We start from the raw sequence: 56,264 nt of genomic DNA, 5'->3' as shown, positions 1-56,264 counted from the left end.
CAGCGCGAGTCCCAGCAGCACGAGGCCGGCGCCCACCAGGACCTGGTCGCGGTGGGTGCCGAGCGCGGCGCTCGCGTGGCCGACCCACGGCACGGCGTACCAGACCCGGCCGCGCACCTGGGCGGCCGGCACCGGCTCGGCGTCCGAGACCTGGTTGGCGTCGCCGCGGGTGACGAAGGTGGGCTCGCCGGCGGCATCGACGCCGGTCGCCTCGATGCGGTGGGTGATGAGGCGGCGCTCCGCCTCGGCGGTCTCGAAGGTGATCACGTCGCCGACCCGCAGGTCCCCGGCCGGGGCGGGGCGCACGACCACGATGTCGCCGGGATCGTGGACCGGCGCCATCGAGCCGGTGAGCACCGTCAGCGGGACCGAGTGGGTGACCAGCGGGACCAGCACGAGCACCACGGCCAGCGCCGTCGCCGCGAGCGAGCACAGCAGCGCCGCGGCGGTCATCACGCGACGCAGGACGCTCATGGCTGTTCTCCGGGTTCGACCGCGCGTGGGGGGAGGCGGCGACGAGGGCGATGCTCTCGCACACCCGGGGTCGGTGGAGGCGGTTTCGGTCCGGCTCACCGGGTGAGCCGCAGCACGCCCTCCTCCTCGTCGGCGGTGAGGCCGGTGACGACGGCGTCGGGCTGGCTCCGCAGCCAGGCGAGCGTGTCGGCCGCGGTGGTGGCGAGCGGGCGGGGGGCGAGGCCGGCCGCGAGGGCGGGGGCGGCGTCGTGCGCCATCATCCCGTCGTACGCCGGCCGCGGGAGCCAGAGCGGGAGCGAGTGCGGTCCTGCCCAGGGGGCGACCCCGACGCGCTCGAGGGAGTCCTGCGCCACCCAGGTGAGGCCGGGGTCGGGGACCCCGCACCCGGTCGCGACCTCGCCGAGCAGCTGCGCGAGCGGCAGGGCGGGGCCCACCGCGTCGAACACCCCGGGCACCCGGTCCTCCGCGCACCGCATGATCCATGCGGCGAGGTCGCGCACGTCGATGACCTGCACCAGGTCCTCCGGGCTGCCGGGAGCGAGCACCTGCGGGTGCTCGGTCGTCGCGGCGAACCGGGCCGGCCAGTAGGTGAAGCGCCCGGTCGGGTCGCCGGGGCCGACGATCAGGCCGGGGCGGATCACCGTCCACGAGGCGGCGCCGTCCTCGACCAGCCGCTCGCAGGCGACCTTCAGCGGCCCGTACGCCTCCGCGTCCGCGCCCAGGTCGACGTCCTCGAAGCGCGGCTCGTGCAGCGGCAGGGTCTCCGGCGTGCCGTGCGGGGTCCGCTCGTCGGCGTACGCGCTGATCGAGGAGACGAAGACGTGGTGCGCGTCGGGCAGGGCGGCGACGCTGCGGCGCACCCAGGACGGCTGCCGGCCGACGTCGACGACCGCGTCCGGGCTGCCGAGGTCGGGCAGCGGCTCCGCGCGGTCGACGGGGAGGTGCCGCACGCCCTCGGGGAGGCTCCCGGAGCGGCCGCGGCAGGCGCAGGTCACCCGATGGCCGCGGTCCAGCGCCTCCTGCGCGACCGCGCGGGAGAGGAACCGGCTGCCGCCGAGCACGAGGAGGTCCATCCCTGCACGGTGCCGGGTCCGGGGCCGGCGCGCAACGGGTCCGCGCGCGTCAGTCCCGCAGCGGCGAGGACTCGTCGAGCAGCCAGGCGTCGGTGAGCGCGTCCAGGTCGGTGCCGAGGCGCTCCTCGACCCAGGCGAGGTAGTCCTCGCGGGTGGCGTTGGCGTTGTCACGGGCGGCCGGCCAGGCGCGCGCCATGTCCCAGAACGCCGCGTCGCCGACCTGCCCGCGCACCTCGTGCCACATCAGCGCGGGGCCGTAGTAGATGTTGCCCTCGCCGAACGCCTGCGGGTCGTAGGCGGCGGGAGGGCCCGCCTCCGCGCGCATCTGCGGCTCCCACACCGCCCACCTGTCCATCTGGTCGGCCACCGGGATGCCCGCGGCCTCCGCCTCCCAGACCCCCTGGAGGTACATCGCCATGCCCTCGTTCATCCACACGTCGCGCCAGTCGGCGGGGCTGACCTGGTTGCCGTACCAGTGGTGGGCCAGCTCGTGGACCAGCACCGGCATCGAGGTGGTGTACGCCGTGTCGCCCAGCGTGATCAGGGTCTGGGTCTCCATGCCGCTCTCGGAGTCCACGACCACCACTCCCGCCGTGTCGAAGGGGTAGGGGCCCAGCCGCTCCTCCAGCCAGTCCAGCGCCGCGCCGGTGCGCTGCACCCGGCGCAGCCACCGCGGCTCGTCGACGGGCGTCCAGTAGGTCAGCGGCACCCCGCTCGCGGAGCTCGCCTCGGTCATCTCCAGCTCGCCGGTCGCGAGCGTGACGAGGTACGACGACGCGGGCTCGGCGAGGTGCCAGGTGGTCGTGGTCAGCCCGTCGGCCTCGGTGCGCGAGGTCAGCTCGCCGTTGGCCACGCCGACCCAGGGGGAGGGCACGGTGACGGTGAAGTCGTAGAGCGCCTTGTCGGCCGGCTGGTCGTTGACGGCGTACCAGGTGTGCGCGCCGTACGGCTCCTGCATCGTCCAGGTCTCGCCGTCCGGGGTGGTGTGCCAGCCGAGGGCCTCCATGTCGAGACGGGTGGAGGGAGCCTCGGTGGGGCGTGGGGTGCCGGCGTAGTCGATCCGCAGCCGGTACCGCTCGTCGCGCTCGACCGGCAGCGCGACGACGAGGTCCTTGCCGGTGTGCTCGTGCGCGACCTCCTCGCCGCCGGCGCGCACCTGCTTCACCTCGAGGTCTGGTCCCAGGTCCAGACGGACCGTCTCGGCGGTGTCCGCCGCGCGGAAGGTCAGCACCTCGCGCCCGGTCAGCGTCCGCGAGCCCGGGTCCCAGTCGAGCGTGAGGTCGTAGTGGAGCGCATCGACGCCGGGGTCACCCATGTCGGGGTAGACCGAGTCCTCCACCGGCTGGCTCAGGGCGAGGTCGCGCCCGCTGGCGCCCGGCGACGGGGTCGTCGGGGCCGAGGAGGCGGAGGAGGAGGAGGGAGTCGCGGGTGCCGGGGCGGCGGAGGGCTGCGACGGCTGGTCGTCGGCCTCGGTGCATCCGGCGAGCAGCAGCGCGCCGGCCAGCACCAGCGCCGACCCGCGCGCCGCCATCCGCCGGCCTCCCATCACTCGCCCCGCAGCAGCGGGCGCACCAGCCGGCGGCCGTGGTGGATCTGCGCCTTCACGGTGCCCAGGGGCGCCCCGGTCTGCGCGGCGATCTCGTCGTAGGCGAGGCCGTAGACGTCGCGCAGCAGCAACGGTTCGACGTACTGCGGGTGCTCGCGCTCCAGTGTCTCCATCGCCTCGAGCAGGTCGAGCCGGGTGCCGGCGATGACGCTGGTGGTCCGGGGGTCGGGGCGGTCCGCCCCCAGGCCCTGCTGGGGGTCGTGCGGCGTGGCCAGGTTCTTCATGCGCCGATAGGTCGTGCGCGCGCTGTTGACCGCCACGACGTGCAGCCAGGTGGTGAAGCGGCCTCGGCCGTTCCAGGAGCCGATCTTGCCGGCGACGTTGATCAGCGCCTCCTGGCAGGCGTCCTCGGCGTCGGCGGAGAACGGCAGCACGCCGCGGCAGACCGCCAGGGTGCGGGGGCGGACCGTGCGGAGCAGGGCGTCGAGGGCATCGCGGTCGCCGTCCTGGGCGCGACGGGCGAGCCCATCGATCTCGTCGGGGGTCGGCGCGTCGTCGCTGTGGTGGTGCTCGTGCTCCATCTGCGCCGGTTCTCCCTGTCTGCGGCCGGGTGTCGAACATAATGATGGCGTGTCCATGCCCCGACGTCTCGGTCGTTACGCCGTGCGCCGGAGGATCGGGGCCGGTGCCTTCGCGACCGTGTGGCTGGCCTACGACGAGCAGCTGGACTCCCCGGTGGCGGTCAAGGTGCTGGCCGACAACTGGAGCGAGGACCACCACGTGCGCCGCCGCTTCCTCGAGGAGGGCCGCTACCTGCGCCGCGTCGACTCTCCGCACGTCGTGCGCGTGTACGACGCCGGCGAGCTCGACGACGGGCGCCCCTACCTGGTGATGACCTACGCCGACCAGGGCACGCTGGCCGACCGGCTCGGCGTCGACGGGCTGGGCCCGGCGCAGGCGCTGGAGGTCGTGTGCCAGGTCGGTGCCGGCCTGACCGCGCTGCACGAGGCGGGGATCGCGCACCGCGACGTCAAGCCGGCCAACGTGCTGTTCCGCAGCCGCCCCGGCCCGGGCGCACCGGTGCTGTGCGCGATGGTCGCCGACCTGGGTCTCGGCAAGGGGCTCGACGTCTCCTCGCGGTTGACGATGATCGCGGGCACGCCCTCCTTCGTCGCTCCCGAGCAGGCCCAGGGCGAGCCCCTCGACGCCCGTGCCGACCAGTACTCGCTCGGCGCCCTCACCTTCCTGATGCTCGCCGGGCGCACGCCGTACCAGCACCCGACGCTCCAGGCCGCCGCCCACCCCGGGCCCCCGCCTGCGCTCAGCACGGCCGAGCGCGCCTACCCCGAGGCCGTCGAGGCGGTCGTACGCCGCGCCCTGGCCCCGGACCGGGAGGACCGCTGGCCCGACGTCGCGGCGTACGTCGCGGCGCTCGGGGAGGCACTGGCGCCGGTGCTGGCCCGCGCGCCGGCGGACGCGGAGCCGTGGCTGCCCCTCGACCCCGACCTCACCCAGGCCGGGCCGCGCCCCGACCCGCCGGCCGCGCCGGAGATCGAGGCGGAACCGACGTCGGGCCGGGACGCGGGGTCGCGTCGGGGCAGCCGGGCCCGTCTGGCAGCGGCCGGGACCCTCGCGCTCGTCGCCGGCGCGGTGGCCGGGGCGGTGTGGGCGGGGAGCCGATCGGGGCCTGCCGAGGTGAGCCTCGACGACGCCGGCGGCACCCTGGGCGTGACGGTCCCCGCGCAGTGGAACCGCGCGGTCGCCGACGACGGGTGGGTGCCGCCCAACGACGAGGCCGAGCAGCCCGCGCTGTCGGTCGGCACCAGCACCGGCTGGCACGACCCGGACCGGCCCGGAGAGGGCGTCTTCGTGGGGCTCCTGCCCGGCGCCGAGCTCCCCGCCCAGCTGCCCCAGCACCCCGAGTGCGGCGAGGCCACGGCGCCGCAGGACGACCGCATGGACGGCGACGCCTCGCGCACCGTGGTCCACCTGGGCTGCCCGGGGGTGATCGTGGAGCGGGTCGTCCAGGTGACCGACGATCAGCTGCTGTGGGTGCAGATCCGCAGCGAGGACCGCGCCACCGCGGCCCGGGTGCTGGACTCGGTCGTCGCCCACGGGATGTGAGCGCCGGCGTGCTCAGCGACGGGCGGAGGCGAGCACCCGCTCGAGCAGGTCGGCCATCCCGGCCCGATCGACCTCGCGCCCGGTGACCGCGACGCCGAGCTGGGCGGTGGAGTCGCCGAGGGTGCTGTAGCGCTCCATCAGCACCCGGCGGTAGCCGTCCTGCAGATAGGTGGCGACGAACCCGTCCTCGTCCTGGGTCTCCACCGTCAGCGCCTCCAGGTTGCCGTCACTCTCGGCAGCCCGCAGCGCCACGAGCCGGGCGGCGACCGCCACCGAGGTCGAGATGCGCTGCCCGCCGAGCAGCGTGACGCGCAGCAGGTAGGTGTTGACGGGGTAGTCGGCACGACTGAAGTTCCACGCCGCCCCGGGCTCCACGGCCACCCGTCGCCACGAGCCGGGCGCCGCGACGCTGGCCCGCTCGCCACCTTCGCGCAGCGTCATCCGCCGCAGCGCCACATCGGTGGGCAGCGGCGCGACGCCGGGGTCGGGCGAGACGTCGTACTCGTTGACGGGGTACGACGGCGAGGTGGCCGGCACCGGCAGCGCCGCGAAGCCGGCCGGGGAGCTCACCGGGTCCAGCGCGCGCTGCCCGGCGTACCCGGCTGCGACGCCGAGCACGGCGAGGGCGAGCAGCACCCCGAGCACCCGTGTCGACATGGGCGTCACCGTAGCGGTCCCGTGCGGGGAACTACGCTCGTCAGGTGACCAGTCTCCTGATCCGCAACGCGCGTCCGGTTCCCCTGAAACCGGACGAGCGGGCGCCGGACCGCCCCGTCGACGTGCTCGTGGAGCTCGGCTCGGTCACCGCCGTCGGCCCGGCGCTGGAACGGCCCTCGGGGGTCGAGGAGATCGACGCCGCCGGGCGCTGGCTGATCCCCGGGCTGTGGGACCAGCACCTGCACATGACCCAGTGGACGCTGGCCTCCCAGCGCCTGGACCTCACCGCGGCGCGCTCGCCGGAGCAGGTGCTGCGCCTGGTGCGCGACCGCATCGCCGAGCGCCCCGGCCAGCCGGTCATCGGGTGGGGCCACCGCGCCGGCACCTGGGACCGCGAGGTCACCGTCTCCGAGCTCGATGCCGTCTCCGGCGACGTCCCGGTCGTGCTGATGAGCGGCGACGGCCACCACGGCTGGCTCAACAGCTCCGCCCTGATGCACCTGGCGCTGCCGCTGCGCGACTCGGTGGTCCGCGAGACCGAGTGGTTCGCGACCTACCCGCGGCTCGCGACGCTGGGCGGGGACGGCGAGACCTCGCCGCCGGCTTTCCGGCGCGCGCTGGACGCCGCCGCCGCGCTGGGGGTGGCGGGGATCGTCGACTTCGAGTTCAGCGGTACCCCCGAGGACTGGGCCACCCGCTGGGCCGAGGGCTGCGACCGGCTGCGGGTGCGCTGGGGGACCTACGCCTCGACCCTGGAGCGTGTCATCGCCGCCGGCCTGCGCACCGGCGACCCGCTGCCGGGCTGCGACGACCGGGCCACGATGGGCCCGCTGAAGATCATCAGCGACGGCTCGCTCAACACCCGCACCGCCTGGTGCTGCGAGCCGTACGCCGACGCGAGCCGGCTGGAGCACCCGGCCGGCCAGCCCAACCAGTCCCCCGAGGAGCTGCGCGAGCTGCTCGTCCGGGCACGGGGCGCCGGCCTGGAGGTCGCCACCCACGCGATCGGCGACGCGGCGGCGGCCGACGCGCTCAGCGCCTACGAGGAGACCGGCGCGCGCGGCTCGATCGAGCACGCCCAGATGATGCGCCGCGAGGACATCGCCCGGATGGGCGCGCTCGGGCTGCGGGCCAGCGTGCAGCCGGCCCACCTCATCGATGACCGCGACCTGACCGAGCGGGTCTGGGGGGAGCGCTCGGCGCGCTGCTTCGCGTTCCGCTGGATGCTCGAGGACGGCGTCGAGCTGGCGATGGGCTCCGATGCGCCGGTCTCGCCGCTCGACCCCTGGCTGGCGATCGCCGCGGCGGTGCACCGCAGCGGTGACGAGCGTGAGCCGTGGCACGCCGAGCAGGCGCTGACCCCACAGGAGGCGCTCGCCGCATCCGTCGACGGCCAGCCGAGCGTCGGCATCGGCTCGCGGGGCGACCTGGCGCTGCTCGACCGCGACCCGCTGGCGACCGGCCCGGATCCCGCCGACACCGCTGCGACCGGGGCGCTGCTGCGCGGCACCCAGGTCGGCCTCACCGTCGTCGGCGGCCTGGTGGTGCACCGGGCCCTCTGAGCGGGTTCAGTCCTGCTCGACGGCGTCCAGCACCAGCCGGGCCGCGGCCCTCTGGCCGGTGGCGAGCGGGTGGTAGGCGAGGGCGTGCCCGGGCACGGTGGCGCGGCCGTTGACCCACGGCTCCTCGGAGCACACGTCGTGGCTGGCGCTGGCGGCGTACAGGTCGACGTGGCGGACGTCGGTCTCGCGGGCGACCTGGCGCTGGACCGCGGCGAGGCGTCGGTTGAGCCCGGCCACCAGGTCGCGGTCGCCGGAGGCGAGCGGCAGCAGCTCGGGGCAGGAGGCGGCCGGCGGGATGACCCGGGGGTAGCCGACCACCACGATCTCGGCGTCCGGTGCGCGTCTGCGGACCTTCTCGATGCTGGCGGTCAGGCGCTCGCCGATGGTCGCGAGCTGCTGGTCGAGCTCCGCGGCCCCGGCGTCGCCGAACCTCTCGGTGCACGGGGCACCGTCCGGGTCGTCGACGCCGAGCTCGGCGCAGCGCACCAGTGTCGCGAAGACCCCGAAGTCGTTGCCGCCGATGCCCATCGTCACCAGATCGGTGTCGGCGTCGAGCGCGCCGAGCTGGGCGGGGACGGTGCCGGCGAAGGTGCGCTGCGGGGCGGTGAGGTTGCCGGTCTCGGCGCCCCCGCAGCTGCGGTCCTCGAGGTCGGCGCCCAGGGCCTCCGCGACCAGGGTGGGGTAGTTGTTCGTGGAGCGCAGGCAGCCGTCGTCGTCGGCCGGCGCGGTGACCAGCGGTGCGGCGGTGAAGGAGTCCCCCAGCGCGACGTAGGAGCCGATCTGCGCGGACTCCTCGCGCTCCACCGGCAGGGTCGGGGTGGCGGTCGGGGTGGGGGCCCGTTCGGCGAGCTTCTCGCCCCGCGAGGCGGAGTCGCTGCACCCGGCCAGGAGGCCGGTCATGAGGGCGGCGGTGAGGACGGGGCCGAGGACGGGGCCGAGGACGGGGGTGGTGAGGGTGCGGGGAGGGCGGCGGTGCGAGGTCACAACAGGTCCAGTACCCGCCGGGCGACCTCGCGCTCGTAGACCTCGAAGGGGTGGAAGGCCAGCGCCGCGTCCGGGTCGGTCGCCGAGCCGTTGACCCAGGGGTCCTCCGAGCAGATGTCGTGGCCCTCGCTGGCCGTCCACATGTCGACGAAGTCGAAGCCGGCCTCGTCGGCCGCGTCCGCGACGGCGTCGTTGAGATCGGCGTTGAGCCCGCGGGCCCAGGCGTAGTCGCCGGGGGCGATCGGGAGCCGGCCGGGGCAGCTGCCCCGGGCGGGGAACAGCTGCGGATAGCCCACCGCGACGACCTGTGCCTGGGGAGCCTGCTCGCGGATCGCGGCGAAGGCGTCGACCAGGTTGGTGCGAACCGTCTGCAACCGGGTGGCCATCGTGACCGCCTGTGCGGCGTCCTGGCTCGTGCACGGCTGCCCGGTCGGGTCGGCCACGCCCAGTCCGGCGCAGTAGCCGAAGAGCAGCGAGGTCAGGTCCTCGTCGTTGCCCCCGATGCCGACCGTGATCACGTCGGTGTCGGCGTCGACGGCGTCCAGCTGCGGGGGATGGGTGTTGTCGAAGATGACCTGGGTCCCGGTGAGTTCGGCCGTGCGGGCCCCGGAGCAGCTCACGTCCACCAGCTCCAGGCCGGCCTCCTCGGCCACGAGCGAGGGGTAGTTGTGGTCCGAGCGCAGGCACCCGCCCGCCGGGTCGCTCTCCGGGATCAGCGGACCGGAGGTGAAGGAGTCGCCCAGGGCGACGTAGGTGCGCGTCTCGCCGCCGCAGCCGGCGACGAGAAGCAGCGCGAGCAACAGCACGGCCGCGACCCGGAGGCCGCGGCCGTGCCGCCGTGCTGCGTGCGGGTGGCCGTCCACGAGGACGACGCTACGTGGCCCGAGGAGGCCGCGCCCCGTCTTCAGCCCCACGTCGAGCCTGGGGCTCAACCCTGGATCAGGGCAGGTCGATCGGACGCAGGACCCGGTTGATGCCGTGGCCGATCTGCTTGTTGCCCTTGTTGATGTCGAGCTGGACCACCTGCGGGTTGGCGTCGCCCTTGTCGAGGTCGACCAGGAAGACCTTGGTCTTCTTGCCCTTGCCCCTGACGTCGATCTTGATCGTCCCGCCGAGCGCCGTGGTGACCTTCGCGCCGTCGGAGGCGAGGACCTTCTTGCTGGTCAGGGTCTTGCCCGCGACGACGTGGTAGAGCAGCACGGCCTCGAGGGTGTCGACGTCGGCGACCGAGGCGAGCGCGTTGAACGTCGCGCGCTCGGTCTTGGGAGCGGAGCCGGCGATGTCCTTGACCAGCGCACGGAAGGCCGCGTCGGTCGGCAGGAAGGCGGTGGCCCGCTTGCCGCCCTGGGTGAGGAGGGCGACCGGGCTGTGCGGCTTGGCGTCGAGGACCGCGAGCACACCCTTCTCGAGGATGTCGAAGTCCTTCCAGTTCTTGTCGAACTTGGTGCCGTCGGCCGCGAGCACCTTGGCCAGGCTCTTGTTGCCGGCCTTCCGCTCGGTCGCGGTGTCCGCGTGGGCGGCGGGCATGACGGCGGTGCTGGCGAGTGCTGCGGTGACCACGCCGCTCAGGGCGAGCTTCAACGTGGTGGAGACGGTGCGCTTCATGGTGCGGTTTCCCTCCGTTGACGGAACATGGGTGTTGTCCTTCAGGCACGGCGCCGGGCCTGTCGGTCGGCCGCCGCGGTGGTTCACGGGTTGTTCGGGGCGGTGGCGTGGACGGATGGGGCCGCGGCGTGATTCGCACAACATTGTTCTCAGCGAACAATAAACCGGCCTCGCTTCACGTGCGAGGGACAGGACTTTGCACCTCGTCTGCCGGAGGATGGCTCTATGGTCAGCCTCACCGATCCCAGTTCCGGTCGCACCAGGTCCCTGCGCGGGACCCTGCGGCGGGTCGCCGAGGCAGCCGTCACGCCGCTCGAGCTCGACGACGTCCTCGATGTCTTCCACCCGCTGCGCGCGGGCGCGCCGCTGCGCGGCAAGGTCGTCGAGGTCCGCCCCGAGACCGCCGGCTCCGCGACCCTGCTGATCAAGCCGGGCAAGGACTGGGCGGGCCACCAGCCCGGGCAGTTCGTGCGCGTCGGCGTCGAGGTCGACGGCGTGCGCCTGTGGCGCACCTACTCGCTGACCCACGGACCCCGCGCCGACGGTTGCATCTCCATCACCGTCAAGGCGATCGAGGGCGGCGCGGTCTCCACGCACCTCGTGCACCGGATGCGCCCCGGGACGATGGTGCAGCTCGGTCAGGCCGAGGGCGACTTCGTGCTCGGCGACCCGGCCCCGGCCAAGCTGCTGCTCGTCACCGCCGGCTCGGGCATCACCCCCGTCATCGGCATGCTGCGCAACCTGTTCTCGCGCGCCGAGCCGGTGCGCACCGACATCGTGCTGCTGCACTCCGCGCAGACCCGGGACGCGGTGCTGTTCGGTGCCGAGCTCCGCGGGTATGCCGACCGCGGCCTGATCCGGCTCGTCGAGCTGCACACCACCGTCACCGGTCGCCTCGAGGTCGCCGACCCCGAGCGCGGCCTGGCCGCACTGGTCCCCGACCTCGCCGAGCGCACGACGTACGCCTGCGGCCCGGCGGGGCTGCTCGACGCGCTCGCCGAGCACCACGACGCGCTCGGCCTGCCGCTGGCGGTGGAGCGCTTCCGCACCGAGATGATCACCCCCGGGGAGGGCGGCTCGGTCGTCCTTACCGGCTCCGGGACCACCGTCGAGATGGACGGTGCCACCACGATCCTCGACGCCGCCGAGGACGCCGGCGTACTGATGCCGAGCGGGTGCCGCATGGGCATCTGCTTCGGCTGCGTGCTCCCGCTGCGTGAGGGCGCCGTGCGCGACCTGCGCAACGGAGAGGTGACCACCGCCGCCCCGGGCGACGGCGTCCGCATCCAGACCTGCATCAGTGCCGCTGCCGGCCCCTGCCACATCGACCACTGACCGTTCCCCCGACCTCCACACGATCTCCACTGCGAGGAGTCCCGCGATGACCGCCATCACCAAGAAGCCCGTCAACCCGATCGCCCACCTGAGCCCCGAGGACATCGAGGACATCGGGCGTGAGCTCGACGCGATCCGCCAGGACATCCTCGAGTCGCGCGGCGAGAGCGACGCGGCGTACATCCGCGGCATGGTGGCCTTCCAGCGCCGCCTCGAGCTCGGCTCCCGCGCGGTGCTGCTCGCCAGCGCCTTCCCGCCCGCCTGGGTGGCCGGCACGGTCGGGCTGAGCGTGGCCAAGATCCTCGAGAACATGGAGATCGGCCACAACGTCATGCACGGCCAGTGGGACTGGATGCGCGACCCGAAGATCCACTCGACGACGTGGGAGTGGGACAACGCCTCCACCGCCGAGGGCTGGAAGCACAGCCACAACGAGGTCCACCACACCTACACCAACATCGTGGGCAAGGACAACGACCTCGGCTGGGGCATCATGCGCATGGACGAGGACCAGCGCTGGCACCCGATGTACCTCGCCCAGCCGCTGCTGAACTTCATCAACGCCTGCTTCTTCGAGTACGGCATCGCCGCCTATGACCTCGAGCTCGGCAAGAACCTGCGCATCCCCAAGGAGCGCCGCAGCGAGACGTTCAAGAGGAACGCCAAGAACACGCTGCGCAAGATCCGCAAGCAGGCCACGAAGGACTACCTCGTGCACCCGGCGATGTCGATCCCGACCGGCTCGTTCGTGCCGACCCTGGCCGCGAACTTCACCGCCAACCTCGTGCGCAACCTGTGGTCGCACTCGGTGATCATGTGCGGTCACTTCCCCGAGGGCGTCGAGACCTTCGAGCGCAACGCGATCCCGGAGAAGGAGACCCGCGGCGAGTGGTACGTGCGCCAGATGCTCGGCTCGGCCAACATCTCCGGCTCCAAGGCCATGCACGTGATGACCGGCAACCTGTCTCACCAGATCGAGCACCACCTGTTCCCGGACCTGCCCTCGAACCGGTACGCCGAGATCGCGCCGAAGGTGAAGGCGCTGTTCGCGAAGTACGAGCTGAACTACCACGAGGCGCCGCTGCCCGTTCAGGTCGCGAGCGCCTGGCACAAGGCCGTCCGGCTCTCGCTGCCCAACGGCTGGCTGGCCACCACCAACGTCAAGAACGCCCCCCAGCAGCTCAAGCTGCTCTGGGCGATGAGCACCAAGGGCGCCAAGGTCCGTCGCGCCGCCCAGGCCCGCCTGCAGCAGCAGGAGCGCAAGCTGGCGAAGGCGGCCTGACCGGCCCCGATCCCTGGGCAACCCGCTGTTTCCGGGGCCTGCGTCACAGCAGCCGTACGTCGAGGTCGGGGCGGACCTCGGGCATGGAGAACCCGCCGCCGCCCAGGGTGAAGATCGTGCCGCGCTGCGTCATGGGCACATCCAAGCAAGAGGTGGCCCGCAGCCCGGCACGGGCGATGTCGGTGGCGAGGCCTAGGCTCAGCACGTGAGGCGACGATGAGCAAGATGGACGCGCTGCGAGCGATGCGCGAGGCGAAGTACGAGGCGGCGCAGAAGGCAGCCGGGAGCGGCACGACGGCCCGGCGCCCGGTGCCCGCATCCGGTGCCCCCGCGAAGCCAGCCGCCAAGGCCACGAAGGCGAAGGCGACCAAGGCGAAGGACACCACGCCGGCCGAGACCCCCGAGGGGGCCGAGGCGCTGTGCGGGCACCGCAACATGAGCGGGCGCACCTGCACCCGCGAGCAGGGGCACGCCGCGAAGTCGCACCGCTACTCCTGAGCCGGCTCCTCGACACACGGCACCGGGCCGGCACCCCCTGAGGGATGCCGGCCCGGCCGGGTCGAACGGGTGGGTCAGTTGTTGTAGTAGGGCTGCGACTGCGGGTTGAAGACGTCCATCCGGACCTTCTTCGCGCTGCGGACGCGGGCGTCATCGAGCTCGAGGACGTCGAAGCCCTTCTGGATGTCGTTGCTGTAGATGCGGCCGTTGTACCAGTACGCCGACCACGATCCGCCGGTCACCAGCTCGGTGTCGGAGATGGGGCCGCGGTCGAACCAGGCGATCTCCTTCGGCTTGCGCGAGTTGGTGAAGTCGAAGACCGAGATGCCGCCCTGGTACCAGGCCTGCACCATGATGTCCTTGCCCTTGACCGGGATGAGCGAGCCGTTGTGGGCCACGCAGTTCTCGGTCGCGGCCTGCGGACGCGGGATCTTGTAGTAGCTGCGGAACGCCAGCTGCGGGGTGCCCTTGCCCGCCTTCTTGGCCTTCTTGCCGGGCTTGCCGGGCTTCTTGCCACCGACGATGTCGTAGATGGCGTTGGCACCCTTGGTGCGCCCGGTCTCCGGGTTGCAGGTCGGCGCGCCGCCGCCACCGAGCTCGTCGGTGAAGACGACCTTGTTCGCCTTGTTGTTGAAGGTGGCGGAGTGCCAGAAGGAGAAGTTCTCCTCGTCGCGGACCTGGTCGATCACCCTCGGGGCCTCGCGGTCGGAGATGTCGAGCAGGATGCCGTCACCCATGCAGGCACCGGCGGCGATGTCCTTGGAGGGGTACGCCGTGATGTCGTGGCAGCCGGTGGTCGGGCGCGAGTAGCCCTCACCCGGGTTGCCCCCGTCGGGGAAGAGCACCGGTGCGGCGACCAGCGAGCTGGAGCCGGGGTCCTTGACCGGCACCTTGACGATGCTGATCTTGTCGTGCGGCGGCTGGCAGTCGGGGAAGGTCTCGTTGGGGGAGTAGGACGAGACGTACACGAAGAGGTTGCGCCCGCGCTTGTCCGGAGCCAGCGTGTGGGTGTGCGAGCCGCAGGCGGTCTCGACCGCGGCGACGTACTGCGGGGACTCCGGGTCGCTGATGTCGAAGACGCGGATGCCCTCCCAGGCATCCTTCTGCTGCGCCGAGAGCGCCGTGCTGCTGCACGAGTCGTCGCTGCGGCTGGAGTCCACCGAGAGGACCAGCAGGTCGCCGTAGACGGAGATGTCGTTCTGCGAGCCGGGGCAGACGACCTGGCTCACGATCCGCGGGTGCTTGGCCCGGGAGACGTCGTAGACCATGAAGCCGTTGTAGTTGCCCGCGAAGGCGTACTTGCCCTTGAACGCCAGGTCGGAGTTGAGCGCCGAGACGTCGGCGAAGGCGCCCTGCTTGGGGATGTTGGCGACCAGGGAGAGGTTGTCGCTGCTGTCGGTCTCGCCGGGCTTGAGTGCCCGTGCGGGGGTCCGCAGCATCGAGAAGTCGTTGCCGGCGATGTCGCAGGCGGCGACGAAGTTGTCGCCGAGCGCCGCGAGCTCCTTGCGCTCCTCCGCGCTGCACCCGTCTGCGGTGGTCTGCGCGACCTCGGGCTCGTCGTGGTCGTCGTCGTGCGCGATCGCGGGCGTGGCAGCGAGGGCCAGGGCCAGGCTGAGCGCGCCGGCCGCGCCTACGGCGAGCTGCCGCCATCCGGTGCTGAGGCGTTTCGAGCCTCGACGTGGTGTGGTCATAGTTCCGAGAACCTTTCGTGGGGGGAGGTGCCTGTTCCCCAGACGCCCGTCTCTGTCATACCGTGTCCCAGATCACGGCGTAAAGATCCCTTCGGGTCTATTCACGCCGATGTCACAACTCCGCACACCCCCTCGACACTCTTCGACAAGGACGCCACGTGGTCTCGGGAACCCCGCGCATCTACCTGTACGCCGCCGCACTCACCGGCGCCCTCCTGCTCCTCCCCGCGTGCTCGGAGGACACCGAACAGGCACCGGCGGACGCCGCGAGCACCACCGGCACCGACGATCTCACCGTGATCGTGCCCGGGAAGCCGGGGGAGACCGCGCGCACCGTGGGACCCGACGACATCGAGGTCGAGGACCCCTGGAACCACGCCGACGTCGCGTTCCTGCAGATGATGATCCCGCACCACGCCCAGGCGCTGGTGATGTCGGAACTGGCCGAGACCCGTGCCTCGGACCCGCGCGTGCGCCGCCTCGCGGAGCGGATCGAGGCGGCCCAGCGCCCCGAGATCCTGGCGATGGCCGGTTGGCTGGAGGAGCGCGGCGTGGAGGTGCCGCGCACCGACGAGGACCCCTCGTCGTACGACCACGGCGAGCACGGGCACAACGAGATGCAGGGGATGCTCACGCCCCAGCAGCTCGCGGCGCTCGAGCGGGCGGACGGCGCGGAGTTCGACAGGCTGTTCCTCGAGGGCATGATCCGCCACCACGAGGGCGCGATCGCGATGGGCGGCGACGTCGCCCGCGACGGTGCCGACGTGCGGGTCAGCGAGATGGCGGCCGAGGTGATGGTCACCCAGCAGGACGAGGTCGACACGATGCGGGCGATGCTCGCCGGCGACTGAGCCCGGCGCCACGTCTTCAGCGCAGGTTCAGCGGCCGTCGGGAAGAATGGACGGTCCCTGATCGTCCGGAGGTTCCCCATGCGCGTGCTCGTCGTCGACGACGAGGTGCGGCTTGCACGCTCGCTGAAGGTGGGGCTGGAGGCCGAGGGCTTCGCGGTCGACGTCGCCCACGACGGCACCGACGGGTTGTGGATGGCGCGCGAGCACGACTACGACGCGATCGTGCTGGACCTGATGCTGCCGGGGATCAACGGCTACCGGGTCTGTGCGGCCCTGCGCGCGGAGCAGAACTGGACCCCGGTGCTGATGCTCACCGCCAAGGACGGCGAGTGGGACCAGGTCGAGGGGCTCGACACCGGTGCCGACGACTACCTGACCAAGCCGTTCTCGTTCCCGGTGCTCGTCGCGCGGCTGCGCGCGGTCGCCCGGCGCGGGGCACGGCCGCGCCCCACCCTGCTCGAGGCGGGCGACCTCCGCGTGGACCCGGCCGCCCGGCGGGTCTGGCGCGGCGAGGAGGAGATCGCGCTGACCGCCCGGGAGTTCTCGCTGCTCGCGTTCCTGGCCCGCCACCGCGGCGACGTCGTCTCCAAGCGGCAGATCCTCGACGCGGTCTGGGACGTCGACTTCGACGGCGACCCGAACATCGTGGAGGTCTACGTCCGCCACCTGCGCAACAAGGTGGACCGGCCCTTCGGTCGCGAGGCGATCCAGACCGTGCGGGGCGCGGGCTACCGGTTGGCGAGCAACGGTGGCTGAGCGCCGCCTGGCCCGTGCGTCGGTGCGGGTGCGGACCACGACCGCCGCCGTGCTCGTGGTCGCCGTCGTGCTGGCCCTGGGCGCGGCCGTGCTGGTGCTCCTGGTGCGCGACTCCCTGCGCGAGGGCCTGGAGAACAGCGCGGAGCAGCGGGCCGCCGACCTGGTCACCCAGATCGAGACGTCCGGGCTCCCGGACTCGGGGACGGCCGACGAGGACCCCGAGGACCCCGAAGACACCGAGGACCCCGACGAGCCCGACGAGCTGGTCTGGCAGGTGCTCGCCCCCGACGGCACGGTGGCCAGCTCCTCCCAGCCGCTCTCCCGCCCGCTGCCGAGCCAGAGCACCGACCGGGCCGAGCTCCCGGGGGCCGACCAGCCCTACGTCGTGGTCACCGAGGACGCCGAGGTCGGTGACCGCGAGTACGTCGTGTCCGTGGCCGCCTCCCTGGAGGACGTCGACGACTCCACCGCCGCGCTGCTCCCGCCGCTGCTGGTCGGCGTACCGCTGGTGCTGCTGCTCGTCGGCGGCACCACCTGGGCGGTGGCGACCCGGGCGCTCGCGCCGGTCGAGCGGATCCGGGAGGAGGTCGAGCAGATCACCGGGGACCGGCTGGACCGCCGGGTCCCCGAGCCGCCCTCGCGCGATGAGATCCACCGGCTGGCCCGCACGATGAACCAGATGCTCGAGCGGCTGGAGAGCTCGCGCGAGCGTCAGCAGCGGTTCGTCGCCGACGCCTCCCACGAGCTGCGCTCGCCGCTGGCCAGCATCCGGCAGACCGCCGAGGTGGCCCAGGCCCACCCGGGAGCGCTGCCCGAGGGCGAGCTCGCCGAGGCGGTGCTCGAGGAGTCCGGGCGCATGCAGCGCCTCGTCGAGCAGCTGCTGGTGCTCACTCGGGCCGGCGAGGCCGCGGGCGCGCACGCCCCGTACGACGTGGACCTCGACGACCTCGCCCTGGCGGAGGCCCGCCGGGTGCGCCGCGGCGGGCTCCAGGTGGACACCTCCGGCATCGGGCCGGGACGTGTGCGCGGCGACGGCGTCGCACTGGGCCAGGTGGTGCGCAACCTCGTCGACAACGCCGTCCGGCACGCCGAGACGACCGTTCGGCTGGCGGTCCGCGAGCGGGCCGAGGACGGGCGGGACCCGGACGTCGAGCTCGTGGTCGAGGACGACGGCCCCGGGATCCCCGAGGCGGAGCGGGAGCGGGTCTTCGATCGGTTCGTGCGGCTCGACGAGGCCCGCGCGCGCGATGCCGGCGGCAGCGGGCTCGGGCTGGCGATCGTCCGGGAGATCGTGACCGCCCACGGCGGCACCGTCGCGATCACCTCGTCGCCGGCCGGCGGTGCCCGGGTCGTGGTGCGGCTCCCGGCCCCCGCCGCACGGACCTGAGGCGAGGACCGAGGAGGGGACCTGAACGCGCGTTCAGGCGGGTTCAGGTGGGCTTCAGCGGCCTCGACGCATGCTGTGGTCGTCCCCCGGGTCGGGGGACGACCACAGCAGAGAGGCATCAGCCATGAACACCACCACGCTTCGCCGCAAGCGCGTCGTCCTGCCCACCCTCGCGGTCCTCGCGGCCGTCGGGATCGGGGGGACCGTCTGGACCGCCACCGCGAACGAGACCGGCGTGGACGGGGCCGAGCGCGACCGGGTCGGCGCGGCCGCCACCGAGGCCGTCGGCGGCACCGTCGTCGACGTCGAGACCAGCGACGACCGGGGTGAGACCTACGAGGTCGAGGTGCGCCTCGACGACGGGTCCGAGGTCGACCTCGCGCTCGACGAGGGCCTCGCGGTGGTCGCGGAGGAGCGCGACGGTGACGACGGGGACGACCACCAGGACACCAACGGCCGGGACACCGACCGGGACGCCGACGACCGCCCGGTCGCCGAGGCGGACCGGACGGCCGCGGAGAAGGCGGCCCTGGGCGCGGTCGAGGGCGCGACGGTCCTCGACGTCGAGGCCAGCGACGACCGGGGCGCGGCCTGGGAGGTCGAGGTCCGCGACGCGGACGGTGCCGAGTGGGACGTCGTGCTCGACGCCGACTTCGGCGTGCTGCGCACCGACGCCGACGGCACCGACGACTGACCCGTGCCGGCGCGGATCCGGGCGCGGCTGCGGGCGGCTACTCGTCGCCGGTCAGGTTGAAGGCCCGCAGTCGGCGCCCGGTCAGCCAGGCACCGAGCGCGATGACCACCACGGAGGCGACCACGGCGTACCAGATCGACAGGTCGTCGACCAGGTGCACGCCGGCGATCGTGTCGACGATCTCGCCGGCCCAGCGGGTGATGCTGAGCCAGCGCACCCCGTCGAGCAGGCCGCCCAGCAGCCCCTCCCAGCCGAGCAGGTAGATCAGCCCGATGACGATGGCGTGCCGGGTCATCACCGACAGCAGGGCGAACAGCGAGCAGTACGCCAGGCCGGCGACCAGGCCGGCGACGAGGAAGCCCAGCGCCAGCGACGGCTCGTTGCCGAGCAGCACCAGACCCGCCACCAGCAGCGGGACGGCGGCGAAGACCACGACGCAGGCCGCCGCGACCGCGAGCTTGCTGGCCACGATCGTGTAGCGCGAGATCGGCTTGGCCAGCAGGTAGGAGATCGAGCCGTCGTCGATCTCGGGGGCGAGCAGCCCGCTGGTCGCCAGCAGCGCGACCAGCGGCACCGTCACGACCAGGCCGAAGGCGTAGAGGGTGTTCTCGGCGGCGCCGGGGTCCGCGCCCACCAGGGCCCGCACCAGCACGGCGAGGCCGACCAGGCTCAGCGGCAGCACGAACAGCAGGGCCCCGCGCCAGCGCCCGAACACGCTGCGCACGCCGAGCCGCACGATCGTCGGGGACAGGACCTGGGCGCTCATGAGGACACCAGGTAGCCGAAGACGCTCTCGAGCGACTCGTCGGTCGGGGTCACCTCGAAGAGCCGGATGCCGTGCTCGCGCGCCAGGCGCGGCAGCACCTCGCTGAACCGCCCGAAGTCCGCGGCCTCCAGCTCGATCCCGCCCTCCGTACGCAGCCGGGCGCCACGCACCGACGGGTCCTGCAGCAGCGCGGCCGCCAGGACCCGGTCGTCGCCGGAGCGGAGCACGAACCGGTTCGGCCGGTCGGTCATCAGCCGGCGGATCGCGCCGAAGTCGCCGGAGGCGGCGTGCCGACCGGCCACCACCACCTCGATCTGACGGGCCACCTGCTCGACCTCCTCGAGGATGTGGGAGCTGAACAGCACCGTGCGGCCCTCGGCGCCCATCGTCCGCAGCAGCTCCATCAGGTGGATGCGCTGGCGCGGGTCCATCCCGTTGAACGGCTCGTCGAGCAGCAGCACCGCCGGGTCGTGCACCAGCGCGGAGGCCATCTTGATCCGCTGCCGCATGCCCTTGGAGTACGTCGAGATCGAGCGGTCCTGGGCGTCGGTGAGCTCGATCATCGCGATCGCCCGCTGGGCGGCCGCACCGGGGTCGGGCAGGCCGTGCAGCTCGGCGTTCGCGACCACGAACTGGCGCCCGGTCAGGTAGTCGAACAGCGCCTCGCGCTCGGGGACCAGCCCGATCTTGCGGTACACCTGCTCGTTGCGCCACAGCGGCTCCCCGTCGAGGGTGACCGTCCCCGCGGAGGGCGCCAGGAACCCCGACATCAGCGCGATCAGCGTGGACTTGCCGGCGCCGTTGGGGCCGAGCAGGCCGGTGACGCCGGGGCCGATGCTCATCGAGACGTCGTTGACCGCGACGACGTTGCGGTACCACCGGGAGACGTGGTCGATCACGATCGTGCTCATCTCAGTCGACCCTCCGGTAGCGGACCAGCAGCGCGACGATCGAGCCCAGGACGACCGCGAGGACGCCGAGCACGTGGAGGAGCCCCATCGCGGTGCCCTCGGGCGGCGTCGCGGTGGCGGCGGGGGAGTCGAAGAGGAACACCTGCACCCCGTTGACGAGCGTGTACGGCGAGAACAGTCCGGCGATCCGCCCGACCGTGTCGTGGTCGGTCGAGGCGGCGACACCCTGCACGGTCGAGACCAGCGTGAAGCTCACCAGCAGCACCACGATCACCGCGGTCACCGCCAGCCCGCGGCGTACCGTCAGGGCGGCCACGACGGCGGCGAGGCTGGCCAGGCAGGCGGCGAGCAGCGCAGCGCCGACCAGCCCGCCCAGGAACCGGCCGGTCTCCCGGGCCAGCGGCAGGTCGGCGAGGACCCCGCCGACGTACATCAGCAGCAGCGGCGCGCCGATCAGCACGAAGGTCGCCACGGTCAGGGAGGCCAGCCGCACCAGCACGTAGGTGCGTCGCCGCATCGGCCGGGCCAGGTAGAGGGTGATCGTGCGGAAGCGCAGGTCGCGCGAGATCAGCGCGGGTGCCTGGGAGGCCACGAACACCGAGATCAGCAGCTGGGTGGTGATCGGGTAGGTGGAGTAGGCGACCAGTTGCTCGTCGAGGCCGAGCAGGTCGCGGGCCTGCACCAGCACGCCGACCAGGATCAGGGCCGGCAGCAGCATCAGCCCGAGCAGCAGCATCGGCAGCACCTTCGAGCGCCCGGAGCGGCCCAGGCCGTAGGTGTGCCGCAGGCCGCTGAGGAAGAACGCCCGGGCCACCGCCGGCTCGCCGAGACGGGGGCCGGTGTAGCGCCGGTAGCCGAGGTCGTGGATGACGCCGGTGCCGGCGGGCGGCATGGCCGGGTCGGGGGAGCGCTCAGACGGGCTGGACACTGCCGGCACCCCCGTCGCGGAAGACGTCCTCGATGCGGTGGTGGCGCTCCTGCATCCGCACCAGGCCGAGGCCGAGGTCGACGGTCAGGTCGCGGACCACGTCGCGAGTGTGCTCGTCGCGCACGTCCACCTCGACCAGGCGTCCCTCGGCCGGCCGCGCCACCAGGCCGGCGTCGAGCAGGGCCTGCCCGAGCAGCCGGTCGGCGTCGGGGCGGCCCTGCACCTCGACGAGCAGGCTGCCGGTGGCGTGCAGGAACTCGGAGGTCGCCGAGGAGCGCAGCAGCCGTCCGGCGTCGAGGACGACGATGTGGTCGCTGACCCGCTCCAGCTCGCCGAGCAGGTGGGAGGTCACCAGGACCGAGATGCCGAACTCGGTGCCGATCCGGCGTACCAGCGCGAGCATGTCGTCGCGGGCCGAGGGGTCCAGGCCGTTGGTCGGCTCGTCGAGCAGCACCAGTTGCGGGTCGTGCACGAGCGCCTGGGCGAGCTTGGCGCGCTGCTTCATGCCGGTGGAGTAGCCGCCGATCGGGCGGTAGCGCTCCTCGGCGAGACCCACGTGGCGCAGCACGTCGGAGGCCCGCTCGCGCGCCGCCGGGTAGGGCAGCCCGGACATCTGGCCCAGGTGCACCACCAGGTCGCTGGCGGAGACGTCGGCGGGCAGGCAATCGTGCTCGGGCATGTAGCCGACCAGGGCCCGGATCGCGGCGCCCTCGGTGGCCACGTCGTGGCCGAGCACCCGGGCGCTGCCGTCGGTCGCCGGCAGCAGGCCCAGCAGGATCTTGATCAGCGTGGACTTCCCGGCGCCGTTGGCCCCGACCAGCCCGGTGACCCCCTCCCCGACGCGCACGTCGAGGTGGTCGAGGGCCGTGACGCGCGGGTAGCGCTTGGTGAGTCCCGCGGTCTCGATCACTGCCACGTGCGCCACGGTAGCCCCCGGCGCCCGACCTGATCTGCCGATCGGGCCGGCGATCATGCCTCCAGTGCGGACTGCACCACCGCCCGGGCCTCCTCCTGCACCTGGGCGAGGTGGTCGGGGCCGCGGAAGGACTCGGCGTAGATCTTGTAGACGTCCTCGGTGCCGGAGGGGCGCGCGGCGAACCACGCGGACTCCGTGGTCACCTTGAGCCCGCCGATCGGGGCGCCGTTGCCGGGCGCCTCGGTGAGGCGGGCGGTGATCGGCTCGCCGGCGAGGCTGGTGGCCGTGACGGCGTCGGGGGAGAGCGCGGCCAGCGCCGCCTTCTGCTCGCGGGTGGCGGGGGCGTCGATGCGGGCGTACGCCGGCTCGCCGTGCTCCGCGACCAGCGCGGCGTAGCGCTGCGAGGGGGCCTCGCCGGTGGTCGCGAGGATCTCGGCGCCGAGCAGGCAGAGCAGCAGCCCGTCCTTGTCGGTGGTCCACACCGAGCCGTCGCGGCGCAGGAACGAGGCGCCGGCGGACTCCTCCCCGCCGAAGCCGAAGGAGCCGTCGAGCAGCCCGGGGACGAACCACTTGAACCCGACCGGCACCTCGACCAGCGGCTTGCCGATCGAGGCGGCGACCCGGTCGATCATCGAGGAGGAGACCAGCGTCTTGCCGATCCGCGCGGTGGCCGGCCAGTCCGGGCGGGCGCCGCCGAAGAGGTGGCCGATCGCGACGGCGAGGAAGTGGTTGGGGTTCATCAGCCCGGCGTCGGGGGTGACGATGCCGTGCCGGTCGGCGTCCGCGTCGTTGCCGGTCGCGATGTCGTAGGCCGCGCGCTGCTCGACCAGCGAGGCCATCGCGGAGGGCGAGGAGCAGTCCATCCGGATCTTGCCGTCCCAGTCCAGGGTCATGAACCGCCAGGTGGGGTCGACCAGCGGGTTGACGACCGTGAGGTCCAGGCGGTGCCGCTCGGCGATGGCGCCCCAGTAGTCCACCGACGCCCCACCCAGCGGGTCCGCGCCGATGCGCACGCCGGCGCCGCGGATCGCGTCCAGGTCGAGCACCGAGGGCAGGTCGTCGACGTAGCTGCCGAGGAAGTCGTAGGTGCCGGCCGCGCGACGGGCCCGGGCGAACGGGACCCGGCGTACGTCGGCCAGGCCGCCGCGGATCAGCTCGTTGGCGCGCTTCGCGATCGCCGAGGTGGCCTCGGAGCCGGCGGGGCCGCCGTGCGGCGGGTTGTACTTGAAGCCACCGTCGGCCGGCGGGTTGTGCGAGGGCGTCACCACGATGCCGTCGGCGAGGCCGGGGCCGGTGCTCCGCCCGCCGTTGGCGCGCAGGATCGCGTGCGAGACCGCCGGGGTCGGGGTGTAGCGGTCGGCCGCGTCCACCAGCACCGTGACGTCGTTGGCGGCGAGCACCTCGAGCGCGGTGGCCCAGGCGGGCTCGGACAGCGCGTGGGTGTCGCGGCCGAGGAAGAGCGGGCCGTCGTACCCCTGCTCGCGGCGGTGGTCGCAGATCGCCTGGGTGGTGGCGAGGATGTGGGTCTCGTTGAACGACGAGCGCAGCGAGGAGCCGCGGTGCCCGCTGGTGCCGAAGGCGACCTGCTGGTCGGGGTCCTCGGGGTCGGGGGTGCGGGTGAAGTACGCCGTGACCAGGTGGGGCACGTCGATGAGGTCCTCGGGGCGGGCGGGCTGTCCTGCGCGTGCGTCGGGCATGGGGACATGATGGCGTCCCCGGCGCCGGAACGTCACGACGCGTTCCGAAGTCCCGGCGGGGTGGCCGCGGCGGTGCGATGATTCCTCCCATGCGTCGCATCCGTCACGCCGGCGCTGGGGACCCGCGATGAGGTTCGCCCGCACGCTCGCGCTGGGGGTCGCGTTCCTCGCCTTCATGCTCCTCGGGCCGGTCGTGCTGCTCCTGGTCGCCGGCCTGCTCGCGGTGCCGCGGGTGCGCGCCTGGCTGCGTCCGACCTGGCGGGTCGTGGCGGCCTGGACGGGCGCGGTCGTGGTGGTCACCGGACTGGTCGTGGTGATCCCGGACGGCTGGCTGCCGGTGCCGCCGGGGCCGGGTCTCGCGGTCGCGCCGTCGTACCTGGGCCGACCGGCGCGGGTGCAGCCGATCGAGATGACCGTGCCCCAGCACCCGGCAATGGCCCCGAACGGGCGCAGCACGATGCACAACGACGCCTGGTCGAGCGACGCCTACGCCGGGCCCGGTCCGGTCGGCGACTCCGTCGAGGTCGACAGCGCGTGGTTCGGCCTGGAGGAGTGCGCGACGCTGGCCTTTGACGGCCACGGTCGGCTGGTGGCGCTGTGCGGCGACCTGTCCGGCCCCACGCTGCGGGTGCTGGATCCCGACTCGATGCGGCCGCTCGCGACGAAGGCGCTGCCCGAGCGCGCCGAGAGCGACGTGCGGCCGTGGGAGGACCTGTGCGGCGGGTCGTACTTCTACCTCGACGCCTCGGACCGCGCGGTGCTCGCGACCACCGACCGGCGGGTGCTGGTGGTGTCCACCTCCGACGCCGAGGGCGAGCCCGACCTGACCACCGAGGCGACCCACGACCTGAGCTCGGTGGTGCCGGCCTCGGACTGCCTGGTGGCGCTGATGCCGGACTGGGCGGGCCGGATCTGGTGGGTCACCCAGGAGGGCCGGGTCGGCACCATCGCCCGCGACGGCCGGCTCGCCGTGCTCGAGCTCGGCGAGGAGGTCGCCAACTCGATGTCGGTCGACGCGACCGGGGTCTACCTGGTCACCACCGAGGCGCTGCACAAGCTCAGCGCCGATCGCCGGGACCGGCCGGTGGTGCAGTGGCGCACGGCGTACGACCGCGGGAGCGAGCGCAAGCCAGGGCAGCTGACCCAGGGCAGTGGCACCACGCCGACGATCCTGCCGGGCGGGATCGTGGCGATCACCGACAACGCCGAGCCCCGCATGAACGTCGTGTTCGTGCGCGCCGAGGACGGCGCCGAGATGTGCCGGGCCGCGGTGTTCGACGAGGGCGCGAGCGCGACCGAGAACTCGCTGGTCGCGGTTGGCGACGGGGTCGTGGTGGAGAACAACCACGGCTACACCGCGCCGTGGCGCACCCTGCTGGGCCGCAGCACCACCGGCGGGTTCGCGCGGGTCGATCACGGTGACGGCGAGTGCCGGGTGGTGTGGACCTCCGAGGAGGTGGCGCCGTCCTCGGTGGCGAAGGCGTCGCTCGCGACCGGGCTGGTCTACGCCTGGACCAAGCCGCGCAGCTGGTGGGGCGTCAACGCGTGGTACTTCACCGCCCTCGACGCCCGCACCGGGCGCACCGTCTTCTCCGTGCGCGCCGGGCTCGGCACCTTGATGAACAACCACTACGCCGCGATCACCCTCGGCCCCGACGGCGCGGCGTACATCGCCACGCTGGGCGGGATGGTGCGGGTGCGGGACAAGGGGTGAATGTGCGCCTCCGCCCCCATGTAACGCGGGGTTATCGTCGCTTCACACGTGGTGTACGACGTGGGAAGCGACAAGGACACCGCGTTACAGCTGGCCGGGCCGGTCCTCCGTGCTGTCGTCGGCGCTCTCCTCTGGGCGCTCCTCGAGGCTCGCCCGCGCCGCCGCCCGCCGCTCGGCCTGGTGGCGCCGGCGGCGTACCTCACCACGGGCGAGCACGTAGGCCAGCACCACCGGCCAGACGTACGACGCGTTGTCGAGCACCCAGGCCAGCCAGCCGGGCAGAGACCAGTCCGGCCACGGGATGCTCGGCAGGTCCGGCCACGGGATCGAGGGCAACGACCAGTCCGGCCAGGGGATGCTCGGCAGGTCCCAGTCCGGCCACGGGATGGTCAGGGCGACGCGCGCCAGAAGCGCCGCGAGGAGGATCGGCACCAGGACGGTGGCCACCCCGCCCGCGGTCTGGATCGCGGCGTACCGGCGCGGGTGGGCGAGCACCTTGTCCTCGTACGCCGCGGCGCGCGAGCCCGGCTCCGGGTCCAGGTCGATCCCGCCGAGACCGGTGAGCGAGGTCAGCTCGGAGGCCTCGTCGGGGGAGTACCAGGTCGCGCGGCGGGGGCGGCCCATCCGGGTGAACACCACCCCGACCATGCCGAGGCCGTCCGGGAGCGCGGCGCGGTCGGCCTCGTCGAGGCCGTCGCCGGGCTTGACCCGGATCTTGTCGTCCATCGACTTCTTGCGCGCGACGACGACTCCGTCGCGCAGCCAGGTGACCTGCCGGTTGACCGAGCCGCGCACCTCCACCCGCTGCCGGCCCCCGGCGGTCACGAGGTCCCAGGCCTGGTCGGGTGCTACGTCGCTCACCGCCCGACGATATCGAGCCACGCCGCCGCACGTCGCGCCCGGCTCGAGGGTCAGAACTCTCGACTCGACCCTCAAAGGTCTCGACTCGACCGTCAGAACTCTCGACTCGACCCTCAAAGGTCTCGACTCGACCGGGGGTTCAGGGGTAGCGGATGCCGGTGACCTCTTCGCTGAGCTCCCACAGCCGGCGCTGGGCGTCCGCGTCGTGGGCGCGGGCGTTGGCCTCGACGACGCGGGGCAGGCCGGACATCTCGCCGGGGCCGCCCGGGCCGCAGTAGGTCGCGCCGGGGAGGTCGGCGGTGGCGGCCATCAGGGTCGGCTGGGCGCCCGCGGCGGCGCTCTGGGAGACCCCGCGGATGGCGGCGTCGAGGATGGAGGCGAGGCCGCCGCGGGAGCGGCCGTACTGCCCGTTCGCGGCCAGGTGGGTGCCGGCGAAGCCGGGGTGCGCGGCGAGGGCCTTGACCGGCAGCGCGGCCTCGCGGGCGCGCCGGTCGAGCTCGAAGGTGAACAGCAGGTTGGCCAGCTTGCTCTGCCCGTAGACGTGCCAGCGGTGGTAGCGCCCGCTCGAGCGCCGCGGGTCCCCGAGCGGGGCACTGCGCGCGACGCGGTGCATGGTCGAGGACACCGTCACCACGGTCGCCGAGGTGCTCGCCACCAGCTGGGGCAGCAGCAGGCCGGTCAGCAGGAACGGCCCGAAGTGGTTGGTCGCCATCTGCCGCTCGAGGCCGTCGGTCGTGCGGGAGTACGGCGTGCCCATGACGCCGGCGTTGTTGACCAGCACGTCGATCGGCCCGAGCGCCGCGGCGGCCGCGCCGGCCCGGCGTACCGAGTCCAGGTCGGCGAGGTCGACGCGCAGCCGGTCCAGCTCGGCGTCGGGCACCTCCGCGCGGATCGCCGCGGTGGTCTCGTCGAGCCGCTCCTCGCTGCGCCCGGCCAGCACCACCCGGGCGCCGCGGCGGGCCAGCTCGAGGGCGGTGTGGTGGCCCAGCCCGCCCGTGCTCGTGCCGGTGATCAGCACCGTGCGCCCGCTCTGGTCGGGCATGTCGGCCAGCCGCCAGCTGTCCACGGGTACGCCGCTCACGGCGTGGTGGCCATCGCCTCGAGGACACGCTGGCCGAGGGCCGGGTCGCCCTCCAGGTGCACCGCGTCCGGGCCCACCGCGCGCCGGCCACCGGCGAGCAGCAGGAAGCTCTCGCGGCCGGTGCGCAGCCGCACCGTCGGCTCAGCCGGGATTTCGGGAAGGCGCTCGCCGCGGCGGGCGTCGTTGACCACGAACGCGACCGGCTCGCTGCCCTCGACCTCCGCGACCAGGGTGGTGCCCGCGGGCGCCCCGACCCGCTTGGCCAGCACGAACCCGATGCTCTCCAGCAGGTAGTCGGTGCTGTGCCGGGCCGCTCGGCTGTCGAGGCCGCCGGGGATCTGGACCGCGCGGCGTACGTCCTGCTCGTGCATCCACACGTCCAGCGGCCGGTTGCGCAGCAGCGTGCGCCAGTCCCACGGCACCCCGCCGAAGACCCGCTCCGGACGCGCGGAGGCGTCGGTGGGCGGGTCGGCCAGCAGCGCGGTGTGGCGCGCGGTGGCCGACTCGCGGATCTCGCGGATCAGCTCGTCCGGGGTCGCGGTGCGCCGGTTGACCGGGCCGATCTCGGTGTAGAGGCCCATCGCCCCGGTCACGTGCGCGGGCTCGCCGACCTCGGCCTGCTCCTCGACGCCGGTGGCGAGCACCTTCTCCAGGTGCGCGACGTGCGCGGCGACCGCGCGGACGTCCCAGCCGGGGAGGTCGGTCGGTGCGTCCCACTGCTCCTCGGGGATCTGCTCCAGCAGCGTGGTGAAGTCGTCGATCGCCTCCCACCAGACCTCGACGTATCCGGCCAGGAGCTCGGCATCAGTCATGCGGGGCAGCGTAGACGTACCGTGGGTACCCGCGCCGGTGCCGCTGCGGGCGGGCAACCGGCCCCGGAGCACAATCGTGCGGTGAGCATCCGCCCCCGCGTCCGCGCCCCCGAGCTCGAGGGCCGCGGCTGGTTGAACACCGACGGCCCCCTGACCCTGAAGGACCTGCGCGGCCGCTTCGTGCTGCTGGACTTCTGGACGTTCTGCTGCATCAACTGCCTGCACGTCCTCGACGAGCTGCGCCCGGTGGAGGAGGAGTACGCCGAGGAACTGGTCGTCATCGGCGTGCACTCCCCGAAGTTCGTCCACGAGGCCGACCCGGTGGCGCTGGCCCAGGCCGTGGAGCGCTACTCGGTGCACCACCCGGTGCTCGACGACCCCGACCTGGTCACCTGGCGCGCCTACACCGCCCGGGCCTGGCCGACGCTGGTGCTCATCGACCCCGAGGGCTACGTCGTCGCGCAGTACGCCGGGGAGGGCCACGCCCACGCGATCGCCGCGCTCCTGGGCGAGCTGGTCCCGGCGCACCGCGAGCGCGGCACCCTGCAGCCCGGCGACTCGCCGTACGTCCCGGTGGCGGTGGAGCCGACCGACCTGCGTTTCCCGGCGAAGGCGGTGCCGGTGGGCGACGGGCGCGTGCTCGTCGCCGACGCCGGGCACGACGCGGTCGTGGAGCTGGACGCCGAGGGGGCGGTGCGGCGGCGCTTCGAGGGGTTCCGCGAGCCCAACGGGCTGTGTCTGCTGCCTCCGGAGGTCGCCGCCGAGGTGGGCTACGACGTGGTGGTCGCCGACACCGTCGCGCACCGGCTGCGCGGGATCTCGCTGGCCGACGGCGAGGTGCGCACGCTCGCCGGCGACGGCACCCAGTGGATGCAGGGCGACGGCAGCGACCGGCTCTCCAGCCCGTGGGACGTCGCGTGGTGGAACGACCGGGTCTGGGTCGCGATGGCCGGGATCCACCAGCTGTGGACCCTCGACCCGCGCACCGGCGCGGTGGAGGTCGTGGTCGGCACCAGCAACGAGGGGCTGCTCGACGGGTCGGGCGCCGAGGCGTGGCTCGCCCAGACCTCCGGGCTGGCGCCGGACGGCGAACGGCTCTGGCTCGCCGACTCCGAGATCTCGGCGCTGCGCTGGGTGGAGACGGGCCCCGACGGCGACGGCTGGGCGGTGCGCACGGCGGTCGGCAGCGGGCTGTTCGACTTCGGCTTCCGCGACGGCCCGGCCGAGCAGGCGCTCCTCCAGCACCCGCTCGGGGTGACGGTGCTGCCCGACGGCAGCGTCGCGGTCTGCGACACCTACAACGGCGCGCTGCGCCGCTTCGACCCCGCGACCGGCGAGGTGAGCACGCTCGCCACCGACCTGGCCGAGCCGAGCGGTGCCTACGTCGACGCTGGTGCCGAGGCGGGGCCCGCGCAGCTGGTCGTCGTGGAGTCCGGCGCGCACCGGTTGACCCGGGTCCCGCTCGGTGCCGCGGCCACCCGCACCGACGGGTTCGCGCACACCACCCAGCGCCCGGTGACCGACGTGCCGGCCGATCTCGAGCTGGTGATCACCTTCGAGCCGCCGCCGGGGCAGAAGGTCGACGACCGCTTCGGCCCGGCCACCCAGCTCATCGTGGAGGCGACCCCGCCGGCGCTGCTGCGCGAGGGCGCCGGCCGCGGCACCGACCTGGTCCGCCGCCTGGTCCTGGACCGCCACGTGGGCGACGGGGTGCTCCACGTCGCCGCGCGCGCCGCCTCCTGCGACGCCGACGGCGGCGAGGGCGCCGCCTGCCGCATGCACCAGCAGGACTGGGGCGTGCCGGTGCGGATCAGCGACGCCGACCCCTCCGGCCGGCTGCACCTCCCGCTCGGCGGCGTACCGCAGGAGTGAGGGCGCCCGCGGCCTGTAACGCGGGGTTATTGACGCTGCACCCACCGCATACGGCGTGTGCAGCGTCAATAACCCCGCGTTACAGCGGGGAGAGAGGGGCAGGGCCTACGGCGCCCCGCGCGGCTCCTCCTCGGACAGCACGTCGCTCAGCTCGTCGACGACCAGCAGGTCGCGGCGGACCTGGCCGGCGCGGAACGAGGCACGGCCGACCATGTGGCCGGCGACGACGCTGGTGCCCATCTGCATCAGCACGACCAGCCCGAGGATGCCCAGCGAGGCCACGTCGCGCAGGCTCAGCGCGAGGCCGGTGACGACGAGGAGCAGGCCGATCACCTGCGGCTTGGTCGCGGCGTGCATGCGGCTGAGCAGGTCGGGCAGGCGTACGACGCCGATCGCCGCGACCAGGGCGAAGAACGCCCCGCCCAGCAGGCAGACGGCGGCGAGCACGTCGGCGACGGTGGTCCAGTCCCAGCTCACGGATGCCCCCGGTGGTCGTCACTGTCGTCCTCGGCCTCGACGTCGTCGGTGCCGCTCGCGTAGCGCGCGATGCTCACCGAGCCGACGAAGCCGACCATGCTCAGCACGAGCAGCACCGGCAGCGCGTACGTCGTGTGCCGGTGTGCGGAGTACACCGCCATGCCGCAGATCGTGATCGCCATCAGCACGTCCAGGGCGACGCTGCGGTCCAGGATCGTGGGGCCGATGGTCAGCCGGATCACCGTCAGCAGGGCGGCGGCGCCGAGGATCGAGGCGGTCAGGAGAAGGACGATGCTCATGCCGCACCTGCCTGGGTGGCAGGGTCGGGTCGGGGCGTGAACGCGGCGAGGAAGCGCCGCTCCTGGTCCAGCGCCCGCGCGCGGAACTGGTCGGCCGCCGCCTCGTCGGGCACGTCCAGCACGTGCAGGTAGAGGGTGTGGGTGGAGCGGCGCGCCTCGATGACCACCGAGCCGGGCACCAGCGACAGCATCGAGGCCACCCCGGTGAGCACGAAGTCGGAGGTGGTCTCCAGGTCCACCGCGACCACCGCGTTGCGCACCGGCCGGCGCCGCAGGACGACCCCGGTCACCTGCAGGCTGGCCCTCAGGATGTCGACCATGAACCGCGCGGTCAGCCGCAGCGCGGCCCATGGGTGGACGGTGAGGTGGAGCTCCACGGGCGGCAGCGGGAAGACCAGGCACACGGTCACCGCGATCAGGAGTCCCGAGACCAGCAGCATCGGCGTCACGTCGCCCCACAGCGCCATCCAGACCAGGGTCAGCCAGACCAGCGCGCCGGGCTGGACGGCGCGGTAGCGGCTCGGCTTCACGCTGCCGTCGCGGCGCGGGGTCACCTTCGGGCTCACTGCTCGTCTCCCGTCAGCACCGCACCGAGGTACGGCGTGCGCTCCAGCAGGTCGTCCGCGGCCCGGTCGCTGAACGCGAACAGCGGGCCGGCGATGACGGTCAGCGCGACGCTGAGCGTGACCAGCAGCGCGGCGGGCAGGACCATGCTCTGTGGCATGTGCTTGGTGTCGTCCCCATCGGTGATGAGCTGGTGGAAGTCGCGGTCGGGCAGGTCGTCGTCACCGAGGCGGCGGGCCTCCTCGATGGCGGTCAGGGACAGCGACCCCTGGGCGGTGTGCACGTGGCCGCGGTGCTCGGCGAAGGGCTGCGAGCTGTAGCCCGGGTCGCGCTCGGCGATCTCCTCGAGGGCCTCGTGGGCCTCCGCGGGGGTGCGCCAGAAAGCGACAGCCCAGGTCTTGGCCACGGCGTACAGCGTCAGCAGGCTGGTGAGCACGCCGCCCACGACCAGCATCCAGGCCAGCGTCGAGCCCTGGTCCTGCGCGGCCTGGAGCAGCCCGACCTTGCCGATGAACCCGGAGAACGGCGGGATGCCGGCCAGGTTCATCGCTGGCACGAAGAACAGCACCGCCAGCAGCGGCGCGATCCGGGCGAGGCCGCCGATGCGCATCAGGGAGGTGCTGCCGGCGCGCCGCTCGACCAGGCCGACCACCAGGAACAGTGCGGTCTGCACGGTGATGTGGTGCACGACGTAGAAGATCGTGCCGGAGACGCCGGCGGCGGTGGCGAGCGCGATGCCGAGCACCAGGTAGCCGATGTGGCTGACCAGGGTGAAGGAGAGCATGCGCTTGATGTCGGACTGCGCGATGGCGCCGAGGATGCCGACCAGCATGGTCAGCAGCGCGGCCCACATCAGCAGTCCGGTCAACGGGCTCTCGGGGAACAGCAGCGTCTGCATGCGCAGGATCGCGTAGACGCCCACCTTGGTGAGCAGGCCGGCGAAGACGGCGGTGACCGGGGCCGGCGCGGTCGGGTAGCTGTCGGGCAGCCAGAACGACAGCGGGAAGACCGCGGCCTTGATCGCGAACGTCGTCAGCAGCAGCAGCTGGATCATCAGCGCCACGTGGTCGGGCAGGTCGGCGATCCGCGAGGCCAGGTGGGCCAGGGTCAGGGTGCCGGTGGCGGCGTAGACGACGGCCAGCGAGATCAGGAACAGCGTCGAGGACAGCAGGTTGACCAGGACGTAGATGGTGCCCGCTCGCAGCCGGGTGGCGGTGCCGCCGAGGGTCAGCAGCACATAGCTGGCGAACAGCAGCATCTCGAAGCTGACGAACAGGTTGAACAGGTCGCCGGCGAGGAACGCGTTCGCGACGCCGGCCACCAGCACCAGGAACGTCGGGTGGTAGACGGAGAGGGTCGCGTCCTCCTCGTCCTCGGTCATGCCCTGGCCGATCGAGTAGCCGAGGACCGCGAGGGTCACCAGCGCGCTGACCAGCAGCATCAGGGTGGCCAGCCGGTCGGCGACGAGCACGATGCCGAGGGTCTCGGGCCAGCCGCCGACCCAGAGGACCTGCGGCCCCTCGGTGTCGGCGGCCACCATCAGGACGCCGGCGATCACCACGATCGAGGCGAGCACCACCACGCTGACCCAGCGCTGGAGGCGCGGGTGCTGGCCGAGGACCAGGGAGAGGCCGGCGCCGAGGATCGGCAGCAGGACGGGAAGGGGGACCAGGGCGCTCACGGGCGGGGCTCCGTTCCGGGCACGGCGTCGAGGGCCGAGCCGTAGGTGACCGAGCCGCTGGCACCGGGGGTGTCGTCGCACTCGCGCGGGTCGTCGCTGACGTCGGTGTCCTCGTCGGAGGCAGCGCCGTACGCCTCGGAGGTGACGTCGGTGGCGGCCATCCGGCGGATGGCGGCGTCCTCGACGTCGTCCTGCACGTCGTCATGCTGGTTGAGCTGCCAGCTGCGGTAGGCCATCGCGAGCACGAACGCCGTCGTGGCCAGCGTGATCACGATGGCGGTCAGCACCATCGCCTGGGGCAGCGGGTCGGACATCTCGGCGGCCTCGCTGCTCTCGGAGCCGATGATCGGGGCGTTGCCGGACGGCCCGCCGGCGACGAGGAAGGCGAGGCTGACGCCGTTGCCCATCATCACCAGGCCGACCAGCACCCGCGACAGGCTGCGTTCGAGGAGCAGGTAGACCCCGCAGCCGAGCAGGGAGGCGGAGATCAGGACCAGGGTCAGGTTGATGTCGTTCATGCGCGGGCTGCCTCCTCGGCGGACGTCGTCTCGCCGGCGACGGGCTCGTTGACCAGACCGGCCTCCGACTCGCGGCGGGCCCGCACGACCTGGCGGTCGATGTGCGAGCCGAGCGCCCGCAGCAGGTCCAGGACCAACCCGACGACGACCAGGTAGACACCGACGTCGAAGAGGGCGGAGGTGACCAGGTGCAGGTCGCCCAGGAGCGGGATGTGCAGGTCGACGATCGCGCTCTGCAGGATCGACCCGCCGAAGGCCAGCGGCAGGACGGCGGCCAGTGCCGCGACCGCGAGACCGCCACCGATCAGCCGGCCGGCGTCCACCGGCGCCGCCTCGTCGAGCTCGTAGCGCCCACCGACGAGGTAGCGCACCACCAGCGCGAGGCCGGTGACCATGCCCGCGGCGAAGCCGCCGCCGGGCTCGTTGTGGCCGACCAGCAGCAGGTAGATCGAGAAGACGACGATCGTGTGGAACATCAGCCGGGTGACCACCTCGAAGATGATCGAGCGGCTCTCGGGCGGGAGCGTGCGCGGGGCCGCCAGCCACGGGCGGCGCCCGGGCGAGGTCGGCTGCTTGCGGACGGTCGCGGGGTAGGGGACCTCGTGCACGCGGCGGATGCCGGTGCCGCGGGTGTTGACGAAGATCAGGCTCGCGACGCCGGTCGCGGCCGCGACGAGCACGGTGATCTCACCGAAGGTGTCCCAGGCGCGGGCGTCGACGAGGATCACGTTGACGATGTTCTTGCCGCCGCCGTAGTCGACCGCCTCCTGGGGCAGCATCAGCGAGACCGGGTCGGCCACCCGGGCGCCGGCGGCCACCAGCATGAAACCGGCCGAGACGATCGCCACGGCCAGGCCGAGCGCCATGCGCCAGTAGCGCTGGCGAGACAGCGGGCGGTCGGTGAAGTACTCCGGCATCCGGCGCAGCGCCAGCACGAAGACCACGACGGTGAGGGTCTCCACCAGCGCCTGGGTCAGCGCCAGGTCCGGGGCGCCCTGCATGACGAACAGCAGCGCGGTGCCGTAGCCGGTGGCGCCGGCGAGCAGCACCGCCCGCAGCCGGCGACGCGACCGGGTCGCCATCACGGCGGCCGCGACGATCACGACCCCGATGACCGCCTGTGCGGGGTGCTCCCAGGGCGCGACGTCGATGTCGCCCCAGGCGCCGATCAGCGTGGAGCCGGGGACGACGACCACGACGGCCAGGATGATCCCGAGGTACGCCGAGGCCGAGCCTCGCTGCACGACACCGGTCACCTCGACGGCGGTGCGGTCCAGGACGCGCATGCCGCTGCGGTAGGCCCGCTCGAGGCTCCAGTCCAGCTGCCAGCGCGACTGCAGCCGGGCGACCCGGTCGCGCATCACGAACATCAGCGCACCGCCGGCGAGGGCCAGCAGGGTCGCCAGCAGCGGCAGGCCGAGGCCGTGCCACAGCGACAGCTCGGCGTGGTGGACCCCCTCCGGGACCGCCTCGAGGTACGGCGAGAGCAGCTCGGTGATCGGGCGGCCGAAGAAGCCCAGGACCAGGGAGAGCGCGGCGAGGAGCACCGGGCCGGCGGCGAAGCCGGGGTGGATCCGCGCGAGGGTCGGCTCCTCCTCGACCGTCCGGGTGGCGAAGGCGCCCCACACGAAGCGGGCGGAGTAGGCGGCGGTCAGCACCGAGCCGAGCACGACGCCGAGCAGCGTGAGCCACCCGGCCGCCCCGGCGAGACCGGTGCCGTCGCCGTCCTTGGCGACGTCCAACACCGCCACCAGCACGCTCTCCTTGGCGACGTAGCCCAGGAGCGGGGGCACGCCGGCCATCGAGGCGGCGGCGAGGACGGTGGCGCCGGCGATCACCGGCATCCGCCGGCCCAGGCCGCTGAGGCGGCGCAGGTCGCGGGTGCCCGCGCTGCGGTCGATGATGCCGACGACCAGGAACAGGGTCGCCTTGAAGAGTGCGTGTGCCAGCAGCAGGGCCAGGCCGGCGAGCAGCGCGCTGCGGGTGCCGATGCCGAGGACCATGATGAGGAAGCCGAGCTGGCTGACGGTGCCGAAGGCGAGCAGCAGCTTGAGGTCGGTCTGGCGCAGCGCGCGCAGCCCGCCGAGCAGCATCGTGGCGATGCCCAGGACCAGCAGGAGCGGGCGCCAGCCCGCGACCCCGGCGTACACGGGGGCGAGCAGCGCGACCAGGTAGACGCCGGCCTTCACCATCGAGGCGGCGTGCAGGTAGGCGCTGACCGGGGTGGGCGCGGCCATCGCGGCCGGCAGCCAGAAGTGGAACGGCACCAGCGCGGACTTGCTGATCGCGCCGACCAGGAGCAGGTGGATCGCGACCGTGACGGCGACCCCGGTGGGCGGGTCGGCGAGCAGCTCGCTGATCCGGTGGGTACCGCCGACGTGGCCGAGGATCAGCGCGCCGACGAGCATGCTCAGGCCACCGAGGGTGGTGACCACCAGCGCCTGGATCGCCGCCTGGCGGCTGGCCCGGCGAGCCGGGTCGTGGCCGATCAGCAGGAAGGAGAAGACCGTGGTCATCTCCCAGAAGACGTAGAGCAGCAGCAGGTCGTCGGCGAGGACCAGGCCGAGCATCGCGGCCACGAACGCGGTGAGGACGCCGGCGAAGCGGGGTACGCCGAGGCTGTCGTCGCGGAAGTACCAGGTGCAGTAGGCGAGCACCAGCGAGCCGACGCCGAGCACGACCATCGCCAGCAGCCACTGCAGCGGGCCCATGCGGAAGGCCAGCTCCATGCCGATGCTCTCGACCCAGGGGTGGGTCTCGCTCAGTGTCTCGCCGCGCGACATGGCGGGACCTTGAGCAGCGACCCACGCCGTACCGGCGAGCGGGCCAAGGGAGATGAGGAGGAACGCGCGACGGCCCCAGCGGCGTACGAGCCACGGACAGGCCGCCGACATCGCCAGCAGGACGGCGACCAGGATCAGCAAGGACCAGCCTTTCGGAGCCTCGGGCTTCGGGGACGACAGGTGGTGATAGTGAGTTCGATTCTACGGGGCGGAAGCCAGCGCCCCCGCGGCGCGGGGCACCTCTGGACGCGGACGACCCCTGCCTCGCGGGGAGACAGGGGTCGTCCGGCCGATCGCGGGTGAGGCCTCAGAAGGCGTCCTCGGGGAGGTCCATGACCGACAGGTCGGTGGCCTCCGCGATGGCGCGCTCGGCGCTGATCTTCGGCAGGTTGTACTGCGCGAAGAACTGCGCCGCGGCGACCTTGCCCTCGTAGAACGAGGAGTCCTTGGCGCTCAGCGAGCCGGCGTCGGGACCCTCGAGCTTGGCGAGCGCGACCTCGGCCTGGCGCAGCAGCAGCCAGCCGCAGACGACGTCGCCGAGCACCATCAGCAGGCGGCTGGTGTTGAGGCCGACCTTGTAGAGGTTGCGCACGTCGGCCTCGGCCGACATCAGGTCGTTGATCATGTGCCCGACGAGGGCGTTGGCGTCCTCGAGGGCGGTGCCGAGCAGGGCGCGCTCGTTCTTGAGGCGGGCGTTGCCGTTCTCGTCCTCGACGAGCTCCTTGATCTGCGCCGCGAGGTGGCCCAGCGCGCGGCCCTGGTCCTTCACGATCTTGCGGAAGAAGAAGTCCTGGCCCTGGATCGCCGTCGTGCCCTCGTAGAGGGTGTCGATCTTGGCGTCGCGGACGTACTGCTCGAGCGGGTACTCCTGGAGGAAGCCCGAGCCGCCGAAGGTCTGCAGCGACTCGGTGCCGAGCAGCACCCACGAACGCTCCGAGCCGTAGCCCTTGACGATCGGCAGCAGCAGGTCGTTGACGGCGTTGGCAAGGCGGTAGGCGTCGGTGTCGGTCTCGCCGGCGTGCTCGGCGAGCATGACGTCGTCCTGCCAGGTGGCGGTGTAGAGCACCAGCGCGCGCATGGCCTCGGCGAAGGACTTCTGCACCATCAGCGAGCGGCGCACGTCGGGGTGCTGGGTGATCGTGACGCGCGGGGCGGTCTTGTCGCCCGAGCGGGTCAGGTCGGCACCCTGGACGCGGGTCTTGGCGTACTCGAGCGCGTTGAGGTAGCCGGTGGAGAGGGTGGCGATGGCCTTGGTGCCGACCATCATCCGGGCGTTCTCGATGACCTGGAACATCTGCGCGATCCCGTTGTGGACCTCGCCGAGCAGCCAGCCGCGGGCCGGCTCGCCGCCGCCGACCTGCGGGTCGCCGAAGGTCAGCTCGCAGGTGTTGGAGACCTTGATGCCCATCTTGTGCTCGACGTTGGTGACGTAGACGCCGTTGCGCTCACCGGTGAGCTCGCCGGTCTGGTGGTCGAAGTGGTACTTCGGGACCAGGAAGAGCGAGAGGCCCTTGGTGCCCGGGCCGCCGACGCCCTCGACGCCCTCGGGGCGGGCGAGCACCATGTGCATGATGTTCTCGCTCATGTCGTGCTCGGCGGAGGTGATGAACCGCTTCACGCCGGTGATGTTCCACGAGCCGTCGTCGTTGAGCGTGGCCTTGGAGCGGCCGGCGCCGACGTCGGAGCCCGCGTCGGGCTCGGTGAGCACCATCGTGGCGCCCCACTGACGCTCCACCATGATCTCGGCGATGCGCTTGTCGCGGTCGTTGCCGTTGCGGTGCACGACGCCGGCGAACGGCGCGCCCGCGGCGTACATCCAGATCGGGGCGTTGGCGCCGAGGATCATCTCTGCGAGCGCCCAGTTGAGGCTGGAGGGGGCGGGGGTGCCGCCGAGCTCCTCGTTGATCTGGAGACGCCAGTACTCGGCGTCCATCCAGGCGCGGTAGCTCTTCTGGAACGACTCGGGCATCGGCGCCGTGTGGGTCTTCGGGTCGAAGACCGGCGGGTTGCGGTCGCTGTCCTCGTACGACGCGGCGAGGTCCTCGCGGGAGATGCGCTCGACCTCCGCCAGGATCTCGCGGGCGGTGTCGGCGTCGACCTCCGCGAACGGTCCGCTGCCCAGGATCTTGTCGCGACCCAGGACCTCGAAGAGGTTGAACTCGATGTCGCGAAGGTTGCTCTTGTAGTGGCTCACGGACCCACCTTTTCGTGTCTCGGGAAGGGGCCAGGCGGCTGCGCACCTTCATTACTGGCCAGTAACAACCATGGTAGTCCGGCGTCCGAGCGTCAGGCAAGCCGTCATCGACTGTGGTTCGCGACACGACGCAACCAAAGTGGCGTCTGTTCGGCGTTCCGCTAAAGTCGATGGAGTCGGTTAGATTAAGACTTCAGAGTGCCGATCTTTTCTGTCCGCTCGGTGGCAGGTGCAGTCACCGATCGATCCAAGGGTGCAACCTCATGCGTCAGCTCATCGTGCTCGGATTCGTCGGATTCCTGGCCCAGCTCATCGACGGCTCGCTCGGCATGGCCTACGGCGTCACGTCGTCCACGCTGCTCCTGGCCGCCGGTGTCGCGCCGGCGGCCGCCTCGGCCGCCGTCCACTTCTCCGAGATCGGGACCTCGCTGGTCTCCGGCATCTCCCACCACAAGCTCGGCAACGTCGACTGGCGCACCGTCTCGATCCTGGCCGTCCCCGGCCTGGTCGGGGCGTTCGCGGGCGCGACCTTCCTGGTCAGCCTGGACGGCGACGCGGCCAAGCCGTGGGTCGCGGGCATCCTGCTGACGCTCGGCGTCTACGTGATCTGGCGCTTCCTGGTGCTCGGCGGCAAGCGCCCGACGTTCAAGGGTCGTCCGCCGGCCGCGATGCTCGCCCCGATGGGCCTGGTCGGCGGCGCTCTCGACGCCATCGGCGGCGGCGGCTGGGGCCCGGTCGGCACCACCACGCTGCTCTCCTCGGGTCGCCTCGAGCCGCGCAAGGTGATCGGCTCCATCGACACCTCCGAGTTCCTCGTCGCGATCGGCGGCTCCGCGGGCTTCCTGCTCGCCCTGGGTCACGCCGAGATCGAGTGGGGCATCGCGGGCGCGCTGCTCGCCGGTGGCGTCGTCGCCGCCCCCATCGCGGCCTGGCTGGTCAAGCACCTCGCCGCGCGGGTGCTCGGCGTGGCCGCCGGCGGTCTGATCATCGTCACCAACGCCAAGACCATCATCGAGACCCTCGGCGTCTCCGGTGCTGCGGTCGGCGCGACCCTGATCGTCCTGGTCATCGCCTGGATCTCCGGCATCGTCTGGGCGGTGCGCCAGGAGCGCGCGGCCCGTGCCGCGGAGGCCGAGCTCGCTGCTCTCGCCGAGCGCGACGAGGACTCCATCGACGCGGTGCTCCCGACCGCCTGAGCGGAGGGTCTGGTCGACGGGGCAGGTCGGCGGGGGGTTCGTCGACCGGATCCATCGACTTTTCTGACACACTGGACCCATGCGTGTTTCCGCCAAGTCCGACTACGCCCTGCGTGCGCTGATCGAGATGGCGGCGCGCCCTGATGGCCGCGCCATCAGTGCCGAGGAGCTCGGGCGCCTCCAGGAGATCCCGCACGGGTTCCTCCAGGCGATCCTCGCCGACCTGCGTCGCGCCGGCGTGGTGATCTCCCAGCGGGGTCAGTCCGGTGGCTGGCGGATGGCCCGCCCGGCCTCGGAGGTCTCGGTGGCCGACGTGATCCGCGCCGTCGACGGCCCGCTGGTCTCCGTCTACGGCCTGCGTCCCGAGGCGGTCACCTACAACGAGGCCGCCGACGTCCTCCAGCACGTCTGGATCGCCGCGCGCCACTCGCTGCGCGACGTCTTCGAGCAGGTCTCCATCCAGCAGCTCTCCGACCGCAAGCTCCCCGACGCGGTCACCTCCCGCACGGCCGACGAGGACGCCTGGCAGCCGCACTGAGGCTCGGTGGTGGCCCGGCGTCCAGCTGTAACGCGGGGTTATCGTCGCTTCACACGCGTCGTACGGCGTGGGAAGCGTCCACAGCGCGTGTGAACATCTCCGGTGCGCAACCATGGGCGTCGACTCGGCGAGGGCCTTCACGAGAACGTGTTTCAGTTCTAGGCTCCGGGACATGACGACCGATGGGATCACCAGCGACGCGTTGACCTGGCTGGCCGCGAACGACCCGCACCCGGCGCGACTCGCCTCGCAGCGCTCGTTCTCCGCGGTCGCCAAGGGCGACCTGGAGGAGTGGCTGACGGTGTACGCCGAGGACGCCGTGCTCGAGGACCCGGTCGGTCCCTCGATGTTCGACCCCGAGGGGCGCGGGCACCACGGGCACGCGGGGCTGCGGAAGTTCTGGGAGACCGCGATCGCGTCGATCGACCGCTTCGAGTTCACCGTGACCGAGTCGTTCGCCAACCCCGGCAGCAACACCTGCGCCAACCTCGCGTCGATCCGCACCTCGTTCGCCGATGGCAGCCACACCACGACCGACCTGATCACCGTCTACGTGATCGACGACGACGGCAGGGTCACCTCGATGCGCGCCTTCTGGGAGCCCGAGCGGACGATGGCGAGCTTCACCAAGCCCTGAGAGGGCACCTCGTCAGTCGGTGTAGCGCGCCACCCACTCGACCAGCGGGCGCAGCCGCGCCCAGTCTGCGCGCACCACGTCGAGCAGCTCGCCGGTGTGCACGACGGGGCCGAACCCGATGTCGTGCACCGCGCTCAGCGAGCGGTGCCGCAGCAGATCGATGCGCGGGTGGTCCGCGTCGTACCCCCGCGGGCTCGTCTTCAACCGGTCGCCACCGACCTCCCAGCCCTCGCTGCGCAGCGCGGCGACGATCTGCTCGAGCTCGGTGCCGGTGCGCGGCTCGTCGATCGCGCTGCGGATCCGGGCCAGGTGCTCGGGGGTCGCGCGGTAGAAGCCGCCCTCGGTGGTGACGCCGCGCGGGGAGATCTGGACGTACCAACCGGTCGAGGCGCCGACGGCCACGAACGCCCCCTGGTGGGTCTTGTACGGCGTCTTGTCCTTGCGGAAGCGGACGTCGCGGTAGGGGCGGAAGATCTTCGCGGTGCCGAACTCCGGCGCCAGCGCGGCGCACAGCGCCTCCATCGGCGCGCGCACGGCCTCGGCGTACACGTGCTTGTGGGCCTCCCAGAACGACCGGGTGTTGTCGAGCTCCAGGTCGTCGTAGAAGTCCAGGGCGGCGACGGGGAAACCAGCGAACTCGCTCACGCCGATCACCCTACGGATCGGGCCGGAGACGCCGGCATGGGGCCGGGGGCGGCCATCGGGCCGGGTGAGGCGGGCCACCGGAGGTGGCGGGGAGGAAATGGAGCGGATGACGAGACTCGAACTCGCGACATCGACCTTGGGAAGGTCGCGCTCTACCAACTGAGCTACATCCGCACGACCCGGGCAACCGGGTCGTCGACACCTTATACGGCGCCGCCCGCGCTCGTGGCAGCGACCCGCACGAAGTCGGGGTGCTTGGGCTCGATCGCGTCGCCCGAGGAGCGGCCGGTGAGCCGGCGGTGGATCCACGGCGCGAGGAACTCCTTCACCCAGCGGGCGTCGGCGCGCAGCCGCTCGCCGCGGGAGACCTCGTCGAGGTCGGGCAGCGGGAGCGGGGAGAGGTCGTGCTCCACGCCGAGGGCGTCGAGCAGCATCGCCGCCACGATCTGGTGCCCGGCCGGGCCGAGGTGCATCCGGTCCACGTCCCACAGCCGCGGGTCGTGGGCGAGCACGCCCTCGGGCAGCAGCTGGGAGACCCGCCAGGAGTCCGCGACGACCGCGCCGTGGGTCTCCGCGATCATCCGCACGTGCTCGTTGTAGAGCGCGAACCGCCCGCGGATCGGGGCGTAGATGCCGTTCGCGCCCGGGTCGAACGCCGTGAACAGCACCAGCTGCGCGCCGGTCGCCGCGAGCCGGCCCACCGCCTCGTCGTACGCCGTGGCGAGGGCGTCGAGGTCCACCTTCGGGCGCACGATGTCGTTGGCGCCGGCGTAGATCGTGATCAGGTCCGGCTCGAGCGCGATCGCCGGTTCCACCTGCTCCTCGATGATCCCCAGCAGCTTGCGGCCGCGGATCGCCAGGTTGGCGTAGCCGAAGTCGTGGCCCTCGGCCTCCGCCCGCGCCGCGAGCACCTCGGCGGTCCGGTCGGCCCAGCCGCGCAGGCCGTTGGGGCGGGTCGGGTCGGGGTCACCGACACCTTCGGTGAAGGAGTCGCCCAGGGCGACGTAGCGGCGGAAGGACATGACCCCATCTTGCCGACCGGCTCCACGGTCTCAACGTTGCGGCCCCGCCGGGCGTTGGGAGGGTGTCGGATGGGCCACAGGCGGCGGCCGGACACGCGGGCCGGACACACGGGGAGGGTGGATGGACGGGTTCGAGGAGTTCGTCGAGGCGGAGACGCCGCGGCTGCTCGGGCTCGCCCACGCGCTGACCGGCAACCCGCACGACGCCTGGGACCTGGTGCAGGAGGCGCTCGTGCGTGTCGGGGTCCGGTGGCGCCGCCTGGCCGACCAGAACCCCGGCGGCTACGCCCGCACCACGCTGGTGCGGCTGCGGGTGGACCGCGCCCGTCGGCTGCGCCGCGAGCTGCTCCCTGGACTGCTTCCCGAGCGGGCGGCACCGGTGGTCATCACCGAGGAGCTCGACCCCTGGCTGCTCGCGGCGCTGGGGCGGCTGAGCCCGCACCAGCGCGCCGCGGTCGTGCTGCGCGTGCTCGAGGACCTCGAGCACGCCGAGATCGCCGCGCGGCTCGGTTGCTCCGAGGGCACCGCGCGAAGCCACCTGTCCCGAGGCCTGGCCCGGCTGCGCGAGGCGGCCGAGGAACGCATGGAGGTGGAGTGATGGACGAGCGTCAGGACGAGAGCAGGACCGAGGACGCCCTGCGAGCGCCGTTGACTGCCGTCGCCGCGGCGGCCCGGCCCACGGCCGCTGCCGGCTCCGTCGTACGACGAGGGGTGCGGCGCCGACGTCGGTTGCGCGGGGCTGCGGTCGCGGCCGGGGCCGGAGCCGTGGTCGTGGGTGTGGCCCTGGCGGCCACGGTGCTGCCGAGCGGCCCCGAGGGGTCTGGCCCGTCGAACCCCGCGACCGCACCGGCCGACGGGGCCGAGGGGGCCGCGGTGTTCGACTGCCCGCTGGGGCACCGGGTCTTCCGCGACCCGGCGCCGATCCCGGACCTGGCCGAGCAGGAGCGGGTGGTCACGGAGGTGCGCGGGCTGGTGCGCAACGTGTGGACGGTGCGCCACGCCGAGCCCACCGCGCTGGGGGTGGTCGCGCTGGTGCAGGGCAACGTCGGGCTCGCCGAGCAGCAGCTGCCGGAGCACCGTGTGGCGCTGGTGGCGCCGTGGTCGCAGCGCCTGGACGTCGCCGCCCAGGTGGACCGCGTCCTGGAACAGGCGATCCTCCCGGTCGCCGGCCTGGTGCGCCGCGAGACCGACGGGCTGTCCGGGAACGCGGGCGTCGCGGTGTGGAAGGACGCCGGCGCGGTGGTGGTGTCCTGGCGCGCCCCGGCGCCGCCCGAGGTGCAGGCGCTGGCGGGGGAGCAGGCCGGTGGGGTGCGGGTGATCGTGGACGAGGTGCGGTGGTCGGGCCTGGACGTGCACGACGCCTCTGTGACGCTGTGGGAGCGCGCCCAGCGGATGCCCGACGTGGAGCTGACCTCGACCGGCGCGTGCGGCGACCTGAGCGGAATGGTCGTCGGCGTGGCTGCGCCGCTCGAGGAGACACGCCGGGCCGAGCTCCAGCAGCGCTTCGCCGAGATCGCCGGGATGCCGGTGAAGGTGGTCGAGGGTGACGCCGTCGTGGGGCTCTACGAGGGCGGGGACGACCTCAGCGAGTGAACGCCACCCGGGCGGCGTCCACCTCGGCGGCCACCCGGTCAGCGGCCCGGCGCAGGTCCACCGGCGCGCCGTCGGCGAGGTCGCGCTCCAGCTCCGCGCAGGCCGCGGCCAGGCGCACGGCACCCACGGCCGCGCTGGCGGACTTCAGGCTGTGCGCGACGGCGGCGGCGCCGGCGCGGTCCTCGTCCGCGGCAGCCCGGCACAGGACCTCGACCTGCTGCTCGGCGTCGGTGCGCCACGCGGAGACCAACGACTCGGCGAGGGCCGGACCGCTGTCGCCCAGGTGGCGCAGCAGCGTCTCGAGCACCATCGGGTCGACGGCGGCGAGCAGCGCCGCCTCGGTCGGGACGGCCGCGGCGGCGGCCGTCGGGGCCGGCTCCTCCGGTCGCTCGGGTGCCGGGCCCCCGCGCCGCGGCGTACGACGCAGCTCCTCGGCGAGCTCATCGGAGCGCACCGGCTTGGCGAGGTGGGCGTCCATCCCGGCGGCGAGGCTGTCCTCGCGCTGCTCGACCAGCGCGTTGGCGCTCAGCGCGACGATCCGGGGCTGGTCCTCGGGCGGCAGCTCGGCGCGGATCCGGCGGGTCGCCTCATGGCCGTCCATCACCGGCATCTGCACGTCCATCAGCACCAGGTCGTACGGCGCGGTGCGCACGGCCACCAGCGCCTCCTGGCCGTTGGCGACGATCACCGGGCGCTGGCCGAGCCGCTCGAGCATCAGGCCGGCCACGCGCTGGTTCACCGGGTTGTCCTCGGCGAGCAGCACCCGCAGCCGGCCGATCGGCTCGTGCTCGGGGCGCTCGGCCTCGGAGATCCGCGCGCCCAGGCTGCGGGCCACGGTGCTGCGCAGCGCGACGGCCTTGACCGGCTTGGTGAGGTGCACCAGGCCGAGCTCGGCCGCGCCCGGGATCCGGTCACCGAGCGAGGTGAGCAGCACCAGCGGGACGTCCTCCCAGCCGGCGGTCGCCCGCAGCCCGGTGGCGAGCGCCACGCCGTCGAGGTCGGGCATGTGCATGTCGAGGATCGCGACGTCGGGCACCCGCTCGGCCGCGGCGACGAGCGCCTCGACCGGCGACTCCTCATCGACCACGTGCATGCCCCACGACTCCAGCTGGGCGCGCAGGATCCGTCGGTTCGTGGCGTTGTCGTCGACGACGAGCGCGCGGCGGCCCGGCAGCTCCGCCGGCGCCACGCGCACCTGGTCCTCCTGCTCCTCGCCGAGCTCGAGCGGCACCACCACGGTGAACGTCGAGCCGACCCCGACCTCGCTGGTCACGTCGATGCGACCGCCCATGGCGTCCACGAGGCGCTGGCTGATCGCCAGGCCGAGACCGGTGCCGCCGTACACGCGGGTGGTGCTGGAGTCGACCTGGGAGAAGGAGCGGAACAGCCTGTCCATCCGGTCGGCCGGGATGCCGTCGCCGGTGTCGCACACCGCGAAGGCGATGACGCACGAACCGGAACCGGAGCCGGGACCGGTGGCCGGCGCGACCGAGACGAGCACCTCGCCGGCGGCGGTGAACTTCACCGCGTTGCCGACCAGGTTGGCCAGCACCTGGCGCAGCCGGGTCACGTCGCCCACGACCACCGGCGGCACCGCCGGGTCGATGTGGGCGACCAGGTCGAGGCCCTTGGCGCTGGCCTGAGCCGCCACCAGGTCCAGGCAGCTCTCGACGCAGTCGCGCAGCACGAACGGGTGGTGGTCGAGCTCGAGCTCCCCGGCCTCGATCTTGGAGAAGTCCAGGACGTCGTTGATGATCGCCAGCAGCGTCGACCCGCTGTTGCGGACGGTCTCGGCGTACTCGCGCTGGTCTGCGGCGAGGTCGGTGTCGAGCAGCAGCTCGGACATGCCGATGACGGCGTTCATCGGGGTGCGGATCTCGTGGCTCATCGTGGCCAGGAAGGCCGACTTGGCGGCGTTCGCGTCCTCGGCGGTACGCCGGGCCGCGATCAGCTCGTCCTCGTGGCGCAGGGTGTCCTCGCGGGCGGCACGCAGGGCGCCGGCCATCTCGTCGAGGCCCTCGCCGATCGCGCTCAGCTCCCGGGGCGCCGCGACCTCGTTACGGGCGGTGAGGTCGCCGCGGCCGAGGGTGTGGATCTGGGTGAGCAGCTGGTCGACGGGGGTGACGACGGAGCGCACCAGCCGGCGCCGCTGCACGGTCATGGCGAGCACGCCGCCCACCAGCAGCAGCACCTCCACCACCAGTGCCACCTGGATGACCGCCTGGCGGTGGTCGTCCAGGCTCGCCCGGCGGGCGTCGGCGGCGTCCTGGACCTCCTGGTAGGCGTCGCGGTAGTCGTCGAACAGGGTCTGGCCGTCGCGGACGAACTGGCGGCGCTCGGCGTCCACGGCGCTGCTGCTGAACGTCGCGCCCCGGGCCATCGCGGGCTGGGCCCACTCGGTGGCCCAGCGCCGGATCCGCTCCTCCTGCTCGTCGAGGAGCGCCGGGAGCCCGGGCTCGTCCTCGAAGGCCTCACGGGCGGTCGCGAGCGGGCCGGCGATGTCCTGGCGGGCCAGGAAGTAGACGTCCAGCATCGAGCGGTCGCCGGTGATCAGGTAGGCACGCAGCCCGGTCTCCTGGTCGATCATCGCCATGTGCTTGGTCCGTTCGGCCCGCGCTCCGGTGCCGACCCGGTCGATCGCGGGGTTCACCACGGCGGCGAGGTAGCCCAGCAGGAGGAGGTTGACCAGCGCGACGCCGGCCACCGCCAGGAGGCCGGTGAGCGAGGCGCGGCGTACCTGACGGGAAAGACTCACCGCGCGATCGTCCCAGATGGTGCGGGGGCGCCATGTGTGATCTCGCTCCCGGTAGGTTGAGCGCGTGCTGCTCTCAGACCGCGACATCACTGCGGAGATCAAGGCCGGACGGGTCGCCCTCGACCCCTGGGACGAGGCGATGCTGCAGCCGTCGTCGGTGGACGTGCGCCTGGACCGGTTCTTCCGGGTGTTCGAGAACCACCGCTACCCCCACATCGACCCGGCCGCGGACCAGAGCGACCTGACCCGCGAGGTCGAGCCGGAGGGTGACGAGCCGTTCATCCTGCATCCCGGGGAGTTCGTGCTCGGCTCGACCTACGAGGTGCTGACCCTCCCCGACGACATCGCGGCGCGGGTCGAGGGCAAGTCCTCGCTGGGCCGTCTGGGCCTGCTCACCCACGCCACTGCCGGGTTCGTCGACCCCGGCTTCTCCGGGCACGTCACCCTGGAGCTCGCCAACGTCGCGACGCTGCCGATCAAGCTCTACCCGGGCATGAAGATCGGCCAGTTCTGCTTCTTCCGGCTCACCTCGCCCTCGGAGCACCCCTACGGCTCGGCGAAGTACGGCTCGCGCTACCAGGGCCAGCGCGGGCCGACGCCGTCGCGCTCGTTCCAGAGCTTCCACCGCACCCCGATCTGATCGCTCGGCTGCGGGAGGACCGCTCGCGGGCGTAAGGTTAGGTTTGCCTAACGCCTACGACGGGAACTCGATGACCGCCACCCCCACGCACGCCCTCCCCCTGCTCCTGGAGGAGGTCGAGGTACGCCGCGTGGACCGGATCTCGCCCAGCTTTGTCCGCCTCCAGCTCGGCAGCCCCGCGCTGGCCGACCTCGGTGTCGACGGCGAGTGGTGGGACCAGCGCTTCAAGCTGATCGTGCCGCACGTCCCGGGCGGGCCCCTGCCGAGGTTCGAGGCCGCCGACGCCGACTGGTACGCCGCCTGGCTGGAGCGTCCGGTCGAGGAGCGCGGGGTGATGCGCACCTACACGATCCGCGAGGTCGTCGGCGAGGGTGCGGACACCCGCATCGTGGTGGACATCGTGCTGCACGAGGACGGCGAGATGGGCCCCGGCGCCGCCTGGGCCGCGGCCGCGCAGGTCGGCGACCGGGCGGTGGTGCTGGCGCCGCGACGCGGCCAGCAGTTCGGCGGCATCGAGTTCGTGCCCGGCACCGCCTCGCGGGTGCTGCTCGCGGGTGACGAGACCGCCGTCCCGGCGATCACCGCGATCCTGGCCCAACTGTCTCCCGACGCCCGGGGCGCCGCCTTCCTGGAGGTCCCGATGATCGGGGACATCCTCTCGGTCGTGCACCCCGAGGGCGTCCAGATCGTCTGGCTGCCCCGCGAGGGCGCCCCGCTCGGCTCCCGCCTGCACCCCGCGGTGCTCGAGCACCTCGGGCTCGGCGCGGTCGCGGAGGCCGCGGCGGCGCAGGTCGCCGACGACGAGGTGGACCCCGACCTGTGGGAGACCCCGACGTACTCCTCCTCCGGCGAGCCGGTGCTCGACCCGGTGGTGCTCCGCGAGGCCGACGTGCGCGACGGGCTCTACCTGTGGATCGCGGGGGAGTCGCGGGTGGTCACCGGGCTGCGCCGCGCGCTGGTCAAGGACCACGGCTTCGACCGGCGTCAGGTGGCCTTCATGGGCTACTGGCGCCAGGGCGTCGCCATGAAGTCCTGACCCGGCTTTAGTTCTCGAGGCGGTCCGCGAACCGGCGCAGGCCGGCCGCGAGGCGGTGGCGTCGAGGGAGGCTGGGGACGCGCGGGCTCGAGGCCCGGGCGATGCGCTCCTCGATCTGGTGGCGTGCCTGCTGCTCGATGAGGGGACGGAACTCGCTCATGGGGTGCTCCCGGGGTGGGTGGGCCGCATCGGCCCGGAGACGGGTGGGACGTCAGGCCGGCACCACGACGATGTCGCCGGTCACGGTGGTGGCGCACAGCTCGATGTGGTCCTGACCCTCGGCAGGGGCGCCCGTGCCCGCCAGGTCGGAGCGGACGGTGCCGCTGATCGTGGTGACGTCGGCCCAGACCGCGACGCCGTCGGGTACGCCGACGCGCACGTCGCCGGACGCCCCGGTGCTCCGCAGCCGGCCGCGCCGGGCGGTGGCGACGGTGAGGTCGCCGCTGCCGGTGGTGAGGGTGACGTCGGCGCAGACCTGGCGGATGCGCAGGTCGCCGGTGCCGGTCTTGACGACGGCGGGCGCCTCGACCGCGTCGATCACGACGTCGCCGGACCCGCTGGAGGTCGTGAGTGCGGCGGCGCAGCGACCGAGGTGGACGTCGCCGGAGCCGCTCTTCACGCGGAGCGCGGCGAGGGCGCGCTCGATGCGCACGGTCCCCGACCCGCTCTCGACCAGCGCCGGGCCGGTGAGCTCCTCGACCTGCACCGCGCCGGAGCCGGTGCGGACCTGGAGGCTGGCGATCGACCCGGCGACGCCGATGTCGGCGGAGGCGGTGCGCAGCGCCGCGTTGCTCGCGGTGGGCAGCTCGACCTGGACGAGCAGCTCGGCGGCCGCGCCGCCGAGGAACCCCGCGCGGTGCCGGGGCGCGAGCACCTCGATCCGGTCGTCGTGCTGCACGACGGTGGTGGCCGGGGCGTCGGCGCCGACGACGCGCACGCGGGTCGCGTCGGTCTGCGTCGCGGTGAGCTCGACCCGGCCGTGGTGGATCTCGACGAGGAGGTCCACCGGGCGGGGGGTCGCCAGCTCGTGGGTGCGGACGGTGCTCATGGTGTCTCCTCGCTCGGTCGGTGCCCGGAGCCCGGGATCAGAGCCAGCCGGTCATGCGGCGGTTGCCGGGGCGGCCCCGGCCCAGCGGGTCGGAGCCGAGGAACGGGATGCTGGAGAGGTCGATGTCGATGTTGATCGCGCTCTCCTGGGTGGCGGTGCGGACGGCCTGGACCAGCCAGGCGTTGAGGGACTGCCCGGCGCCGGCCGCGAGCTCCTCGGCGCGGGCCTTCAGCGACTCCGGGATGCGGAGCGTGATCCGGGCGACGCTGTCCTCCTCCTCGTCCTCCGCCGCCGGACCGGGCGGTGCGGGCGGGGCCGGGGGTGTCGGCGGGGCGGGCGGCCGGGCGTCCACGACGAAGGCGAGCTCGCGTCCGTCGAGGCGGACGTCCACCCCGCCGGCCGGCATCTCCGCGGTGATCTCGCTGGCGGCCTGGGAGACCGCCTCCATGATCGCCAGCCGGGCCGACGCCTCGAGCGCGTAGCCAAGGCGCTCCGCGGCGCGGCGTACCTCCTCGTCGCCGGTCGCGGCCGCGGCGGCGAGGTCGCGGCGGAGGCTCTCGACGTACGGCGTGATGTCCATGAGCACCACGCTGACACCATCGTGGTGTCACGTCAAGGGCCTGGTGATGTCGCGATGACATCGCATCGGCGTCGGGTGGCGCCCGCATCCGGCCGAGGTGGCGCCTGTGCGGACGGTCACCCGGCGGTTTGCCGCCCTTTGCGAACGGGCACCCGACCTGATGCTCATCGCGCGCACGGGTCGCGCGGGGCTGTGCAGAGAGGCGTGGCTGATGGATGCTCCGACCGCGGCAGGGACCCTGATCGACGCCCAGCCCGTCGACTACCTGGTCATCGCGCTCTACTTCGCCGTGGTCATCGGGATCGGCGTGCTCGCCCGGCGTCAGGTGTCGGACTCGGTGGACTTCTTCCTCTCCGGGCGCTCGCTGCCCGCGTGGGTCACCGGCCTGGCGTTCATCTCCGCCAACCTCGGTGCCGTCGAGATCATGGGCATGTCCGCCAACGGTGCGGAGTACGGCCTGCCGGCGGTCCACTACTTCTGGGTGGGCGCGATCCCGGCGATGCTGTTCCTCGGCGTCGTGATGATGCCGTTCTACTACGGCTCCAAGGTCCGCTCGGTCCCGGAGTTCATGTACCGCCGCTTCGGCACCGGCGCGCACCTGGTCAACTCGCTGTCCTTCGCGGTCGCCCAGCTGCTGATCGCCGGCATCAACCTCTACCTGCTCGGCACGATCATCCAGGCGCTGCTCGGGTGGGACCTGATCGTGGCCCTGCTGGTCGCCGCGATCGTGGTGCTCTCCTACATCACGTTGGGCGGGCTGAGCGCGGCGATCTACAACGAGGTGCTCCAGTTCTTCGTCATCGTGGCCGCGCTGTTGCCACTGACGCTGATCGGCCTGGACCGCGTCGGCGGCTGGAACGGGCTGACCGACAAGATCACCGAGAACGCCGGCGCCGGCGGCTCCGCCTCCGCGGCCGAGCAGCTGAACTCCTGGCCCGGCAACGCGCTCACCGGCTTCGACTCCGACCTGCTCTCGGTGATCGGCATCGTCTTCGGCCTCGGCTTCGTGCTGTCCTTCGGCTACTGGACGACCAACTTCGTCGAGGTGCAGCGCGCGATGGCCTCGGACTCGATCAGCTCGGCGCGCAAGACGCCGATCATCGGCGCCTTCCCCAAGATGTTCGTCCCGTTCATCACGATCCTGCCCGGCATGATCGCCGCGGTCCTCGTCACCGAGATCGCCCAGACCAAGGCCGGTGAGACCGTCGAGGGCGGGGCCAGCGGCACGGTCAAGCTCAACGACTCACTTCTGTACTTGATGCGCGACCTGTTGCCCAACGGCCTGCTCGGCCTGGCGATCACCGGTCTGCTCGCCGCCTTCATGGCCGGGATGGCGGCGAACATCTCCGCCTTCAACGCGGTGTTCTCCTACGACCTGTGGCAGCGCTACGTCGTCAAGGACCGCGACGACGCCTACTACCTGCGCATCGGCCGGCTCGCGACCGTCGGCGCCACCGCGGCGGCGATCGGTACGGCGTTCTTCGCCTCGAGTTTCTCGAACATCATGGACTACCTCCAGACGCTGTTCGGGTTCTTCAACGCCCCGCTCTTCGCGACCTTCATCCTCGGCATGTTCTGGCGCCGGATGACCGCGACCGCGGGCTGGGTCGGCCTGGTGGCCGGCACCCTGGCGGCGGTCTCGGTGGCGTTCCTCAGCGAGGACTCCTTCGGCTCGCTGAGCCTCGGCGTACTCCCGCTCAGCGGCCAGGGCGCGTCGTTCGTGGCCGCCGGCGCGGCGTTCGTGGTCGACGTGCTGCTCAGCATCGCGGTATCGCTGGTCACCAAGCCCAAGCCCCGCGCCGAGCTGGTCGGCCTGGTCTACTCCGAGACCCCGCGCGAGAACCTCGTCGACGCGGACGAGGCGACGTACCCCTGGTACCGCCGCACTCTGCCGCTCGCCGGCGTCGCCCTCGTCATGGTCATCATCCTCAACTTCGCCTTCTGAGCAGGGAGTCTCGATGTCGCAGCGTTCGAAGTCCCGCCGTGCTGAGCGACGCCACAAGGCCGGCGCGCTCGACATCCGCAACGTGATCGGCCTGCTGATCGCGACGTACGGCGTGATCCTCACCCTGATGGGCCTCTTCGGCGACACCGCGAGTGAGAAGACCGGTGGCACCAACGCCAACCTGTGGGCCGGCCTCGCCATGCTCGTCGCCGGGCTGGGCTTCCTGACCTGGGCCTGGGTGCGTCCGCTGCTGGTGGCCGCCGGGGACGACGGTGCCACGGACACGGACACGGACACGGACGCCTCGGCCGTGGGTGACGAGCGGGCCTGAGGGTTCGCTGCGGCCGGCTTGGGTCGGCCGCGGGTGTTGTCGTTTGGTCCCCAACGACAACGTTTCGGGGGTCTTCGGTGTCGTTCGTGACCATTCGGGGCCTGGGTGCCCCGGTGGGCGGTGGTGCCGGGCGCTGAGCTGGCGCGCGCGTCGTGGGGGCGGGCGCCGGGGCGCGGGACCCTGTCGTTTGGTCCCCAACGACAACAGTTCGGGGCGTTGCGGTGTCGTTCGTGACCAATCGCGTCGGGAACGACGAACGGGCCGTACGGAGGGCGCCGAGGCGTCCCGTCCGCACGACCCGTCGGTCGTGATCAGTTGATCAGAGGTCGAACAGCGACCCGCTGCCGTGGATGTCCACGTCAGTGCGGGGCTGGTGCGCCTCGCCGTTGACGGCCGGGGCCGGCTTGGTGTCCTCGGCCGGGGCCTCGGGCTCGACGTCGGCGTCCGCGGGGGTCTCCGGCTGCGAGGCCGGCTCGTCCTCGGTGACCGGCTCGGCCGGGGCTTCGCTCGCGGCCTGGGTGGCCGCCTCGCTGACCTCGGCGCCGCTGGGCTGCTCGGGAGCTGCCACCTCGGCCTGCGGCTCGGGTGCGGCCTCGGGGGCCTCAGCCGCAGGAGCTGCCGGAGCTGCCGGAGCCGCCGGAGCCGCAGCCGGCTCGGGGGCCGCGATGTCGAACAGCGAGCCGAGGTTGTCGAAGTCGACGTCCGTCGCCGGGGCGGGGGAGTCGGCCACGACCGGGGCGGGCGTTGCGGGCGCAGCCTCCGCGACCGGCTCGGGCTCGGCCGGAGCCTCGACCGGGGTCTCGACCGGGGCGGGCGCGGCCGGGGCCTCGTCCGCCGGAGCCGGTGCGGCCGGAGCGGGAGCCGGTGCCGCCTCGGGAGCGGACAGGTCGAACAGCGAGCCGAGGTTGTCGAAGTCGACGTCGGCCTGCGGCTCGGTGGCCGCGGGGGCGGGCTCCGCCTTGGTCGCGACAGTCTCGACAGGCTCCGCCTTGGTCTCGGCAGCCGGAGCAGCCGGAGCAGCCGGCTCCTCGGCGACCAGGTCGAACAGCGAACCTCCGGCACCCAGGTGGACCTCCGCCTTGGCAGGCGCCGCCGCGGCGGGCTCCGCCTTGGCAGGCTCAGCCTTGGCCTCGGCCTTGGCCTCAGCCGGCGCAGGCGCGGCCGCGGGAGCAGCCGGCTCATCGCCGCCCAGGTCGAACAGCGAACCGCCGGAGCCGAGGTCGGTCTCGGTCTTGGCGGTCTTCGCCGGAGCAGCCTTCGTCGGGGCCGCCGGAGCAGCCTCAGCAGCCGGCTCGTCACCCCCGAGATCGAACAGCGAGCCGCCGCTGGAGGCGGGCTTGGCGTCCTGCGCCTCCTGGGCGACCGGCTTCCCGGCCTTCGCGGTGGTCGGCTCGTCGAACATCGAGGAGGCGTCGTCGAAGAGCGAGGAGCCGCCGGAGGCCTTGGCCGCCGGGCCGGCGTCCTCGGTCGCGGTCACGGTGTTCTCGGTCTGGGTGACGTCGCCCGACTCGGGCTCGGCCTTCGTCGCCACGTCCGCGTCGGTCCCGGCGGACTTCGCCGTACCGGCGGCCTTCGCCGCGGGAGCGGGCGCCGCGACCGGAGCCGCGCCGGCGCCCGGTGCGAGCTTGGTGGCCATCTCGCCCTTGACCGAGGCGAGCAGCATCTGCGCGACGTCGAGGACCTCGACCTCCTCGCGGGCCTCGCCCTTGGCCTGCTGGGCGGTGAGGCCGTCGGAGAGCATCACGCGGCAGAACGGGCAACCGGTCGCGATCTGGTCGGCACCGGTGCCGACGGCCTCCACGGTGCGGTTGACGTTGATCCGCTCGCCGAGGTTCTCCTCCATCCACATGCGAGCGCCACCGGCGCCGCAGCAGAAGGACCGCTCGGAGTTGCGCTCCATCTCGCGGACCTCGGCGCCCGGGAGCACCTGGAGCAGCTCGCGCGGCGGCTCGTAGACGCCGTTGTGGCGACCGATGTAGCAGGGGTCGTGGTAGGTGATCGTGCGCTTGTGGGCGCCGGCGCCGTCGTTGACCGGCGTCAGCTTGCCCTCGCGGACCAGGCGGTTCAGCAGCTGGGTGTGGTGGACCACCTCCAGCTCGATGCCGAACTCCTTGTACTCGTTCTTGAGCGTGTTGAAGCAGTGCGCACAGGTCGTGACGGCCTTCTTGACCTTGTACTCCTTGAACGTCTCGACGTTCTGGGTGGCCAGGCCCTGGAAGACGAACTCGTTGCCGGCGCGCCGCGCCGGGTCGCCGGTGCAGGTCTCGCCGTTGCCGAGGACGCCGAAGGAGACGCCGGCCATGTCGAGCAGCTCGGCGACCGCGCGGGTGGTCTTCTTGGCGCGGTCCTCGTAGGCGCCGGCGCAGCCGACCCAGAACAGCCAGTCGACCTCTTCGAGCGACTCGATGTCGTCACCGACGACCTTGACGTCGAAGGGCAGGTCCTTGGCCCAGTCGAGGCGGGCGTTCGCGGACATGTTCCACGGGTTGCCCTTGTTCTCCAGGCCCTTGAACAGCCCGTTGAGCTCGGCGGGGAAGTTCGACTCCACGAGCACCTGGTAGCGGCGCATGTCCATGATGTGGTCGACGTGCTCGATGTCGACGGGGCACTGCTGGACGCAGGCGCCGCACGAGGTGCACGACCAGAGCACGTCCTCGTCGATCACCGCGGAGCCGGACTCCGGCATGTAGAACCACTCGTCGGGGTCGGTCTTGCCGACGAGCGGGCGCTCGGCCTCGCGGGCCAGCACCTCGTCCTTCTCCAGCAGCGCGGTGGCCGCCTCGCTGCCCTCGCCGCCGGCGGTGCTGTACGGCGCCTTGGCGTAGGCGTGGTCGCGCATGGCGGTGATCAGCAGCTTCGGGGACAGAGGCTTGTCGGTGTTCCAGGCCGGGCACTGGCTCTGGCAGCGACCGCACTCGGTGCAGGTCGTGAAGTCGAGGATGCCCTTCCAGGAGTAGTCCTCGATCTTGCCGACACCCAGCGTCGCGTCCTCGTCGAGGTCGTCGATGTCGTCGAGCGTGACGGCCTTGCCGTCGTTGGTGAGCGGCTTCATCGCGCCGAGGGCGGTGCGACCGGAGCCCTCGCGCTTGAACCAGATGTTGGGCCAGGCGGTGAAGCGGTGCCAGGCGACGCCCATCGTGAGGTTGTTGGCGATCACCATCAGCCAGATCATCGCGGTCACGATCTTGAGCATCGCGATGACGACGATGATGGTCTCGAGGGTGCCCTCGGAGCCGGCGGAGGTCGGGAAGATCGCGTCACCGACGACCGAGCTGATCGGGAAGTGGAAGGCGTCGAAGTCCTCGGGGTGGTCGCTGGCGATCCGGCCCAGGTTGTACTCCGCGCCGCGGATGAAGAGGATCGCGGAGCCCTCGAGCAGCGCCATGGCCTCGACGAAGTAGGCCTGCCAGAAGTTGGAGCCGTAGAAGCGGCTCTTCTTCCCCTTGCGCCGGGGGTGGTTCACCTGGCGGTAGATGATCAGGAAGACGATGCCGACGGTGCTCAGCAGGCCGAGGCCCTCGCTGACCCACTCGTAGAGGAAGAAGTGGCCGATGAGCGGCAGCGCGAAGTCCGGCTTGAACAGCTGGAAGTAACCGGTCAGCACCGCGCCGCTGAGCACGATGAACCCGGCGTAGACGAACCAGTGCATGATGCCGACCCAGTGCCACTGGAGCATCCGGGTGTGACCCAACGTCTCCTTGACCA

At 72.7% G+C, this 56,264-nt stretch carries 51 protein-coding genes and 1 tRNA gene (2 of these 52 cut by a window edge); 20 read left to right on the top strand and 32 right to left on the bottom strand.

Going from position 1 to position 56,264, the window contains the following annotated elements:
- The 4 genes from HBO46_RS19600 to HBO46_RS19585 form a co-directional block, all read right to left on the bottom strand.
- Positions 1-474, bottom strand: partial view of a signal peptidase I gene (locus tag HBO46_RS19600; RefSeq protein WP_166134751.1) — the 5' portion only. Its footprint begins 108 nt before the window's first position; the window shows 474 of its 582 coding nt (coding positions 1-474); its start codon is at positions 472-474; its stop codon lies beyond the left edge, outside the window.
- Between the two features lie 95 nt (positions 475-569).
- Positions 570-1,547: an NAD-dependent epimerase/dehydratase family protein gene (locus HBO46_RS19595; RefSeq protein WP_166134747.1), complete on the bottom strand. Its 978-nt coding sequence runs from the start codon at positions 1,545-1,547 to the stop codon at positions 570-572.
- Positions 1,548-1,596: 49 nt separating this feature from the next.
- On the bottom strand, positions 1,597-3,078 hold the full coding sequence (locus HBO46_RS19590; protein WP_166134744.1) for a M1 family metallopeptidase: 1,482 nt from the start codon (positions 3,076-3,078) through the stop codon (positions 1,597-1,599).
- A 14-nt stretch (positions 3,079-3,092) separates the two neighbouring features.
- On the bottom strand, positions 3,093-3,674 hold the full coding sequence (locus HBO46_RS19585; RefSeq protein WP_166134741.1) for an RNA polymerase sigma factor: 582 nt from the start codon (positions 3,672-3,674) through the stop codon (positions 3,093-3,095).
- A 55-nt stretch (positions 3,675-3,729) separates the two neighbouring features.
- On the opposite strand from HBO46_RS19585, the gene HBO46_RS19580 reads away from it, so the two are divergent.
- On the top strand, positions 3,730-5,217 hold the full coding sequence (locus HBO46_RS19580) for a serine/threonine-protein kinase (RefSeq protein WP_224769521.1): 1,488 nt from the start codon (positions 3,730-3,732) through the stop codon (positions 5,215-5,217).
- Positions 5,218-5,229: 12 nt separating this feature from the next.
- Here the strand turns inward: HBO46_RS19580 and HBO46_RS19575 are convergent, their stop codons facing one another.
- Positions 5,230-5,874, bottom strand: a complete 645-nt coding sequence (locus tag HBO46_RS19575) for a hypothetical protein (protein WP_166134738.1) — start codon at positions 5,872-5,874, stop codon at positions 5,230-5,232.
- A gap of 44 nt (positions 5,875-5,918) precedes the next feature.
- Here HBO46_RS19575 and HBO46_RS19570 point away from each other — a divergent pair, with 44 nt between their 5' ends.
- Positions 5,919-7,436, top strand: a complete 1,518-nt coding sequence (locus HBO46_RS19570) for an amidohydrolase (RefSeq protein ID WP_166134735.1) — start codon at positions 5,919-5,921, stop codon at positions 7,434-7,436.
- A 6-nt stretch (positions 7,437-7,442) separates the two neighbouring features.
- On the opposite strand, the gene HBO46_RS19565 is transcribed toward HBO46_RS19570, so the two are convergent.
- The 3 genes from HBO46_RS19565 to HBO46_RS19555 all read right to left on the bottom strand — a co-directional run bounded on the left by HBO46_RS19565 (position 7,443) and on the right by HBO46_RS19555 (position 10,025).
- Entirely contained in the window at positions 7,443-8,420 is a 978-nt protein-coding gene (locus HBO46_RS19565) for an SGNH/GDSL hydrolase family protein (protein WP_166134732.1), read from the bottom strand.
- On the bottom strand, positions 8,417-9,283 hold the full coding sequence (locus tag HBO46_RS19560; RefSeq protein ID WP_166134729.1) for an SGNH/GDSL hydrolase family protein: 867 nt from the start codon (positions 9,281-9,283) through the stop codon (positions 8,417-8,419). The genes HBO46_RS19565 and HBO46_RS19560 overlap by 4 nt, the downstream gene beginning before the upstream one ends.
- Positions 9,284-9,359: 76 nt before the next feature.
- Entirely contained in the window at positions 9,360-10,025 is a 666-nt protein-coding gene (locus HBO46_RS19555; protein WP_166134726.1) for a fasciclin domain-containing protein, read from the bottom strand.
- A gap of 225 nt (positions 10,026-10,250) precedes the next feature.
- Between HBO46_RS19555 and HBO46_RS19550 the strand changes: the two genes are divergently transcribed.
- The 3 genes from HBO46_RS19550 (at position 10,251) to HBO46_RS19540 (ending at position 13,140) form a co-directional block, all read left to right on the top strand.
- A complete protein-coding gene (locus tag HBO46_RS19550; RefSeq protein WP_166134723.1) occupies positions 10,251-11,360 on the top strand; it encodes a ferredoxin reductase in 1,110 nt (369 codons plus the stop codon).
- Between the two features lie 46 nt (positions 11,361-11,406).
- Positions 11,407-12,642: a fatty acid desaturase family protein gene (locus HBO46_RS19545; RefSeq protein ID WP_166134720.1), complete on the top strand. Its 1,236-nt coding sequence runs from the start codon at positions 11,407-11,409 to the stop codon at positions 12,640-12,642.
- A gap of 216 nt (positions 12,643-12,858) precedes the next feature.
- Entirely contained in the window at positions 12,859-13,140 is a 282-nt protein-coding gene (locus HBO46_RS19540) for a hypothetical protein (protein WP_166134717.1), read from the top strand.
- A gap of 74 nt (positions 13,141-13,214) precedes the next feature.
- On the opposite strand, the gene HBO46_RS19535 is transcribed toward HBO46_RS19540, so the two are convergent.
- Entirely contained in the window at positions 13,215-14,831 is a 1,617-nt protein-coding gene (locus HBO46_RS19535) for an LVIVD repeat-containing protein (RefSeq protein ID WP_166134714.1), read from the bottom strand.
- A gap of 158 nt (positions 14,832-14,989) precedes the next feature.
- Between HBO46_RS19535 and HBO46_RS19530 the strand changes: the two genes are divergently transcribed.
- The 4 genes from HBO46_RS19530 to HBO46_RS19515 all read left to right on the top strand — a co-directional run bounded on the left by HBO46_RS19530 (position 14,990) and on the right by HBO46_RS19515 (position 18,519).
- On the top strand, positions 14,990-15,682 hold the full coding sequence (locus HBO46_RS19530) for a DUF305 domain-containing protein (protein WP_166134711.1): 693 nt from the start codon (positions 14,990-14,992) through the stop codon (positions 15,680-15,682).
- A gap of 78 nt (positions 15,683-15,760) precedes the next feature.
- Positions 15,761-16,438, top strand: coding sequence for a response regulator transcription factor (locus HBO46_RS19525; protein ID WP_166134708.1), 678 nt, complete (start codon positions 15,761-15,763; stop codon positions 16,436-16,438).
- A complete protein-coding gene (locus tag HBO46_RS19520) occupies positions 16,431-17,825 on the top strand; it encodes a sensor histidine kinase (RefSeq protein WP_166134705.1) in 1,395 nt (464 codons plus the stop codon). The genes HBO46_RS19525 and HBO46_RS19520 overlap by 8 nt, the downstream gene beginning before the upstream one ends.
- Positions 17,826-17,949: 124 nt before the next feature.
- Positions 17,950-18,519, top strand: coding sequence for a PepSY domain-containing protein (locus tag HBO46_RS19515; protein ID WP_224769261.1), 570 nt, complete (start codon positions 17,950-17,952; stop codon positions 18,517-18,519).
- A gap of 37 nt (positions 18,520-18,556) precedes the next feature.
- Here HBO46_RS19515 and HBO46_RS19510 read toward each other — a convergent pair whose 3' ends face one another.
- The 5 genes from HBO46_RS19510 to pgm are packed head-to-tail and all read right to left on the bottom strand — an operon-like array spanning position 18,557 to position 23,737.
- Positions 18,557-19,285: an ABC transporter permease gene (locus HBO46_RS19510; RefSeq protein WP_166134702.1), complete on the bottom strand. Its 729-nt coding sequence runs from the start codon at positions 19,283-19,285 to the stop codon at positions 18,557-18,559.
- On the bottom strand, positions 19,282-20,196 hold the full coding sequence (locus HBO46_RS19505; RefSeq protein WP_166134699.1) for an ABC transporter ATP-binding protein: 915 nt from the start codon (positions 20,194-20,196) through the stop codon (positions 19,282-19,284). The genes HBO46_RS19510 and HBO46_RS19505 overlap by 4 nt, the downstream gene beginning before the upstream one ends.
- A gap of 1 nt (position 20,197) precedes the next feature.
- The gene (locus tag HBO46_RS19500) at positions 20,198-21,124 is read right to left on the bottom strand and encodes an ABC transporter permease subunit (protein WP_166134696.1); all 927 of its coding nucleotides are present in this window, start codon (positions 21,122-21,124) and stop codon (positions 20,198-20,200) included.
- Complete coding sequence (locus HBO46_RS19495) at positions 21,108-22,040, bottom strand: ABC transporter ATP-binding protein (RefSeq protein ID WP_224769260.1); 933 nt, start codon at positions 22,038-22,040, stop codon at positions 21,108-21,110. Before HBO46_RS19495 ends, HBO46_RS19500 begins: the two co-directional genes overlap by 17 nt.
- Positions 22,041-22,093: 53 nt before the next feature.
- Entirely contained in the window at positions 22,094-23,737 is a 1,644-nt protein-coding gene (pgm, locus tag HBO46_RS19490; protein WP_166134690.1) for a phosphoglucomutase (alpha-D-glucose-1,6-bisphosphate-dependent), read from the bottom strand.
- A 127-nt stretch (positions 23,738-23,864) separates the two neighbouring features.
- Between pgm and HBO46_RS19485 the strand changes: the two genes are divergently transcribed.
- Complete coding sequence (locus HBO46_RS19485) at positions 23,865-25,451, top strand: hypothetical protein (protein ID WP_166134687.1); 1,587 nt, start codon at positions 23,865-23,867, stop codon at positions 25,449-25,451.
- 84 nt (positions 25,452-25,535) lie between these two features.
- Here HBO46_RS19485 and HBO46_RS19480 read toward each other — a convergent pair whose 3' ends face one another.
- The 3 genes from HBO46_RS19480 to HBO46_RS19470 form a co-directional block, all read right to left on the bottom strand.
- Positions 25,536-26,312: a hypothetical protein gene (locus tag HBO46_RS19480; protein ID WP_166134685.1), complete on the bottom strand. Its 777-nt coding sequence runs from the start codon at positions 26,310-26,312 to the stop codon at positions 25,536-25,538.
- Positions 26,313-26,451: 139 nt separating this feature from the next.
- On the bottom strand, positions 26,452-27,393 hold the full coding sequence (locus HBO46_RS19475) for an oxidoreductase (RefSeq protein WP_224769259.1): 942 nt from the start codon (positions 27,391-27,393) through the stop codon (positions 26,452-26,454).
- Positions 27,390-28,205 carry a maleylpyruvate isomerase family mycothiol-dependent enzyme gene (locus tag HBO46_RS19470; RefSeq protein ID WP_166134683.1) on the bottom strand — a complete coding sequence of 272 codons (816 nt, stop codon included), beginning with the start codon at positions 28,203-28,205 and terminating at the stop codon, positions 27,390-27,392. Before HBO46_RS19470 ends, HBO46_RS19475 begins: the two co-directional genes overlap by 4 nt.
- Before the next feature lie 81 nt (positions 28,206-28,286).
- Between HBO46_RS19470 and HBO46_RS19465 the strand changes: the two genes are divergently transcribed.
- Positions 28,287-30,077: an NHL domain-containing thioredoxin family protein gene (locus HBO46_RS19465; protein WP_166134680.1), complete on the top strand. Its 1,791-nt coding sequence runs from the start codon at positions 28,287-28,289 to the stop codon at positions 30,075-30,077.
- Positions 30,078-30,182: 105 nt separating this feature from the next.
- Here the strand turns inward: HBO46_RS19465 and mnhG are convergent, their stop codons facing one another.
- The 7 genes from mnhG to HBO46_RS19430 form a co-directional block, all read right to left on the bottom strand.
- Positions 30,183-30,554, bottom strand: coding sequence for a monovalent cation/H(+) antiporter subunit G (gene mnhG / locus HBO46_RS19460; RefSeq protein WP_166134677.1), 372 nt, complete (start codon positions 30,552-30,554; stop codon positions 30,183-30,185).
- Entirely contained in the window at positions 30,551-30,853 is a 303-nt protein-coding gene (locus HBO46_RS19455; protein WP_166134674.1) for a monovalent cation/H+ antiporter complex subunit F, read from the bottom strand. The genes mnhG and HBO46_RS19455 overlap by 4 nt, the downstream gene beginning before the upstream one ends.
- Entirely contained in the window at positions 30,850-31,419 is a 570-nt protein-coding gene (locus HBO46_RS19450) for a Na+/H+ antiporter subunit E (protein ID WP_166134671.1), read from the bottom strand. Before HBO46_RS19450 ends, HBO46_RS19455 begins: the two co-directional genes overlap by 4 nt.
- Entirely contained in the window at positions 31,416-33,098 is a 1,683-nt protein-coding gene (locus HBO46_RS19445) for a Na+/H+ antiporter subunit D (RefSeq protein WP_166134668.1), read from the bottom strand. The genes HBO46_RS19450 and HBO46_RS19445 overlap by 4 nt, the downstream gene beginning before the upstream one ends.
- Positions 33,095-33,616 (bottom strand): Na(+)/H(+) antiporter subunit C, encoded by a 522-nt coding sequence (locus tag HBO46_RS19440; RefSeq protein ID WP_166134666.1) that lies wholly within the window; start codon positions 33,614-33,616, stop codon positions 33,095-33,097. Before HBO46_RS19440 ends, HBO46_RS19445 begins: the two co-directional genes overlap by 4 nt.
- Positions 33,613-36,540, bottom strand: coding sequence for a Na+/H+ antiporter subunit A (locus HBO46_RS19435; protein WP_166134663.1), 2,928 nt, complete (start codon positions 36,538-36,540; stop codon positions 33,613-33,615). Before HBO46_RS19435 ends, HBO46_RS19440 begins: the two co-directional genes overlap by 4 nt.
- 166 nt (positions 36,541-36,706) lie before the next feature.
- Entirely contained in the window at positions 36,707-38,593 is a 1,887-nt protein-coding gene (locus HBO46_RS19430; protein WP_166134660.1) for an acyl-CoA dehydrogenase, read from the bottom strand.
- A 263-nt stretch (positions 38,594-38,856) separates the two neighbouring features.
- On the opposite strand from HBO46_RS19430, the gene HBO46_RS19425 reads away from it, so the two are divergent.
- The 3 genes from HBO46_RS19425 to HBO46_RS19415 all read left to right on the top strand — a co-directional run bounded on the left by HBO46_RS19425 (position 38,857) and on the right by HBO46_RS19415 (position 40,964).
- Complete coding sequence (locus tag HBO46_RS19425) at positions 38,857-39,789, top strand: sulfite exporter TauE/SafE family protein (protein WP_166134657.1); 933 nt, start codon at positions 38,857-38,859, stop codon at positions 39,787-39,789.
- A gap of 79 nt (positions 39,790-39,868) precedes the next feature.
- Complete coding sequence (locus tag HBO46_RS19420) at positions 39,869-40,327, top strand: RrF2 family transcriptional regulator (protein WP_166134655.1); 459 nt, start codon at positions 39,869-39,871, stop codon at positions 40,325-40,327.
- A 172-nt stretch (positions 40,328-40,499) separates the two neighbouring features.
- The gene (locus tag HBO46_RS19415) at positions 40,500-40,964 is read left to right on the top strand and encodes a nuclear transport factor 2 family protein (protein WP_166134652.1); all 465 of its coding nucleotides are present in this window, start codon (positions 40,500-40,502) and stop codon (positions 40,962-40,964) included.
- A 12-nt stretch (positions 40,965-40,976) separates the two neighbouring features.
- Here HBO46_RS19415 and HBO46_RS19410 read toward each other — a convergent pair whose 3' ends face one another.
- The 3 genes from HBO46_RS19410 to HBO46_RS19400 form a co-directional block, all read right to left on the bottom strand.
- Entirely contained in the window at positions 40,977-41,609 is a 633-nt protein-coding gene (locus HBO46_RS19410) for a DUF2461 domain-containing protein (protein ID WP_317983883.1), read from the bottom strand.
- Positions 41,610-41,707: 98 nt separating this feature from the next.
- Positions 41,708-41,783, bottom strand: a tRNA-Gly gene (locus HBO46_RS19405).
- Positions 41,784-41,812: 29 nt separating this feature from the next.
- Complete coding sequence (locus HBO46_RS19400; RefSeq protein ID WP_166134649.1) at positions 41,813-42,631, bottom strand: SGNH/GDSL hydrolase family protein; 819 nt, start codon at positions 42,629-42,631, stop codon at positions 41,813-41,815.
- A 121-nt stretch (positions 42,632-42,752) separates the two neighbouring features.
- Between HBO46_RS19400 and HBO46_RS19395 the strand changes: the two genes are divergently transcribed.
- Together HBO46_RS19395 and HBO46_RS19390 are read left to right on the top strand one after the other, a co-directional pair.
- Positions 42,753-43,229 carry a SigE family RNA polymerase sigma factor gene (locus HBO46_RS19395; RefSeq protein WP_166134645.1) on the top strand — a complete coding sequence of 159 codons (477 nt, stop codon included), beginning with the start codon at positions 42,753-42,755 and terminating at the stop codon, positions 43,227-43,229.
- Positions 43,229-44,224, top strand: coding sequence for a hypothetical protein (locus HBO46_RS19390; protein ID WP_166134642.1), 996 nt, complete (start codon positions 43,229-43,231; stop codon positions 44,222-44,224). Before HBO46_RS19395 ends, HBO46_RS19390 begins: the two co-directional genes overlap by 1 nt.
- Here the strand turns inward: HBO46_RS19390 and HBO46_RS19385 are convergent.
- Positions 44,214-46,979, bottom strand: a complete 2,766-nt coding sequence (locus HBO46_RS19385) for a response regulator (RefSeq protein ID WP_166134639.1) — start codon at positions 46,977-46,979, stop codon at positions 44,214-44,216. The genes HBO46_RS19390 and HBO46_RS19385 overlap by 11 nt on opposite strands.
- A 64-nt stretch (positions 46,980-47,043) precedes the next feature.
- Here HBO46_RS19385 and dcd point away from each other — a divergent pair, with 64 nt between their 5' ends.
- Positions 47,044-47,619 carry a dCTP deaminase gene (gene dcd, locus HBO46_RS19380; RefSeq protein ID WP_166134636.1) on the top strand — a complete coding sequence of 192 codons (576 nt, stop codon included), beginning with the start codon at positions 47,044-47,046 and terminating at the stop codon, positions 47,617-47,619.
- A 70-nt stretch (positions 47,620-47,689) separates the two neighbouring features.
- Positions 47,690-48,655, top strand: a complete 966-nt coding sequence (locus tag HBO46_RS19375; protein WP_166134633.1) for a siderophore-interacting protein — start codon at positions 47,690-47,692, stop codon at positions 48,653-48,655.
- 7 nt (positions 48,656-48,662) lie between these two features.
- On the opposite strand, the gene HBO46_RS19370 is transcribed toward HBO46_RS19375, so the two are convergent.
- The 3 genes from HBO46_RS19370 to HBO46_RS19360 are packed head-to-tail and all read right to left on the bottom strand — an operon-like array spanning position 48,663 to position 50,283.
- Positions 48,663-48,815 (bottom strand): hypothetical protein, encoded by a 153-nt coding sequence (locus HBO46_RS19370; RefSeq protein WP_166134631.1) that lies wholly within the window; start codon positions 48,813-48,815, stop codon positions 48,663-48,665.
- Between the two features lie 51 nt (positions 48,816-48,866).
- Positions 48,867-49,703 carry a DUF4097 family beta strand repeat-containing protein gene (locus HBO46_RS19365; RefSeq protein ID WP_166134628.1) on the bottom strand — a complete coding sequence of 279 codons (837 nt, stop codon included), beginning with the start codon at positions 49,701-49,703 and terminating at the stop codon, positions 48,867-48,869.
- 37 nt (positions 49,704-49,740) lie between these two features.
- Positions 49,741-50,283, bottom strand: a complete 543-nt coding sequence (locus tag HBO46_RS19360) for a toxin-antitoxin system HicB family antitoxin (protein ID WP_166134625.1) — start codon at positions 50,281-50,283, stop codon at positions 49,741-49,743.
- A gap of 211 nt (positions 50,284-50,494) precedes the next feature.
- Between HBO46_RS19360 and HBO46_RS19355 the strand changes: the two genes are divergently transcribed.
- Entirely contained in the window at positions 50,495-52,228 is a 1,734-nt protein-coding gene (locus tag HBO46_RS19355; protein ID WP_166134622.1) for a sodium:solute symporter family protein, read from the top strand.
- A gap of 13 nt (positions 52,229-52,241) precedes the next feature.
- On the top strand, positions 52,242-52,559 hold the full coding sequence (locus tag HBO46_RS19350) for a hypothetical protein (RefSeq protein ID WP_166134619.1): 318 nt from the start codon (positions 52,242-52,244) through the stop codon (positions 52,557-52,559).
- A gap of 319 nt (positions 52,560-52,878) precedes the next feature.
- Here the strand turns inward: HBO46_RS19350 and HBO46_RS19345 are convergent, their stop codons facing one another.
- A protein-coding gene (locus tag HBO46_RS19345) for a (Fe-S)-binding protein (protein ID WP_166134616.1) crosses the window boundary here: on the bottom strand, positions 52,879-56,264 show its 3' portion. The gene runs 151 nt beyond the window's last position; the window shows 3,386 of its 3,537 coding nt (coding positions 152-3,537); its start codon lies beyond the right edge, outside the window — the gene reads right to left on this strand; the stop codon is at positions 52,879-52,881.

Origin of the sequence: Nocardioides ochotonae (assembly GCF_011420305.2) — a bacterium.
In the GTDB taxonomy this organism is placed as follows: Bacteria; Actinomycetota; Actinomycetes; order Propionibacteriales; family Nocardioidaceae; genus Nocardioides; species Nocardioides ochotonae.
Note: the sequence above shows the minus strand (reverse complement) of the source record. Positions and strands in the feature narration are given on the sequence as shown.

What these genes read in the sequence shown, in the direction of transcription:
- HBO46_RS19595 (WP_166134747.1), bottom strand. Translation starts at nt 1,547, where the DNA reads ATGGACCTCCTCGTGCTCGGCGGCAGCCGGTTCCTCTCCCGCGCGGTC.
- HBO46_RS19590 (WP_166134744.1), bottom strand. Translation starts at nt 3,078, where the DNA reads ATGGCGGCGCGCGGGTCGGCGCTGGTGCTGGCCGGCGCGCTGCTGCTC.
- HBO46_RS19585 (WP_166134741.1), bottom strand. Translation starts at nt 3,674, where the DNA reads ATGGAGCACGAGCACCACCACAGCGACGACGCGCCGACCCCCGACGAG.
- HBO46_RS19580 (WP_224769521.1), top strand. Translation starts at nt 3,730, where the DNA reads ATGCCCCGACGTCTCGGTCGTTACGCCGTGCGCCGGAGGATCGGGGCC.
- HBO46_RS19575 (WP_166134738.1), bottom strand. Translation starts at nt 5,874, where the DNA reads ATGTCGACACGGGTGCTCGGGGTGCTGCTCGCCCTCGCCGTGCTCGGC.
- HBO46_RS19555 (WP_166134726.1), bottom strand. Translation starts at nt 10,025, where the DNA reads ATGAAGCGCACCGTCTCCACCACGTTGAAGCTCGCCCTGAGCGGCGTG.
- HBO46_RS19550 (WP_166134723.1), top strand. Translation starts at nt 10,251, where the DNA reads ATGGTCAGCCTCACCGATCCCAGTTCCGGTCGCACCAGGTCCCTGCGC.
- HBO46_RS19545 (WP_166134720.1), top strand. Translation starts at nt 11,407, where the DNA reads ATGACCGCCATCACCAAGAAGCCCGTCAACCCGATCGCCCACCTGAGC.
- HBO46_RS19540 (WP_166134717.1), top strand. Translation starts at nt 12,859, where the DNA reads ATGAGCAAGATGGACGCGCTGCGAGCGATGCGCGAGGCGAAGTACGAG.
- HBO46_RS19535 (WP_166134714.1), bottom strand. Translation starts at nt 14,831, where the DNA reads ATGACCACACCACGTCGAGGCTCGAAACGCCTCAGCACCGGATGGCGG.
- HBO46_RS19525 (WP_166134708.1), top strand. Translation starts at nt 15,761, where the DNA reads ATGCGCGTGCTCGTCGTCGACGACGAGGTGCGGCTTGCACGCTCGCTG.
- HBO46_RS19515 (WP_224769261.1), top strand. Translation starts at nt 17,950, where the DNA reads ATGAACACCACCACGCTTCGCCGCAAGCGCGTCGTCCTGCCCACCCTC.
- HBO46_RS19510 (WP_166134702.1), bottom strand. Translation starts at nt 19,285, where the DNA reads ATGAGCGCCCAGGTCCTGTCCCCGACGATCGTGCGGCTCGGCGTGCGC.
- HBO46_RS19505 (WP_166134699.1), bottom strand. Translation starts at nt 20,196, where the DNA reads ATGAGCACGATCGTGATCGACCACGTCTCCCGGTGGTACCGCAACGTC.
- pgm (WP_166134690.1), bottom strand. Translation starts at nt 23,737, where the DNA reads ATGCCCGACGCACGCGCAGGACAGCCCGCCCGCCCCGAGGACCTCATC.
- HBO46_RS19485 (WP_166134687.1), top strand. Translation starts at nt 23,865, where the DNA reads ATGAGGTTCGCCCGCACGCTCGCGCTGGGGGTCGCGTTCCTCGCCTTC.
- HBO46_RS19470 (WP_166134683.1), bottom strand. Translation starts at nt 28,205, where the DNA reads ATGACTGATGCCGAGCTCCTGGCCGGATACGTCGAGGTCTGGTGGGAG.
- HBO46_RS19455 (WP_166134674.1), bottom strand. Translation starts at nt 30,853, where the DNA reads ATGAGCATCGTCCTTCTCCTGACCGCCTCGATCCTCGGCGCCGCCGCC.
- HBO46_RS19440 (WP_166134666.1), bottom strand. Translation starts at nt 33,616, where the DNA reads ATGAACGACATCAACCTGACCCTGGTCCTGATCTCCGCCTCCCTGCTC.
- HBO46_RS19425 (WP_166134657.1), top strand. Translation starts at nt 38,857, where the DNA reads ATGCGTCAGCTCATCGTGCTCGGATTCGTCGGATTCCTGGCCCAGCTC.
- HBO46_RS19420 (WP_166134655.1), top strand. Translation starts at nt 39,869, where the DNA reads ATGCGTGTTTCCGCCAAGTCCGACTACGCCCTGCGTGCGCTGATCGAG.
- HBO46_RS19415 (WP_166134652.1), top strand. Translation starts at nt 40,500, where the DNA reads ATGACGACCGATGGGATCACCAGCGACGCGTTGACCTGGCTGGCCGCG.
- HBO46_RS19400 (WP_166134649.1), bottom strand. Translation starts at nt 42,631, where the DNA reads ATGTCCTTCCGCCGCTACGTCGCCCTGGGCGACTCCTTCACCGAAGGT.
- HBO46_RS19395 (WP_166134645.1), top strand. Translation starts at nt 42,753, where the DNA reads ATGGACGGGTTCGAGGAGTTCGTCGAGGCGGAGACGCCGCGGCTGCTC.
- HBO46_RS19390 (WP_166134642.1), top strand. Translation starts at nt 43,229, where the DNA reads ATGGACGAGCGTCAGGACGAGAGCAGGACCGAGGACGCCCTGCGAGCG.
- HBO46_RS19375 (WP_166134633.1), top strand. Translation starts at nt 47,690, where the DNA reads ATGACCGCCACCCCCACGCACGCCCTCCCCCTGCTCCTGGAGGAGGTC.
- HBO46_RS19370 (WP_166134631.1), bottom strand. Translation starts at nt 48,815, where the DNA reads ATGAGCGAGTTCCGTCCCCTCATCGAGCAGCAGGCACGCCACCAGATC.
- HBO46_RS19365 (WP_166134628.1), bottom strand. Translation starts at nt 49,703, where the DNA reads ATGAGCACCGTCCGCACCCACGAGCTGGCGACCCCCCGCCCGGTGGAC.
- HBO46_RS19360 (WP_166134625.1), bottom strand. Translation starts at nt 50,283, where the DNA reads ATGGACATCACGCCGTACGTCGAGAGCCTCCGCCGCGACCTCGCCGCC.
- HBO46_RS19355 (WP_166134622.1), top strand. Translation starts at nt 50,495, where the DNA reads ATGGATGCTCCGACCGCGGCAGGGACCCTGATCGACGCCCAGCCCGTC.
- HBO46_RS19350 (WP_166134619.1), top strand. Translation starts at nt 52,242, where the DNA reads ATGTCGCAGCGTTCGAAGTCCCGCCGTGCTGAGCGACGCCACAAGGCC.